Origin of the sequence: Pseudomonas nicosulfuronedens, assembly GCF_005877905.1 — a bacterium.
GTDB lineage: Bacteria > Pseudomonadota > Gammaproteobacteria > Pseudomonadales > Pseudomonadaceae > Pseudomonas > Pseudomonas nicosulfuronedens.
In genome coordinates this window covers 330398-384530 of sequence record NZ_SWDV01000001.1, presented here as the reverse complement: position 1 = coordinate 384530, position 54133 = coordinate 330398, and the positions used below count along the sequence as shown (strand labels likewise).

General features: G+C 66.2%; 59 protein-coding genes (2 of these 59 cut by a window edge). 26 read left to right on the top strand and 33 right to left on the bottom strand.

The genetic code is table 11. From position 1 onward, the window contains the following. Together fmt and def are read right to left on the bottom strand one after the other, a co-directional pair. Positions 1–68 carry the 5' end (the start) of a methionyl-tRNA formyltransferase gene (gene fmt, locus FAS41_RS01920; protein WP_138520007.1) on the bottom strand. Its footprint begins 892 nt before the window's first position, so only the first 68 of its 960 coding nucleotides appear in the window; the start codon lies at positions 66–68; its stop codon lies off the left edge, out of view. 54 nt (positions 69–122) lie between these two features. Continuing rightward, positions 123–629, bottom strand: a complete 507-nt coding sequence (gene def, locus FAS41_RS01915) for a peptide deformylase (protein ID WP_138520006.1) — start codon at positions 627–629, stop codon at positions 123–125. Positions 630–767: 138 nt separating this feature from the next. Here def and FAS41_RS01910 point away from each other — a divergent pair, with 138 nt between their 5' ends. The 3 genes from FAS41_RS01910 (at position 768) to tsaC (ending at position 3624) form a co-directional block, all read left to right on the top strand. After that, a complete protein-coding gene (locus FAS41_RS01910) occupies positions 768–1793 on the top strand; it encodes a LysM peptidoglycan-binding domain-containing protein (protein WP_138520005.1) in 1026 nt (341 codons plus the stop codon). Positions 1794–1924: 131 nt separating this feature from the next. Next, entirely contained in the window at positions 1925–3025 is a 1101-nt protein-coding gene (gene dprA, locus FAS41_RS01905; protein ID WP_138520004.1) for a DNA-processing protein DprA, read from the top strand. A 41-nt stretch (positions 3026–3066) separates the two neighbouring features. Next, positions 3067–3624, top strand: a complete 558-nt coding sequence (gene tsaC / locus FAS41_RS01900; protein WP_138520003.1) for an L-threonylcarbamoyladenylate synthase type 1 TsaC — start codon at positions 3067–3069, stop codon at positions 3622–3624. Between the two features lie 83 nt (positions 3625–3707). Here the strand turns inward: tsaC and FAS41_RS01895 are convergent, their stop codons facing one another. Continuing rightward, on the bottom strand, positions 3708–4685 hold the full coding sequence (locus FAS41_RS01895; protein ID WP_138520002.1) for an NADPH:quinone reductase: 978 nt from the start codon (positions 4683–4685) through the stop codon (positions 3708–3710). A gap of 182 nt (positions 4686–4867) precedes the next feature. Between FAS41_RS01895 and hemF the strand changes: the two genes are divergently transcribed. Then, positions 4868–5782 (top strand): oxygen-dependent coproporphyrinogen oxidase, encoded by a 915-nt coding sequence (gene hemF / locus FAS41_RS01890; RefSeq protein ID WP_138520001.1) that lies wholly within the window; start codon positions 4868–4870, stop codon positions 5780–5782. 126 nt (positions 5783–5908) lie between these two features. Further along, positions 5909–6730, top strand: a complete 822-nt coding sequence (gene aroE / locus FAS41_RS01885; RefSeq protein WP_138520000.1) for a shikimate dehydrogenase — start codon at positions 5909–5911, stop codon at positions 6728–6730. 120 nt (positions 6731–6850) lie between these two features. Here the strand turns inward: aroE and FAS41_RS01875 are convergent, their stop codons facing one another. The 3 genes from FAS41_RS01875 to betC are packed head-to-tail and all read right to left on the bottom strand — an operon-like array spanning position 6851 to position 10907. Next, positions 6851–8410, bottom strand: coding sequence for a SulP family inorganic anion transporter (locus tag FAS41_RS01875; protein ID WP_138519999.1), 1560 nt, complete (start codon positions 8408–8410; stop codon positions 6851–6853). Between the two features lie 7 nt (positions 8411–8417). Continuing rightward, a complete protein-coding gene (gene choX, locus FAS41_RS01870) occupies positions 8418–9359 on the bottom strand; it encodes a choline ABC transporter substrate-binding protein (protein ID WP_138519998.1) in 942 nt (313 codons plus the stop codon). 33 nt (positions 9360–9392) lie between these two features. Beyond that, positions 9393–10907, bottom strand: coding sequence for a choline-sulfatase (betC, locus tag FAS41_RS01865; RefSeq protein WP_138519997.1), 1515 nt, complete (start codon positions 10905–10907; stop codon positions 9393–9395). A 129-nt stretch (positions 10908–11036) separates the two neighbouring features. Here betC and FAS41_RS01860 point away from each other — a divergent pair, with 129 nt between their 5' ends. From FAS41_RS01860 to FAS41_RS01840, 5 genes are all read left to right on the top strand, one after another. Further along, positions 11037–11933, top strand: a complete 897-nt coding sequence (locus tag FAS41_RS01860) for a choline sulfate utilization transcriptional regulator (RefSeq protein ID WP_138519996.1) — start codon at positions 11037–11039, stop codon at positions 11931–11933. Continuing rightward, positions 11930–12262, top strand: a complete 333-nt coding sequence (locus FAS41_RS01855) for a DOPA 4,5-dioxygenase family protein (protein ID WP_138519995.1) — start codon at positions 11930–11932, stop codon at positions 12260–12262. The genes FAS41_RS01860 and FAS41_RS01855 overlap by 4 nt, the downstream gene beginning before the upstream one ends. Before the next feature lie 103 nt (positions 12263–12365). Further along, complete coding sequence (locus FAS41_RS01850) at positions 12366–12887, top strand: sigma-70 family RNA polymerase sigma factor (protein WP_138519994.1); 522 nt, start codon at positions 12366–12368, stop codon at positions 12885–12887. Beyond that, positions 12884–13822 carry a FecR family protein gene (locus FAS41_RS01845; RefSeq protein ID WP_138519993.1) on the top strand — a complete coding sequence of 313 codons (939 nt, stop codon included), beginning with the start codon at positions 12884–12886 and terminating at the stop codon, positions 13820–13822. Before FAS41_RS01850 ends, FAS41_RS01845 begins: the two co-directional genes overlap by 4 nt. Before the next feature lie 252 nt (positions 13823–14074). Continuing rightward, the gene (locus FAS41_RS01840) at positions 14075–16459 is read left to right on the top strand and encodes a TonB-dependent receptor (protein WP_138519992.1); all 2385 of its coding nucleotides are present in this window, start codon (positions 14075–14077) and stop codon (positions 16457–16459) included. A gap of 44 nt (positions 16460–16503) precedes the next feature. Here the strand turns inward: FAS41_RS01840 and FAS41_RS01835 are convergent, their stop codons facing one another. Next, positions 16504–16821, bottom strand: coding sequence for an antibiotic biosynthesis monooxygenase family protein (locus FAS41_RS01835; RefSeq protein WP_138519991.1), 318 nt, complete (start codon positions 16819–16821; stop codon positions 16504–16506). A gap of 309 nt (positions 16822–17130) precedes the next feature. Here FAS41_RS01835 and FAS41_RS01830 point away from each other — a divergent pair, with 309 nt between their 5' ends. Then, complete coding sequence (locus FAS41_RS01830; RefSeq protein ID WP_138519990.1) at positions 17131–18072, top strand: AraC family transcriptional regulator; 942 nt, start codon at positions 17131–17133, stop codon at positions 18070–18072. Positions 18073–18194: 122 nt separating this feature from the next. Here FAS41_RS01830 and gloA2 read toward each other — a convergent pair whose 3' ends face one another. Further along, positions 18195–18581 (bottom strand): SMU1112c/YaeR family gloxylase I-like metalloprotein, encoded by a 387-nt coding sequence (gloA2, locus tag FAS41_RS01825; RefSeq protein ID WP_138519989.1) that lies wholly within the window; start codon positions 18579–18581, stop codon positions 18195–18197. Between the two features lie 189 nt (positions 18582–18770). On the opposite strand from gloA2, the gene FAS41_RS01820 reads away from it, so the two are divergent. After that, on the top strand, positions 18771–20279 hold the full coding sequence (locus FAS41_RS01820) for a YdgA family protein (protein WP_138519988.1): 1509 nt from the start codon (positions 18771–18773) through the stop codon (positions 20277–20279). A 240-nt stretch (positions 20280–20519) separates the two neighbouring features. On the opposite strand, the gene trpA is transcribed toward FAS41_RS01820, so the two are convergent. Further along, complete coding sequence (trpA, locus tag FAS41_RS01815; RefSeq protein WP_138519987.1) at positions 20520–21326, bottom strand: tryptophan synthase subunit alpha; 807 nt, start codon at positions 21324–21326, stop codon at positions 20520–20522. Further along, the gene (gene trpB / locus FAS41_RS01810; RefSeq protein ID WP_138519986.1) at positions 21323–22531 is read right to left on the bottom strand and encodes a tryptophan synthase subunit beta; all 1209 of its coding nucleotides are present in this window, start codon (positions 22529–22531) and stop codon (positions 21323–21325) included. The genes trpA and trpB overlap by 4 nt, the downstream gene beginning before the upstream one ends. Before the next feature lie 291 nt (positions 22532–22822). Here trpB and FAS41_RS01805 point away from each other — a divergent pair, with 291 nt between their 5' ends. Continuing rightward, on the top strand, positions 22823–23710 hold the full coding sequence (locus FAS41_RS01805) for a LysR family transcriptional regulator (protein ID WP_138519985.1): 888 nt from the start codon (positions 22823–22825) through the stop codon (positions 23708–23710). Between the two features lie 7 nt (positions 23711–23717). On the opposite strand, the gene FAS41_RS01800 is transcribed toward FAS41_RS01805, so the two are convergent. The 3 genes from FAS41_RS01800 to FAS41_RS01790 all read right to left on the bottom strand — a co-directional run bounded on the left by FAS41_RS01800 (position 23718) and on the right by FAS41_RS01790 (position 27671). After that, complete coding sequence (locus tag FAS41_RS01800) at positions 23718–26120, bottom strand: TonB-dependent siderophore receptor (RefSeq protein WP_425467691.1); 2403 nt, start codon at positions 26118–26120, stop codon at positions 23718–23720. Positions 26121–26217: 97 nt separating this feature from the next. Beyond that, positions 26218–27168, bottom strand: a complete 951-nt coding sequence (locus FAS41_RS01795) for a FecR family protein (protein ID WP_138519984.1) — start codon at positions 27166–27168, stop codon at positions 26218–26220. Then, positions 27165–27671 (bottom strand): sigma-70 family RNA polymerase sigma factor, encoded by a 507-nt coding sequence (locus FAS41_RS01790; protein ID WP_280071668.1) that lies wholly within the window; start codon positions 27669–27671, stop codon positions 27165–27167. Before FAS41_RS01790 ends, FAS41_RS01795 begins: the two co-directional genes overlap by 4 nt. Positions 27672–27837: 166 nt before the next feature. Between FAS41_RS01790 and FAS41_RS01785 the strand changes: the two genes are divergently transcribed. From FAS41_RS01785 to FAS41_RS01770, 4 genes are all read left to right on the top strand, one after another. Beyond that, positions 27838–28053: a dodecin gene (locus tag FAS41_RS01785; RefSeq protein ID WP_017518905.1), complete on the top strand. Its 216-nt coding sequence runs from the start codon at positions 27838–27840 to the stop codon at positions 28051–28053. 161 nt (positions 28054–28214) lie between these two features. Then, entirely contained in the window at positions 28215–28436 is a 222-nt protein-coding gene (locus FAS41_RS01780; RefSeq protein ID WP_138519982.1) for a DUF1161 domain-containing protein, read from the top strand. A gap of 215 nt (positions 28437–28651) precedes the next feature. Next, the gene (locus FAS41_RS01775) at positions 28652–29074 is read left to right on the top strand and encodes an OsmC family protein (protein ID WP_138519981.1); all 423 of its coding nucleotides are present in this window, start codon (positions 28652–28654) and stop codon (positions 29072–29074) included. 91 nt (positions 29075–29165) lie between these two features. After that, positions 29166–29402, top strand: a complete 237-nt coding sequence (locus FAS41_RS01770; RefSeq protein ID WP_171049421.1) for a DUF1161 domain-containing protein — start codon at positions 29166–29168, stop codon at positions 29400–29402. A 38-nt stretch (positions 29403–29440) separates the two neighbouring features. Here FAS41_RS01770 and FAS41_RS01765 read toward each other — a convergent pair whose 3' ends face one another. The 3 genes from FAS41_RS01765 to FAS41_RS01755 all read right to left on the bottom strand — a co-directional run bounded on the left by FAS41_RS01765 (position 29441) and on the right by FAS41_RS01755 (position 30835). Then, positions 29441–29803, bottom strand: coding sequence for a hypothetical protein (locus FAS41_RS01765; RefSeq protein WP_138519980.1), 363 nt, complete (start codon positions 29801–29803; stop codon positions 29441–29443). 131 nt (positions 29804–29934) lie between these two features. Then, a complete protein-coding gene (locus FAS41_RS01760) occupies positions 29935–30375 on the bottom strand; it encodes a PA0061/PA0062 family lipoprotein (protein ID WP_138519979.1) in 441 nt (146 codons plus the stop codon). A gap of 43 nt (positions 30376–30418) precedes the next feature. Further along, entirely contained in the window at positions 30419–30835 is a 417-nt protein-coding gene (locus tag FAS41_RS01755) for a PA0061/PA0062 family lipoprotein (protein WP_017517676.1), read from the bottom strand. 65 nt (positions 30836–30900) lie between these two features. On the opposite strand from FAS41_RS01755, the gene FAS41_RS01750 reads away from it, so the two are divergent. Beyond that, a complete protein-coding gene (locus tag FAS41_RS01750) occupies positions 30901–31992 on the top strand; it encodes an aminopeptidase (RefSeq protein ID WP_138519978.1) in 1092 nt (363 codons plus the stop codon). A gap of 25 nt (positions 31993–32017) precedes the next feature. Here FAS41_RS01750 and FAS41_RS01745 read toward each other — a convergent pair whose 3' ends face one another. Beyond that, positions 32018–33541: a 3-hydroxyacyl-CoA dehydrogenase gene (locus FAS41_RS01745; RefSeq protein ID WP_138519977.1), complete on the bottom strand. Its 1524-nt coding sequence runs from the start codon at positions 33539–33541 to the stop codon at positions 32018–32020. Between the two features lie 47 nt (positions 33542–33588). Further along, entirely contained in the window at positions 33589–35220 is a 1632-nt protein-coding gene (locus tag FAS41_RS01740) for an AMP-binding protein (protein ID WP_138519976.1), read from the bottom strand. 210 nt (positions 35221–35430) lie between these two features. On the opposite strand from FAS41_RS01740, the gene FAS41_RS01735 reads away from it, so the two are divergent. After that, on the top strand, positions 35431–36216 hold the full coding sequence (locus FAS41_RS01735; RefSeq protein WP_088420576.1) for an IclR family transcriptional regulator: 786 nt from the start codon (positions 35431–35433) through the stop codon (positions 36214–36216). A gap of 378 nt (positions 36217–36594) precedes the next feature. Here FAS41_RS01735 and FAS41_RS01730 read toward each other — a convergent pair whose 3' ends face one another. The 4 genes from FAS41_RS01730 to FAS41_RS01715 all read right to left on the bottom strand — a co-directional run bounded on the left by FAS41_RS01730 (position 36595) and on the right by FAS41_RS01715 (position 41446). Next, positions 36595–37725: an acyl-CoA dehydrogenase family protein gene (locus FAS41_RS01730; RefSeq protein WP_138519975.1), complete on the bottom strand. Its 1131-nt coding sequence runs from the start codon at positions 37723–37725 to the stop codon at positions 36595–36597. Positions 37726–37735: 10 nt separating this feature from the next. After that, the gene (locus tag FAS41_RS01725) at positions 37736–38926 is read right to left on the bottom strand and encodes an acyl-CoA dehydrogenase family protein (protein ID WP_138519974.1); all 1191 of its coding nucleotides are present in this window, start codon (positions 38924–38926) and stop codon (positions 37736–37738) included. Positions 38927–38936: 10 nt separating this feature from the next. Next, positions 38937–41027 (bottom strand): 3-hydroxyacyl-CoA dehydrogenase NAD-binding domain-containing protein, encoded by a 2091-nt coding sequence (locus tag FAS41_RS01720; protein WP_138519973.1) that lies wholly within the window; start codon positions 41025–41027, stop codon positions 38937–38939. A gap of 134 nt (positions 41028–41161) precedes the next feature. Continuing rightward, positions 41162–41446: a hypothetical protein gene (locus tag FAS41_RS01715; protein ID WP_138519972.1), complete on the bottom strand. Its 285-nt coding sequence runs from the start codon at positions 41444–41446 to the stop codon at positions 41162–41164. A 182-nt stretch (positions 41447–41628) separates the two neighbouring features. Here FAS41_RS01715 and FAS41_RS01710 point away from each other — a divergent pair, with 182 nt between their 5' ends. Beyond that, the gene (locus FAS41_RS01710) at positions 41629–42579 is read left to right on the top strand and encodes an alpha/beta fold hydrolase (RefSeq protein ID WP_138519971.1); all 951 of its coding nucleotides are present in this window, start codon (positions 41629–41631) and stop codon (positions 42577–42579) included. A gap of 1 nt (position 42580) precedes the next feature. On the opposite strand, the gene FAS41_RS01705 is transcribed toward FAS41_RS01710, so the two are convergent. After that, positions 42581–43036, bottom strand: coding sequence for a GNAT family N-acetyltransferase (locus FAS41_RS01705; RefSeq protein ID WP_138519970.1), 456 nt, complete (start codon positions 43034–43036; stop codon positions 42581–42583). A gap of 43 nt (positions 43037–43079) precedes the next feature. Beyond that, entirely contained in the window at positions 43080–43997 is a 918-nt protein-coding gene (locus FAS41_RS01700) for a LysR family transcriptional regulator (RefSeq protein WP_138519969.1), read from the bottom strand. Positions 43998–44094: 97 nt separating this feature from the next. Between FAS41_RS01700 and FAS41_RS01695 the strand changes: the two genes are divergently transcribed. Further along, positions 44095–44382 (top strand): DUF2218 domain-containing protein, encoded by a 288-nt coding sequence (locus tag FAS41_RS01695; protein ID WP_138519968.1) that lies wholly within the window; start codon positions 44095–44097, stop codon positions 44380–44382. A 244-nt stretch (positions 44383–44626) separates the two neighbouring features. Here FAS41_RS01695 and FAS41_RS01690 read toward each other — a convergent pair whose 3' ends face one another. Together FAS41_RS01690 and FAS41_RS01685 are read right to left on the bottom strand one after the other, a co-directional pair. Then, positions 44627–44908: a type II toxin-antitoxin system RelE/ParE family toxin gene (locus FAS41_RS01690; RefSeq protein WP_138519967.1), complete on the bottom strand. Its 282-nt coding sequence runs from the start codon at positions 44906–44908 to the stop codon at positions 44627–44629. Beyond that, on the bottom strand, positions 44905–45132 hold the full coding sequence (locus FAS41_RS01685) for a CopG family ribbon-helix-helix protein (RefSeq protein WP_045213580.1): 228 nt from the start codon (positions 45130–45132) through the stop codon (positions 44905–44907). Before FAS41_RS01685 ends, FAS41_RS01690 begins: the two co-directional genes overlap by 4 nt. Before the next feature lie 262 nt (positions 45133–45394). Here FAS41_RS01685 and FAS41_RS01680 point away from each other — a divergent pair, with 262 nt between their 5' ends. From FAS41_RS01680 to FAS41_RS01660, 5 genes are all read left to right on the top strand, one after another. Continuing rightward, positions 45395–46780, top strand: coding sequence for a sodium:solute symporter family protein (locus tag FAS41_RS01680; RefSeq protein WP_138519966.1), 1386 nt, complete (start codon positions 45395–45397; stop codon positions 46778–46780). 25 nt (positions 46781–46805) lie between these two features. Next, on the top strand, positions 46806–47762 hold the full coding sequence (gene speB / locus FAS41_RS01675) for an agmatinase (protein WP_138519965.1): 957 nt from the start codon (positions 46806–46808) through the stop codon (positions 47760–47762). Positions 47763–47837: 75 nt separating this feature from the next. Continuing rightward, positions 47838–48761: a LysR family transcriptional regulator gene (locus FAS41_RS01670; RefSeq protein ID WP_138519964.1), complete on the top strand. Its 924-nt coding sequence runs from the start codon at positions 47838–47840 to the stop codon at positions 48759–48761. Continuing rightward, entirely contained in the window at positions 48758–49480 is a 723-nt protein-coding gene (locus FAS41_RS01665) for a phytanoyl-CoA dioxygenase family protein (protein ID WP_138519963.1), read from the top strand. The genes FAS41_RS01670 and FAS41_RS01665 overlap by 4 nt, the downstream gene beginning before the upstream one ends. A gap of 15 nt (positions 49481–49495) precedes the next feature. Further along, positions 49496–49897 carry a GFA family protein gene (locus FAS41_RS01660; protein ID WP_138519962.1) on the top strand — a complete coding sequence of 134 codons (402 nt, stop codon included), beginning with the start codon at positions 49496–49498 and terminating at the stop codon, positions 49895–49897. Between the two features lie 111 nt (positions 49898–50008). Here the strand turns inward: FAS41_RS01660 and FAS41_RS01655 are convergent, their stop codons facing one another. The 7 genes from FAS41_RS01655 to FAS41_RS30785 all read right to left on the bottom strand — a co-directional run. Then, entirely contained in the window at positions 50009–51967 is a 1959-nt protein-coding gene (locus FAS41_RS01655) for a DUF7844 domain-containing protein (protein WP_138519961.1), read from the bottom strand. Further along, positions 51964–52299 (bottom strand): DUF2388 domain-containing protein, encoded by a 336-nt coding sequence (locus FAS41_RS01650; protein ID WP_017517696.1) that lies wholly within the window; start codon positions 52297–52299, stop codon positions 51964–51966. Before FAS41_RS01650 ends, FAS41_RS01655 begins: the two co-directional genes overlap by 4 nt. Positions 52300–52336: 37 nt before the next feature. Then, positions 52337–52630, bottom strand: a complete 294-nt coding sequence (locus FAS41_RS01645; RefSeq protein ID WP_081518915.1) for a DUF2388 domain-containing protein — start codon at positions 52628–52630, stop codon at positions 52337–52339. Positions 52631–52745: 115 nt separating this feature from the next. Further along, complete coding sequence (locus tag FAS41_RS01640; protein ID WP_138519960.1) at positions 52746–53066, bottom strand: DUF2388 domain-containing protein; 321 nt, start codon at positions 53064–53066, stop codon at positions 52746–52748. A gap of 93 nt (positions 53067–53159) precedes the next feature. Then, entirely contained in the window at positions 53160–53360 is a 201-nt protein-coding gene (locus tag FAS41_RS01635; protein WP_138519959.1) for a DUF1127 domain-containing protein, read from the bottom strand. Positions 53361–53640: 280 nt separating this feature from the next. Beyond that, positions 53641–53847, bottom strand: a complete 207-nt coding sequence (locus tag FAS41_RS01630) for a DUF1127 domain-containing protein (RefSeq protein ID WP_015474893.1) — start codon at positions 53845–53847, stop codon at positions 53641–53643. Between the two features lie 31 nt (positions 53848–53878). Beyond that, positions 53879–54133, bottom strand: partial view of a hypothetical protein gene (locus FAS41_RS30785; protein WP_171049418.1) — the 3' portion only. The gene runs 39 nt beyond the window's last position; 255 of the gene's 294 nt are visible here — the last part of the coding sequence; its start codon lies beyond the right edge, outside the window — the gene reads right to left on this strand; the stop codon is at positions 53879–53881.

Here is a 54133-nt window from a genome sequence, read left to right as displayed (position 1 = left end):
AGGGCCTTGAGGTGTTCGGCGGCGAATTCCGGGGTGCCGGCGAAGACGATGCGCAGTGCTTGGCTCATATCGGGCTCACAAAAAACAAAAGGCTTGCCGGGGCAAGCCTTTGGGGGATGGGGTCACGCCTGTTGCCGGTGCTGCTTTTCCAGCTTCTTGCGGATGCGGTCGCGCTTGAGGTTGGACAGGTAGTCGACGAACAGCTTGCCGTTGAGGTGATCGCACTCGTGCTGGATGCACACGGCGAGCAGGCCCTCGGCCACTTCCTCGAACGGATTGCCATCGCGGTCCTGGGCCTTGATCCGCACTTTCTGCGGACGGTCTACATTTTCGTAGAAGCCGGGTACCGACAGGCAGCCTTCCTGGTACTGGTCCATTTCCTCGGTGAGGAATTCGAACTCCGGGTTGATGTAGACCCGGGGTTCGGACTTGTCCTCGGACAGGTCCATCACCACGACGCGCTTGTGCACGTTGATCTGCGTCGCCGCAAGACCGATGCCCGGCGCCTCGTACATGGTCTCGAACATGTCGTCGATCAGCGTACGCAGGGCGTCATCGAAGACCGTGACCGGCTTGGCGATGGTCCGCAGGCGCGGATCGGGGAATTCGAGAATGTTCAGAATGGCCATATACGTTTGTGATGCACTTGTGGAATAAAGTCAAAATCGGCTGCTAATATGCTGAGCAGCATCGAAAAACGGCTGGAAAGCGCGGTAGGGGCGGCTTCCAGGCGTTTCATGTGTACACATAATAAAGGGATTCACCGCATGAGGAAAACACTACTCGCCCTGCTGCTGCTCGCCGCAGGCGGGGTGGCGCAGGCTGCCGTGCAGCTCAAGGAAGGCCATCCGGATCGCTACACCGTAGTGAAGGGCGACACCCTCTGGGACATCTCCGGCAAGTTCCTCAGCAAGCCGTGGAAGTGGCCGGAAATCTGGCAGGTGAATCCGCAGATTCAGAACCCGCACCTGATCTACCCGGGTGACGTGCTGAGCCTTACCTATATCGACGGCCAGCCACGCCTGATGCTCAACCGCGGCGAATCGCGCGGGACCATCAAGCTGTCGCCGCGGGTGCGCAGCACCCCGATCGCCGAGGCGATCCCGACCATCCCGCTGGACAAGATCAACGCCTTCCTGCTGTCCAACCGTATCGTCGACAGTGACGCCGACTTCTCCAACGCCCCCTATGTGGTCGCGGGCGACCAGGAAAGCGTGATCAGCGGCGCCGGCGACCGTGCCTACGCTCGTGGCAACGCACTGTCCGAAGAGGGCAGCTACGGCATCTTCCGCCAGGCGAAGGTCTACCGCGACCCGGAAACCAACGAAGTCCTGGGCATCGACGCCATGGACGTCGGCAGCAGCAATGTCACGGCGAAGGAAGGCGATATCGCTACCCTGAACCTGACCCGCACGACCCAGGAAGTCCGTCCGGGCGACCGCCTGTTCCCCACCGAGGAACGTGCGATCACCTCGACCTTCATGCCCAGCGAACCGAGCACTCCGATCAAGGGCATCATCATCGACGTGCCGCGTGGCGTGACCCAGATCGGCAAGTACGACGTGGTGACCATCGACAAGGGTACTCGCGATGGCCTGGCCGAAGGCAACGTGCTGGCGATCTACAAGCTGGGCGAAACCGTGCGCGACCGCGTTACCGAAGAGATGGTGAAGATCCCGGACGAGCGCTCTGGCCTGGTGATGATCTTCCGCACCTACAACCGTCTGAGCTACGGCCTGGTGCTGAGCGCCACCCGTTCGCTGGAAGTCAACGATCGCGTCCTGAACCCCTGATCGACGCATGAGTTGAAGAAAACCCCGCTTCGGCGGGGTTTTTTGTGGGCGCGATCCGGAAGGGTCCGACAGCGGGGGCGCCACCCGGCGCGGCATAGTCCGGGCGTCTTCCCCACGCCAAGGACTGCGCCATGCCCCTCGATCCGACCCTTTCTCCGTCCGAACTCGAAGCGCGGCTGCGCCTGCATGGATTGCCCGAACTGGGGCCCCGGCGCTTTCGCCGTTTGCTGGGGGCCTTCGGCTCGGCTTCCGCCGCCTTGAGCGCGCCGGCGGCGGCCTGGCGCTCCCTGGGATTGCCCGCCGTTTGCGCGGAACCACGCCGCGATGCCGCCATCCGCGAGCAGGCGGCCAAGGCGCTGCACTGGCTGGAGGCGCCCGAGCATCATCTGGTCATGTGGGACGCGCCAGCTTACCCCGCCCTGCTCGCCGAACTGGATGATGCGCCGCCGCTTCTGTTCCTGGCCGGCGATCCTCGCCTGCTGGAGCGGCCGCAGCTGGCGATGGTCGGCAGTCGCCGGGCCAGCAAACCGGGGTTGGATACCGCACGGGCCTTCGCCCGCAGCTTGGCCGGCGGTGGCTTCGTGATCACCAGCGGGCTGGCGCTGGGCATCGACGGCGCGGCCCATGAAGGGGCACTGGAGGCCGATGGCAAGACCGTTGCCGTACTGGGCACAGGCCTGGAGCATCTCTATCCGCGTCGTCACCTCGGGCTGGCGAAACGCATCGTCGAGCAGGGCGGAGCGGTGATCTCGGAGCTGCCGCTGAACTGCGCGCCCCAGGCTTCGAACTTCCCACGGCGCAACCGGATCATCAGCGGCCTCTCCCTGGGCACGCTGGTGGTGGAAGCCAGCCCGTCCAGCGGGTCGCTGATCACCGCGCGACTGGCTGCCGAGCAGGGCCGCGAGGTCTATGCAATTCCCGGCTCCATCCACCACCCCGGCGCGCGTGGATGCCACGAGCTGATCCGCCAGGGAGCGATGCTGGTGGAGACGGTCGAGCACATCCTCGAAGGGCTGCAGGGATGGACGCAAGGCGTTCCGACGGTTGAGGTCGCGCCAGCGTTGCCGCCGCACCCTCTGGTCGATCTGCTGCGCGCCGCGCCGCAAAGCAGTGAGCATCTGGCCTTGCGTAGCGGTCTGGAACTACCGCAGGTGCTGGTGGAGCTCACCGAGCTGGAGCTGGACGGGCGGGTGGCCTGCGAGGCCGGCGTCTGGGTGCATCGCGCCCCCTGAGCACGTAAACTGCCGCGCATCGCAGACCTGAGGAATTCATGATGTACAGCAACTGGCGTACCCAGCGCATGGCCCAGGTCGTGCGCGATGGCGGTGTGATCGCTTACCCGACCGAAGCCGTCTGGGGCCTGGGCTGCGACCCGTGGAGCGCCGATGCCGTGTACCGCCTGCTGGCGATCAAGGCGCGCCCGGTGGAAAAGGGCATGATCGTGGTGGCCGGCGACATCCGCCAGTTCGACTTTCTCCTGGAGGACCTGCCCGAAGCCTGGCAGGAGAAACTTGCCGCCAGTTGGCCGGGCCCGAACACCTGGTTGGTACCGCATCAGGGCCGCCTGCCAGAGTGGGTGACCGGCGAGCACGATACCGTCGCCCTGCGCGTCACCGACCATCCGCTGGTGCGCGAGCTGTGCCGCTTCACCGGCCCGCTGATCTCGACCTCCGCCAACCCTGCCGGCCGCCCCGCTGCGCGCAGTCGCCTGCGCGTCGAGCAGTACTTCCGTGGCGAACTGGATGGCGTGCTCGGTGGCGCCCTGGGCGGGCGCCGTAATCCGAGCCTTATTCGTGACCTGCGCACTGGCGAGACGGTTCGCCCGTCATAGGCTGGAGAGCCGGGCGTCCTCCTCGCTCCTACAGGTTGCTTCCGCTCTTGTAGGAGCGAGCTTGCTCGCGAACGCTCTTCAGATCAGGGCAGCAGGATGGTCGACCCGGTGGTACGCCGCGCCGCCAGCTCGGTCTGCGCCTTGGCCGCTTCCGCCAGGGCGAAGCGCTGGTTGATCTCCACCTTCACCTTGCCGCTGGTGATCATGCCGAACAGGTCGTCGGCCATGGCCTGCAGGCGCTCCGGCGTGCTGGCGTAACCGAACAGCGTCGGGCGGGTGACATAGAGCGAACCCTTCTGCGAGAGGATGCCCAGGTTCACCCCTTCCACCGGGCCGGAGGCGTTGCCGAAGCTCACCACCAGACCGCGCTGCGCGGTGCAGTCCAGCGAGGTCAGCCAGGTGTCCTTGCCTACCGAGTCATAGACCACCGGGCACTTCTTGCCGTCGGTCAGCGCCAGTACGCGTTCCACCACGTTCTCGTGGCTGTAGTCGATGGTTGCCCAGGCGCCGTGGGCTTTCGCGAGCTCCGCCTTGGCAGTCGAACTCACGGTGCCGATGAGGTGTGCGCCGATGGCCTTCGCCCACTGGCAGGCGATCAGCCCGACACCGCCGGCGGCCGCGTGCCAGAGAATGGTCTGGCCCGGCTGCACGTTGTAGGTCTGGCGCAGCAGATACTGCACGGTCAGGCCCTTGAGCATGACGGCGGCGGCCTGCTCGAAGGTGATCGCATCCGGCAGCTTCACCACGCTGGCCGCCGGCAGCACATGCTGCTCGCTGTACGCGCCCAGTGGGCCAGTGGCGTAGCCGACGCGGTCGCCGACCTTCACGTTGATCACCGCGCTGCCCACCGCTTCCACCTCGCCTGCGCCCTCGGTGCCGACACCGGACGGCATGCTCGGCGCGGGGTACAGGCCGCTGCGGTAGTAGGTGTCGATGAAGTTCAGGCCGATGGCGCGGTTGCGCACCCGCACCTCGTTCGGGCCGGGCTCGGCCGGGGTGTAGTCGACTATCTCGAGGACTTCCGGGCCGCCGGTCTTGGCGAATTGAACACGCTTGGCCATGTCGCTCTCCTGATGGCGCGAGGCCCTGCCTCGCCGGGGAAAAGACTTTCATCCAAGCCGGACGTCGGACGGGCGTCAAGACCAGCTTTGCCAGCGACGATGGTATGCTGGCGCCCGTTTTCGACCCTGAACCCCGCTCCGGCCCGCGCCACGCGTGGCTTTCCCGCTCCAAGGTGATTCTCGTGACCGACCGCATCGAGGCCGTGAAGGCCTACCTGCTCGACCTGCAAGACCGCATCTGCGCCGCACTCGAAGCCGAGGACGGCAGTGCCCGTTTCGTCGAGGACGCCTGGCAGCGTCCGGCGGGCGGCGGTGGTCGGACGCGGGTGATCGGTGACGGCGCGCTGATCGAGAAGGGCGGTGTGAACTTCTCCCACGTCTTCGGTGCCGGCTTGCCGCCGAGCGCCAGCGCGCACCGCCCGGAACTGGCAGGTCGTGGCTTCCAGGCGCTGGGCGTGTCGCTGGTGATCCACCCGACCAACCCCCACGTGCCGACCTCCCACGCCAATGTGCGCTTCTTCATCGCCGAGAAGGAAGGTGAAGAGGCTGTGTGGTGGTTCGGTGGCGGCTTCGACCTGACGCCCTACTACGCCCACGAAGAAGACTGCGTGCTCTGGCACCAGGTCGCCCGCGATGCCTGCGCGCCCTTCGGCGAGGACGTCTACCCGCGCTACAAGGAGTGGTGCGACCGCTACTTCCACATCAAGCATCGCAACGAGCCACGCGGTGTCGGCGGCCTGTTCTTCGACGACCTGAACCAGTGGGACTTCGACACCAGCTTCGCCTTCCTGCGCGCCATCGGCGATGCCTACATCGACGCCTACCTGCCCATCGTGCGCAAGCGCAAGGACACTCCTTATACCGAGCAGCAGCGCGAGTTCCAGGCTTTCCGCCGTGGCCGCTACGTCGAGTTCAACCTGGTCTACGACCGCGGCACCCTGTTCGGCCTGCAGTCGGGCGGGCGCACCGAGTCGATCCTCATGTCGCTGCCGCCGCAGGTGCGCTGGGGTTACGACTGGAAACCCGAGCCGGGCAGCGAGGAAGCACGCCTGACCGAGTACTTCCTCACCGACCGGGACTGGCTGGCTGGCGCCTGATGGGTATCGCCTAGGGTCCATCCATCCTACGGGGCTGATCGGTATGCGTAGGATGGCGTGGAGCGCAGCGATACCCATCACCTCCCCCTCGAATCTTCCACGACCAGAAAATCTCCAGGACTTCCCATGGACCGCTACTGCGTCTTCGGCAATCCCATCGGCCACAGCAAGTCGCCGCAGATCCACCGCCTGTTCGCCGAGCAGACCGGCCAGGCGTTGAGTTATGACGCGAGGCTGGCACCGCTGGATGATTTCGCCGGGAACGCCCGCGAATTCTTTGTCGAGGGCCTGGGCGGCAACGTTACCGTACCGTTCAAGGAAGACGCCTACCGACTGGCCACCGAGCTGAGCGAACGTGCGCGTCGGGCTGGCGCGGTAAATACCCTGAAGAAGCTCGAAGGCGGCGGACTGCTGGGCGACAACACCGACGGCGCCGGGCTGACCCGAGACCTCAGGGTGAACCATGGCGTCGTCCTGCGCGGTGCGCGCATCCTGGTGCTGGGCGCGGGCGGTGCCGTGCGCGGCATCCTCGAACCCTTCCTCGGCCAGCAGCCGGCCTGCATCGTCATTGCCAACCGCACGGCGTCGAAGGCCGAGCAACTGGCCGGGGAGTTCAAGGATCTAGGCGATGTGCGTGGCGGCGGGTTTGACCTGCGCGACGAGCCGTTCGACCTGATCGTCAACGGCACCTCGGCTTCCCTGGCCGGCGAGCTGCCGCCCATCGATCCCGCGCTGATCAAACCGGGGCATACCGTCTGCTACGACATGATGTACGGCAAGGACGTGACGGCCTTCAACCGCTGGGCCGCCGAGCATGGCGCGGCGCGCTGCATCGACGGGCTGGGCATGCTGGTGGAGCAGGCGGCGGAAGCCTTCTTGCTGTGGCGCGGTGTGCGGCCGGATTCGGCACCGGTCCTCGAGGAGTTGCGTCGTCAGCTCAAGGGCTGACACCCGCGGTACGGACCGGCTTCCTGTAGGAGCGAGCTTGCTCGCGAACCAGCGCCCAGCAGCGGAGCAGCCTGGAAACTCTGTTCGCGAGCAAGCTCGCTCCTACAACTGCCCCCGGTTCTATTCCTCGACCTGCAACACGCCGCCCTGCCCCATCTGCTTCACCAGCTCCGCCTTCACTCGCGGCCGCGCATTGCGCAGCACCAGGCAACGCCCTTCGCTGGCCAGGCGGTGGGCTTCCTGCTGCAGCATCTGCGCGCCGGCGAAGTCGATGAAGTTCACGTGGTGTGCGTCCAGTACCAGGCGTTCGCCCCGACTGTGCTGCATCAGTTTCTGCAGGTAGTCGCAGGCGCCGAAGAAGATCGAGCCTTCGATGCGCAGGACTTCCTCGTCCTCGCGCGCCCATTGCTGCACGCGCGGTTGCGAGGTGCGCTTGAGGTAGAAGAACAGCGAAGCCAGCACGCCGGCGTAGATGGCGTTCTGCAGCGGCAGCAGCAAGGTGGCGGCGAGGGTCAGCAGCATCACCAGGGATTCCGCGCGGCTGCCTTTCCATAGCGCGCGCAAGGACGGGCGATCGACCAGGTTCCAGCAGATCAGCAGGATGCCGGCGGCCATGGCCGGCAGCGGGATGTGGGTGATCAGGCTGGCGCCGGCCACGGCCAGCAGCGCCACCCACAGCGCGGAGAACACCCCGGCCAGCGGCGTGCGTGCGCCAGCATCCTGGTTCAACCCGGAGCGGGTGAAGGAGCCAGCGGACAGCGTGCCGGACAGCCACGGCCCGATCAGGTTGGACAACCCCTGCGCGCGTACCTCCTGGTTCGCGTCCAGCGGCTGGTGCGAGCGCGCGGCCAGCGCGCGGGCAATCGACAGGCTGGTGACCAGCCCGAGCATGCCGCAGGCCACGGCGGCAGGGAGCAACTGGGCAATGGCGGACAGATCGAACCTCAGCAGACTCAGTGGCGGTAGCGCGCTGCGGAACGCAGCCACCTTGGCGACTCCGGCGAATGTGGCCGGCATCGCCCAGACCAGTGCGCTGGCGCCGATCAGGCCGACCAGCAACGCCGGTCCGCGCCGCCACAGCCGCTTCACGACCAGGCTCAGCACCAGGCTGAACAGTCCTACCAGCAGTGACGGCACATGAAACTGCGGCAGCTTCCACCAGAGCGCGGCAGCGCTGCTCAGTGCCGTGCCCTGCCCTCCTGCGGCGATGCCGAGCAGGTACGGCAACTGGCCGATCACGATCACCAGCGCGGCGCCGCAGGTGAAGCCGAGCAGCACCGAGTGCGAAACGAAGTTCACCAGCACGCCGAAGCGCAGCAGGCCCAGCAGCCACTGGAACAGCCCGGCGAGGAAAGTCAGCAGCAGCGCGTACTGGATGAACTGAGTGCTGCCCGGTGGTGCCAGCGGGGCGATGGCGGTGAACAGCACCACCGAGATCGCCGCCGTCGGCCCGCCGACCATGTGCTTCGACGAACCCCACAGGCAGGCAATCAGCACCGGCAGTATCGCCGCGTAGAGCCCGTACTCCGCCGGCAACCCGGCGATCAGTGCGTAGGCCATGGACTGCGGCAATGCCAGCACCGCGCCGGAGAGGCCGACGCCCAGATCACGGCGCAGGTCGCGACCGCTGACCTGGGGCAGCCAGGCGAGGAACGGCAGCAGGCGGATCAGACGCTCCATCGATGGCCTACAGCTTCGCCTTCACGGCCGCCAGCGCGTCGCCGCCGTCGCGGGTCTTCACGCCCTGCAGCCAGGTGTCGAGGCTCTGTGGGTTGGCCTTGATCCAGGCTTTCACCGCGTCGGGGTTCTTCACATTCTTCTCCAGCACCTCGGCCATGATGGCGTTCTCCATCTTCAGGTCGAAGGACAGGTTGGCCAGCAGCTTGCCGCTGTTCGGGCATTGCTCGGCGTAGCCGTTGCGGGTCACGGTGAAGACGCTGCCGGTGCTGCCGAAGTACTTCTCGCCACCGGTGAGGTATTTCATGTCGTATTTGACGTTCATCGGGTGCGGCGTCCAGCCGAGGAATACCACCCAGCGCTGGCGCTTCACCGCGCGACCCACTTCGGCGAGCATCGCCTGTTCGCTGGACTCCACCAGCTTCCAGTCGCCCAGGCCGAATTCGTCGCCGCTGATCATCTTCTGGATCGACTGGTTGGCCGGCGCGCCGGAGCCGATGCCGTAGACCTTCCTGTTGAACTGCTCGGCGTGCGGGTCCAGGTCGGCGAATGTCTTCACGCCGGCGTTCCAGACATAGGTCGGAACGGCCAGGGTGAACTCGGTGCCCTGGAGGTTCTTCGCCAGCTGGGTGACCTGCTTGCTGGCGATGAACTGGTCGTAGAAGCCCTGTTGCGCCGGCATCCAGTTGCCGAGGAAGGCGTCCACCTGGCCGTCGCGCAGGCCGCCGTAGGTGATGGGCACCGACAGGGTGTCGATCTTCACCTGGTAGCCCAGGCCTTCGAGGAGGAAGGCGGCGATGCCGTTGGTGACCGCGATGTCGGTCCAGCCCGGATCGGCCAGCTTCACCGTACCGCAGGCTTCATCCTCGGCCCTGGCCAGCGGGCCGCCCAGCGCGAGTGCGCCGGCCAGCAACAACGTCGATGCGTGTCGTACGGTGAATAGCTGGGTCATGCTCCCTTCCCCTTCGGCTTGTTGTGGTTGTTGTCACGGTTGCGGATAGCGGGCGCGGCGCTCCAGATCGTCAAGGTCGATGTGGTTGCGCATGTACTGCTGGCTGGCGTCGACCATGGGTTGGTGGTCCCAGCTTTTCAGCGTGCCGTGGGTCAGTGCGTCGGCCACCAGCCGGCGGCGGCGCTGGCTGGCGAGGACCTGTCTGGTGATGGCGGAGATATCCCAGCGCGCGCGGGCTTCGCCCAGCAGGTCGCGTACCAGGTTGGCGTGGGCGGGCGAGCCCATGAGGTTCTCCAGCTCGCGCGGGTCGTGCTTCACGTCGAACAGCAGGCAAGGGTCCTGCTCGGAATAGACGAATTTGAAGTCGCCGCGGCGGATCATCATCAGCGGGCTGACGGTGCCTTCGGCGGTGTATTCGCCGATCACCTCGTCGTGGCCGCCCACGCCTTGCAGGTGCGGCAGCAGCGAGCGGCCATCGAGGTTGATGCCGGGTTCGACCTGTCCGCCGGCCAGTTCGACGAGGGTTGGCAGCAGGTCCACGGTGGACACCGATTGGCTGACTCGATGCGGGGCGAAACGCCTGGGTGCGTGCACCAGCAGCGGGACGCGGGCGGCCATCTCGAACCAGTGCATCTTGTACCAGAGGCCGCGCTCGCCCAGCATGTCGCCGTGGTCGCCGGAGAACACGATCAGCGTGTCTTCACTCAGGCCGCAATCTTCCAGGGTGCGCAGCAGCGCGCCGATCTGCGCGTCGACATAGCTGCAGGCGCCGAAGTAGGCGCGGCGCGCGGCGCGGATTTTCTCCTCGGGCATTTCCTGGCCCCACAGATCGATCACCTTCAGAAGTCGCTGCGAGTGCGGGTCCTGCTCGTTCTGGGCGATCTGTACCGAAGGCAGCGGGATGTCCTCGTCGCGGTACAGGTCCCAGTACTCGCGCGGGATGGTGTAGGGATCGTGCGGGTGGGTCATGGAGACGGTGAGGCAGAACGGCTGCTCGGGGTGCTCGCGGACGTGGTCATAGAGGTACTGGCGCGCCTTGAACACCACTTCCTCGTCGAAATCGAGCTGGTTGGTGCGCACGCACGGGCCGGCCTGCAGCACCGAAGACATGTTGTGGTACCAGCTCGGGCGCACGTCCGGCTCGTCCCAGTTCACCGCCCAGCCGTAGTCGGCGGGGTAGATGTCGCTGGTCAGGCGTTCCTCGTAGCCGTGCAACTGGTCCGGGCCGCAGAAGTGCATCTTGCCCGACAGCGCGGTGCGGTAGCCCAGGCGCCGCAGGTAGTGCGCGTAGGTGGGGATGTCGGCGGCGAAGTCGGCGGCGTTGTCCCAGGCGCCGATCCTGGTCGGCAGCTGGCCGCTCACCAGGGTGAAGCGCGAGGGCGCGCAGAGCGGGCTGTTGCAGTAGGCCGAGTCGAACACCACGCCCTCGCCGGCGAGGCGCGAGAGGTTGGGCAGCTTGATCGGCGACTGGGCGTCGTAGAAGGGCAGGAGCGGCGCGGCCATCTGGTCGGCCATGATGAAGAGGATGTTCGGGCGCTGGCGCTTCATGGCGTTGGGCTTATCCTGTTGGCGCTGTTATGGGATGCTGTGCGGTATGAGTCTGTTGGCTACTGGATAGGGGGTAAAGCGCATGGCGCCGCATGCTTCGGATAACACCTGCTTATGCGAGAGCCAGCCTTGAGCGTGCCGCTGGAACTGCTGCGGGTATTCGAGTCCGCCGCCCGGCTGCTCAGCTTCACCGCCGCCGCCGGAGAGCTGGGCACCACCCAGCCGGCGGTCAGCCAGCAGATCAAGCGGCTGGAGAAACTCCTCGCCGTGCGCCTGTTCGACCGCATCCACCGGGGCATCGCCCTCACCGAAAGTGGACAGGTGCTGCAGCAGCACGTGCAGGCCGGGTTGGAGAGCATCGACGCCGGCATCGCTGCGGTGACTGCACAACATCCTCACGAAGTGCTGCAGGTCGCCACTGACTTCGCCTTTGCCGCCTACTGGCTGATGCCGCGCCTGCCGCGTTTTCGCCAGGCGCACCCGGAACTGGATGTCGGCCTGATCAGCAGCGACCGCAGCCCGATTTCCCTGCGCAGCGACATCGACGTGGCCATCGCTTTCGGCGATGGGCGCTTCAAGCACGGCGAGGCGCTGCGCCTGTTCAGCGAGGAAGTCTTCCCGGTGTGCAGCCCGCGTCTGCTGGAAGGACGCAAGCTGCCGTTGGCGCCTCAGGCGCTCACCGAATTGCCGCTGCTGCACCTCAAGCCCGAAGCGTCCAGTCGCTGGTTCGACTGGGGCGGTGTCTATCGCGTGCTGGGCATCGACGGCTCCCCAGCGCCCGCCGGGCTACGCTTCGACAACTACACCCTGCTGATCCAGGCGGCCATCGCCGGGCAGGGCGTGGCCATTGGCTGGCGGCATCTGGTCGACGAACTGCTGGAGCAGGGGTTACTGTGCCGGCCCGTTGCCGAAGCCGTGGAATCGCGGTTCGGCTATTACGCCGTGTTGCCCGAGCGCAAACGGCGCATGCGCCTGGTGCAGCGTTTCGTCGACTGGCTGCAGGCGGAACTGGAGCAGGACCGATGACCGAGATTCAAGACTTCCACGCCCACGTCTATTTCGACGCGACCACCCTCGAACGCGCCCGTGCGCTGTGCGAGGAAGCAGCGCGCCGTTTCGGCGCGAAGATGGGCCGCGTCCACGAACGCCCGGTCGGCCCGCACCCGGACTGGAGCTGCCAACTGGCCTTCGACAACGCCACCTTCGCGACCCTGGTGCCCTGGCTGGCGCTGAACCGCGACGGCCTGGTGGTCTTCGTCCATCCCAACACCGGCGATGACCTGCGCGATCATCGCGACCATGGCATCTGGATGGGCGAAGTGCGGCCGCTGGACCTCTCGCAATTCACGAGCTGACACTTTTTTGCATTCGATAATAATTCTCGATTCGGTGTATGCTGCCGACCCTTCGCTCCGGCCTGACAGACGTTGGCCGGTTTTTCAGGGTATTTCGGCCATCATGCGGCGCTTCGCTTCCTCCTCCCTGCTGCAGAGCTTCCAGGCGCACTACGCGGACCTGATGCGCTTCCTCGCCCGCAGGCTGGGGGACAACCAGCGCGCCGCCGACGTTGCCCAGGACACCTGGCTGCGCCTGGCCGACCACCCTGCCGAAGCCGAAGTGCAGGACCCGCGCGCCTACCTGTTCCGCGTCGCCGGCAACATCGCCATCGACAACCTGCGCCGCGAAGGCCGGCTGGCCGAGCTGCATGCCGATGAAACCGCCGCCAATGATCTGAGCGATCCCGCTTCCGGGCTGGAGCACCGCCTGCTCGCCCATGAGGCGCTGGAACATCTGGACGCCGCCCTCGACCAGTTGCCGTCGAACGCCCGCGAGGCGCTGCTGATGAACCGCCTCGACGGCCTCACCCATGCGCAGATCGCCCAGCGCCTGGGCGTATCCGAGAGCATGGTGGGCAAATACATCGTCCAGGCCATGCGCCATTGCCGCGACTGGGCGCAGCGCCAGGAAGGCACGCCATGAACCGCGCGGAGCTGTCGCTTTCCGATGAGGCCATCGAGCGCCTGGTGCGGCTGCATTCAGGCGGTGCCGGCGCGGCTGAGCGCATGGACTTCCTGCGCTGGCGCGGCCTGAGCATGGATCATGAGCGTGCCGCCCGCGAGGCTGAGGCGCTGTGGGGCGCGTTGCCGGAAACCCGCCATGCCGAAGATTACCGCCGTCGCGTGCGCCGCCCACGTCGCTGGTTGGCGCTGGCCGCGGCGGCCTGTGTCGCGGCGATTGCCATCACCATCGCCCTGCCCGAGCCGCTGGCCGGCCTGTATTCCGATTACGCCACCCGCACTGGCGAGCGGCGGATGCTGGAGCTGGCCGATGGCAGCCGCGTCTGGCTGAACAGCGACAGCGCGCTTTCCGTGGACTTCAGCCCGCAGCAGCGGCGCTTGCGCCTGCACAGCGGCGAAGCCCTGTTCGAAGTGGCCAAGGATGCGGCACGGCCCTTCATCGTCGAGGCCAGGGGCGGCGAGGTGCGCGCGGTGGGCACGCGCTTCGATGTCGACAGCCGTGGGCCGCAGGTGCGCGTCGACGTGACCGAGGGCGTGGTGCAGGTGAACAGCGCCGGCAGCGAGCCGGTTCGCTTGTCCGCCGGCGAGCGCCTGAGCTACCGCGAGGCCGCTGCGCCCGAACCGGTGCAGCCGCTGGACCTGTCCAGCGCCAGCGCCTGGCAGCGCGGCAAGCTGATCTTCAACCAGCGCCCGCTGGGCGAGGTGCTCGATGAGCTGGAGCGCTACGTGCCCGGCCGCATCGTGCTGACCGACAACGCGCTGCGCCAGCATAAGGTCAGCGGCGTGTTCGACCTCAAGGACCCGGACGCGCTGCTCAAGACCCTGGAGCGACTGCAGCCGGTGAAGGTTACCCATATGCCCTGGCTGGTGCTGATCCGTCCCGCGCCCAAAGCCTGATAGAAGCCGCTTTGTAGGATGGATGGAGCTTGCGATACCCATGCTGCGGGCAGGATGGAGTTGATGGGTATCGCTGCGCTCCACACCATCCTGCGACGTTACTGACGGCACAGGGTCCGGAGCGGCAGCGCAAGAAAATGAAAATATTTTTCATTCAGCACTGCAAGGTTTGCATGACCGTTTCGTCGTAGGCAGGAACGCGAAAAATTCTCACTACGCGACCCTGACCCCACAAGAACGGATTTCACCCGCATGCATTACCGTCCTTCCCCGCTGCACCGCGCGATCCTGCTCGCTTCCCTGCTCGGCGCCGTCGCGCCCGCCGCCCACGCCGCCAACGCGGCCACCGTCGAGCTGCACATCGCCCCACGCAGCCTGGACAGCGCGCTGACCCAGTTCGCCGACCAGGCCGGGTTGCACCTGCTATTCAACTCCGAGGACATCCAGGGCCTTCAGAGCGAGGGGTTGGACGGCACCTACAGCACCGAAGAGGCGCTCAACCAGCTGCTCTCCGGCAGTGGCGTGAGCTGGCGCTTCACCGACGAGCGCACCGTGCTGCTCAAGCGCGAGAAGGACGATTCCGCCGCCCTGAGCCTGGCGCCGATGCAGATCAGCGTGGCGGCGCGGACGCCCACCGACATCAGCTCGATTCCCGGTACCGTCTGGGTCGTGGACCAGACCCAGTTGCGCGAGCAGCTGGACACCGGCGTGAGCCTGAAGGAGGCCGTGGGAAAGCTGGTTCCCGGTCTTGACCTGGCACCCGAGGGCCGCACCAACTACGGCCAGAACATGCGCGGGCGCAACGTGCTGGTAATGATCGACGGCGTCAGCCAGAACAGCTCGCGCGGCCTGTCGCGCCAGTTCGACAGCATCTCGCCGTTCAACGTCGAGCGCATCGAAGTGCTCTCCGGCGCCAGCGCCATCTACGGCGGCGGCGCCACCGGCGGCATCATCAACATCATCACCAAGAAGGGCGCGGCCGGTGATGCGCGCTTCGAGACGCAGCTGGGCGCCACCAGCGGCTTCAACAACAGCGACGACCTCTCTACCCGCGCCGCACAGTCCATCAGCGGCGGCAACGACCGCGTGGCCGGGCGCCTGGGCATCTCGGCGGAGAAGAACGAAGCCTTCTACGACGGCGGCGGCAACCAGATCTTCATCGACAACACCCAGACCGACCTGCAGTACAACCGCACCGTCGACGTGATGGGCAACCTCACCGCGCAGTTCACCGACGAGCAGAGCCTCGACCTGCTGGCGCAGTACTACGACTCGGGCAACGACGGCAGCACCGGCATCTACTTTCCCAACCTGAAGTACCAGGGCCCGTCGAACCTGGAAGATGCGGAAATCCGCAGCGGCCTGGACACCGACCTGGAACCGCGCTCGCGCCGCGTACTGCTCAACGCCAATTACCACCACAGCAATCTGCTGGAGCAGGACTTCTACCTGCAGGCGTACTACCGCAAGGAAGACGACAACTTCTATCCCTTCCCCTACTACAACACCGGCAAGCCCACGGGCTCCAAGGGCGTGTACTTCGCAGGGTCCCAGCAGAACTTCGAGGTCAGTGGCCTGAAGGGCCTGTTCAGCAAGCAGTGGGATGCGTTCAAGTTCACCTACGGCGTGGATTTCGACCACGAGCGCTTCAACGCCGAGCAGAAGGTCTTCGACCAGCGCCTGTCTTCCGAGAGCGGCGGGCTGGACCTGGAAACCGCCAGCAGCGCACCGCGCTACCCCAGCTACATCGTCGACGGGCTGTCGTTCTACGGTCAGCTGGACTGGAAGGCCACCGACAACCTGACTATCTCCGGCGGCGCGCGCCACCAGAAGATGGACGTCGAGGTGGACGACTTCAAAGGCGTGCCCGGCGGCAGCAACGACTACCAGGTCAACTTGTTCAACCTCGGCGCGATCTACGACTTCAAGAACGGCCATCAGGTCTGGACCAACTACAGCGAAGGCTTCGACCTGCCTGACCCGGCCAAGTACTACGGCAAGGCTGGGCTGTCGGTGGACGACAATCCGTTGGCCGGCATCAAGAGCCGCCAGGTCGAGACCGGCTGGCGCTACAGCGACATGCAGTGGCAGGCGCAGGCGGCGGTGTACTACATCTGGTCGGACAAGATCATCACCACCGACGCCGCGACCCTGACCATCGACGTGGAAGACCAGAAGAGCCGCGATTTCGGTTTCGAGGGCGCGGTCACCCGCTACTTCGACAACGGCTGGCAGGGCGGCACCACGCTGCACCTGGTGCGCTCGGAAGAGGAAGATGCCGACGGCGACTGGATCAAGCGTGATGCGCGTTATGCGTCGCTGTCCAAGTCCACCGCCTTCGTTGGCTGGGGCGATGGCGAGCGTAGTGCCCGCCTGCAGGCCCAGCATGCGTTCAACCTGAAGGACGACGCGGATCATGAGATCGACGGCTACACCACCTTCGACCTGATGGGCGAGCAGAAGACCGGTTTCGGTACCTTCAGCGCCGGTATCCAGAACCTGCTGGACAAGCAGTACAGCACCGTCTGGGGCCAGCGCGCCGCGCTGTTCTATTCGCCGGCTTACGGGCCGGCCTACCTGTACGACTACCAGGGCCGTGGCCGCACCTTCACGCTGGGCTGGAGCCTGGAATACTGAGAGCCTGAAAAGCTCTCTACCGGAAAACTCTCTTCCTGAAAAACTCAGGCCACCTTTCCGGTGGCCTGATCGAGAGTTTCCACTATGCCGCCGCTGAGGCTTCGGCAGTGGCATAAAAGCACTTCGCCGAGCAGCTGCAACGAGGGCGTGGCGAAGTAGTCCAGCAGCGCTTCCTCGTCCTTCCAGCTCCCCTGCAGCAGCCACGGCTCGCCGTTCTCGCGGGCGACCAACTGGCAGCGCAGGCATCCCGGCGCGCGGCGTGCGCCGTCGACCAGGTTGTCGATCAATGCGCCCAGTTCCGCCTCGTGCCCCAGCCGGGGATGGATCTGCAATTCATGTTCGATGGGTGTTTGCCAGTGCATGTCCTGTCCTCCGCATTACAGGAAGAAGTCCGAAGTGGCTCCTCGGACGACTGACAGGAAGATTACGGCGCGGCCAGCCCCGGGCGTTATCCGGATGCTGTCGGCTTCTTGCCTGATCCTGCGTTGCGCTCGCCCACCCTTGTAACAGACCGTTTCCAGGCCCTGCACTGCAACGGTGCGCGCTGGAATACCACGCTGGCTTGTCCATTCCTGCCGATTGCTTGCCTGATCCTCCAGCGGCTGCCTTACTGTCACACTCGCGCACGCGTCGCGGGCGTAAGCTGCGTGCGCCGCCACTGGAGGTCCCGCATGTCCCAGTCCGTTCCCGCCTACGATCCCATTGCCGCCGGCCGCCAGGAGCTGGCCGACATCATCCAGCGCCACTGCCAGGGTGAAGGTGTCTTCGAAACCGCTATCGACTCCCTGCTGGTCGGCCGCAGCGATTGCCCCCACGAAGGCCGCATGCCGACCCTCTACCGCCCCGCCCTGTGCGTGATTGCCCAGGGCTGCAAGGAGGTGCGCCTGGGCAGCGAGGTGTATCGCTACGACGAGCTCAACCTGCTGGTGGTGTCGGTGACGCTGCCGGTGTCCGGCCAGGTGATCGAGGCCTCGCCGGAGAAGCCCTACCTGTCCATCCGCCTGGACATCGACCCGGGCGAACTGACCCGGCTGATCGCCGAAGCGGGCCTAGCCGGCAGCGCGCCGCGCCCGGCCAGCCGTGGCATCTACCTGCAGCGCCTGGACTGCACCGTGCTCGACGCCCTGCTGCGGCTGATGCGCCTGCTGGACACCCCGCGGGACATCGAGATGCTCGCGCCGCTGTTCGTCCGCGAAATCCTCTACCGCCTGTTGCGCGGCCCGCAGGGGCATCTGCTGCACGACCTGGCGATGACCGACAGCCAGACCCACCGCGTCACCCGTGCCATCGAGTGGCTCAACCGCAACTACGACAAATCCCTGCGCATCGAGGACCTGGCCCGCGAGGTGAACCTCAGCGTGTCCACCCTGCACCACCGCTTCAAGGAAGTGACTGCGCTGAGCCCGCTGCAATACCAGAAGCAGTTGCGCCTGCAGGAAGCCCGGCGATTGATGCTCTCGGAAGGATTGGAGGTGGCGGTGGCCGGGCATCGCGTTGGTTATGAGAGCCCGTCGCAGTTCAGCCGCGAATACAGCCGCCTGTTCGGTGCGCCGCCGCTACGCGATCTGGCGAGCCTGCGTGGGGCGTTGGACAGCGAGGCCGTGCCGGCCTGAGCGGATTCAGGAGCACTTTCGTAGGATGGGTGGAGCGCAGCGATACCCATGCTGTCGGCGCACCGGATTGATGGGTATCGCTGCGCTCCACGCCATCCTACTAAGGCGTTGGCCGAGGGGACTTAGCGCTCGTAAAGCTCCAGCGGGAGGTCGTCCGGATCGGCGAAGAAGGTGAAGCGCTTGCCGGTCAGTTCGTCCTCGCGGATCGGTTCGCAGGCCACACCGTGGCTCTGCAGATGGGCCACGGCACTCTCCAGTTCATCCACGGCGAACGCCAGGTGGCGCAGCCCCTGCGCCTCGGGATAGGACGGCCGCGCCGGCGCACCGGGGAACGAGAACAGCTCCAGCCGCGCATCGCCCAGTTCCAGGTCGAGCTTCCAGGAGTCGCGGGCGGTGCGGTAGGTCTCGGCGACGACCTTCAGGCCCAGCACCTGGGTGTAGAAGTGCTTGGAGCGCGGGTAGTCCGAACAGATCAGGGCAACATGATGGAGGCTGTGCAGCAGGGCCATGGGCGGTTCTTCCCGGTGGGTCGGAGCGCTCTATCCTGACAGCCGTGCCCCAACGGTCAATGCTGGCGCTGTGAAGTCTGTCGCCAACGGCGCTGGAGTGATGGCAGTGCGCCTGCTAGCATCCCGCCGCCCACTCCCATAAACGGTCGACAGGATGTCCCCCGTACGGCCTCATTGAAAGGACTCAGCATGAAGAAGACCGCCCTGGCCATCGCCATTCCCGTTGCCATCGTTGGCGCCGCCGTTGCCGGCGCCTGGTACACCGGCAGCCGTGTCGAGCAGGAAGTGAACCGTGGCATCACCGAAGCCAACCAACTGTTCGAGCAGGAAGCCCCCGGCCTGGGCGCTCACCTGACGCTGGTGGACATCCAGCGTGGCGTGCTCTCCAGCACCGCGCGCTACAACCTGTCCTTCACCGGCAAGGAAGGCGAAGAGCCGCAGGTCCTGGTCTTCACCGACCGCCTGGAACATGGTCCCTTCCCGGCCTCACGCCTGGCAGCCGGCAAGCTGGCGCCGGTCATGGCGCAGAGCCATTTTGCCCTCGAGCAGAACGAACTCACTGCCCCGCTGTTCACCGCCTCCGGTGGCAAGGCCCCGCTGTCCGGCGAGCTGACCATCCACTACGACCAGAAGCAGGAAGGCCGCGTCGAAACCGCCGCCCTGGAGTTCGCCAAGGACAGCGACAAGCTGCGCCTGTCTCCGGCCAAGGTGACTTTCAGCGTTTCCGCCGACAAGAAGGACGTGAGCGCTGTGGGCAACCTCGCCGAGGTTGACCTGGACTTCACCGACGAGAACACCGGCCAGCCGGCTCGCGTGCAGCTGCGTGATCTGGGCATGCAGGGCGACAAGAAGGAAAACGCCAATGGCTTCGCCCTGGGCCCCAGCTCCGCCACCATCAAGAGCCTGAACATCAAGTCGCCGGGCGCGCCGGAAGTCGAGCTGCGCGAAGCCGTGGTCGAGGAAACCCTCAAGCAGGGCGGCAAGGGCCTGGACCAGAGCGTTTCCTACCGTATCGGCAAGGTCGTGGTGCAGGGCCAGGAAATCGGCGGCATGAAGCTGGACCTGAGCCTGCGCAACCTCGACGAAGGCGTGCTCAAGACCTTCAAGGAGTCCTACAACAAGATGGCGCTGGACAGCCTGGAAAGCACCGAGCTGACTCCGGCGCAGGAAGAAGAGCTCAAACGCCTGGGCCTGGCCCTGCTGGAAGGCTCGCCGGTGCTGTCGCTGGACGAGCTGTCCCTGCAGACCAGCCATGGTGTGGCCAAGGCTTCCCTGTCGGTCGACCTGCGCAAGCCCAATGCTGCCGCTGCGACTCCTGACGAGATGGCCCGCAGCATCCTGGCTGCGCTCAAGGCCGACCTGAAGGTGGACAAGGCCGTGATCGGCGACATCGTCGCCCTGCAGGGTTCGCTGGGTGGCGAGGCTGCCGGGAGCGTCGACCCGGTAGCGCTCAAGCAGCAGTCCGATGCCATGACTGACCTGTTCAGCGGCATGGCGCTGAACTCGCAGTGGGCCGTTCTGGACGGCAATGCGCTGTCCAGCTCGCTGGCCTACGCCAACGACCAGGTGAAGTTCAACGGCAAGGACATGAGCGTGCCCGAATTCATGGCCTTCGCCATGGGCTCCGCGCAAGGCCTGGGCCTGGGTGGTCCGGCGGCTGGCGCCGAAGAAGAGCCGCAGGAAGAAAGCGTGCAGTAAGTTTCGCCTGAAACGAAAAAGCCCGGCATTCGCCGGGCTTTTTTGCTTTTCGTAGGAGCGAGCTTGCTCGCGAACCCGTCCGGCATCAGAGCTGCCGGCAAGAACTGTTCGCGAGCCAGCTCGCTCCTACAGAGGCATACGTAGGATGGGTGGAGCGGAGCGATACCCATGCTGTCGGTGCACGGAATCGATGGGTATCGCTTCGCTCCACGCCATCCTACGCAGAGCGAGTCGCGGCCATCAGCGGGCGGTGCGCACGCCCTCGGCCAGCTGACGGCACAGGCCGAGCACGCTCTGCACTGCGTCGGCGGAGCTGGTGGCTTCGGCGATCTTGTCGATCAGCGCCGAGCCCACCACCACGCCATCGGCCAGGCGGGCGATGCTCGCCGCGTGCTCCGGGGTGCGGATGCCGAAGCCGATGGATACCGGCAGGTCGGTGTGGCGACGCAGGCGCGCCACGGCTTCCTCGACGTGGTCCAGGGTAGCGGCACCCGCGCCGGTCACGCCGGCTACCGAGACGTAGTAGACGAAGCCGGAGCTGCCCTCGAGCACGGTGGGCAGGCGTTTGTCGTCGGTGGTCGGAGTGGTCAGGCGGATGAAGTCGATGCCCGCGGCCTGGGCCGGGTGGCAGAGGTCTTCGTTGTGCTCGGGCGGCAGGTCCACCACGATCAGGCCGTCGACGCCGGCCTCTTTCGCATCGGCGATGAACTTGTCCACACCGTAGTAGTGGATCGGGTTGAAGTAGCCCATCAGTACCAGCGGCGTGGTGGTGTTGCCGGCGCGGAATTCGCGGACCATCTTCAGCGTCTTGGCCAGGTTCTGGCCGTTGCCCAGGGCGCGGATGTTGGCCAGCTGGATCGCCGGGCCGTCGGCCATCGGGTCGGTGAAGGGCATGCCCAGCTCGATCACGTCGGCTCCGGCTTCGGGCAGGCCCTTGAGGATGTCCAGCGAGGTCGAGTAGCCCGGATCGCCAGCGGTGATGAAGGTCACCAGGGCGGCGCGGTTCTGCTCTTTGAGTTCGGCGAAGCGGGTCTGCAGGCGGCTCATGCTTGCGGCTCCTGTTGCATGTGGTGCATGACGGTCTGCATGTCCTTGTCGCCACGACCGGACAGGTTCACCACCATGATGTGGTCCTTGGGCAAGTTCGGCGCGCGCTTGAAGACTTCGGCCAGCGCGTGGGAGGACTCCAGCGCGGGGATGATGCCCTCCAGGCGGCAGCACTGGTGGAACGCGTCGAGGGCTTCGTGATCGGTGATCGAGGTGTACTCGACGCGACCGATGTCATGCAGCCACGCGTGTTCCGGACCGATGCCGGGGTAGTCCAGGCCGGCGGAGATGGAGTGCGCGTCGATGATCTGGCCGTCTTCGTCCTGCAGCAGGAAGGTGCGGTTGCCGTGCAGCACGCCCGGCACGCCACCGTTCAGGCTGGCTGCGTGCTTGCCGGTCTCGATGCCGTGACCGGCGGCTTCGACGCCGATGATCTTGACGCTGGCGTCATCGAGGAACGGGTGGAACAGGCCCATGGCGTTGGAGCCGCCGCCGATGCAGGCGACCAGCGAGTCGGGCAGGCGCCCTTCCTTCTCGGCCAGCTGCTCGCGGGTCTCCTTGCCGATCACCGCCTGGAAGTCGCGGACCATCGCCGGGTACGGGTGCGGGCCGGCCACGGTGCCGATCAGGTAGAAGGTGCTGTCGACGTTGGTCACCCAGTCGCGCAGGGCTTCGTTCATCGCATCCTTCAGGGTGCCGGTGCCGGCGGTGACCGGGATCACCTCGGCGCCCAGCAGCTTCATGCGGAACACGTTGGCCTGCTGGCGATCGATGTCGGTGGTGCCCATGTAGATCACGCATTGCAGGCCGAAGCGTGCGGCCACGGTGGCGGTGGCCACGCCGTGCATGCCGGCGCCGGTCTCGGCGATGATGCGTTTCTTGCCCATGCGCCGGGCCAGCAGGATCTGGCCGATGCAGTTGTTGATCTTGTGTGCGCCGGTGTGGTTCAGCTCTTCGCGCTTCAAGTAGATCTTCGCGCCGCCGCAATGCTCGGTCAGGCGCTCGGCGAAGTACAGCGGGCTCGGGCGACCGACGTAGTCGCGCTGGAAGTAGGCGAGTTCCTTCTGGAACTCCGGATCGTCCTTGGCCTTCTCGTACTCGCGGGCCAGGTCGTGGATCAGCGGCATCAGGGTCTCGGCGACGTACTGGCCGCCGAAGCTGCCGAACAGGCCCTTGGCGTCTGGACCGGTGCGCAGTGTGGACATGGGATCACTCCTGGTTGGAACCTGTCTCTCTCCGAGACATTGGGCCTGGGCTTACCCTCTCCCCAGCCCTCTCCCTGAAGGGAGAGGGAGCCGAATGTGCCGGCTGATACCAAGGTTTCAACCTGCACCGAACGGTCCCCTCTCCCGCTTGCGGGAGAGGGTCAGGGAGAGGGGCTCTGATCGTGTAGGGGCGGGGCACCTACGAATGGGGCTCAGGATACGGCTGTGTGAGGCCGGGGAAAAGCGATAAGATCGCCAGGATACGTCAGAAAAACTCACGGATAGACTGCCATGAGCCGAGACCTTCCACCGCTCAATGCCCTGCGCGCCTTCGAAGCTGCTGCCCGCCTGCGCGGTGTGAGCGCAGCGGCAGATGAGCTGAGCGTCACCCACGGAGCGATCAGCCGACAGGTTCGTCTGCTCGAAGAGGAGCTGGGCGTGACCCTGTTCGTCAAGGAAGGGCGCGGCGTAAAACTCACCGATGCCGGCATGCGTCTGAGCGAGGTGGCCAGCGATTCCTTCGAGCGCCTGCGCAGCGTCTGTGCCGAATTGCGCCGCCAGGCCGGCGGCGATGCGCCTTTCGTGCTCGGCTGTCCCGGCAGCCTGCTGGCGCGCTGGTTCATCCCGCGCCTGGACCGCCTGAATCGCGACCTCCCCGACCTGCGCCTGCAGCTCTCCGCCAGTGATGGCGACCTCGACCCGCGTCGTGGTGGCCTCGACGCCACCCTGTGCTTTGCCGCGCCGCCCTGGCCGGCAGACATGCGCGTGCTGGAGCTGGCGGTGGAGAGCATCGGCCCGGTCCTCAGCCCACGCTCTCCGCGCTTCGATCAGTTGCGTGCGGCGCCAGCCGAAGCGCTGCTGGGCGAATCCCTGCTGCACACCGTCTCGCGCCCGCAGGCCTGGCCCGAATGGGCCGCGCGCCATGGCCTGGACCCGACGAGGCTGAAGCTCGGCCAGGGCTTCGAGCACCTCTACTACCTGCTGGAAGCCGCCGTGGCCGGCCTGGGCGTGGCAATCGCGCCGCAACAGCTGGTGGCCGATGACCTCGCCGCCGGCCGCCTCGCTGCGCCCTGGGGCTTTGTCGACACCACCGCGCGGCTGGCGCTGTGGGTGCCCGAGCGCCGCGCCGATCCTCGCGCCGAGCGTCTGGCGCAGTGGCTGCGCCAGGAACTGGGCTGAACGTGCCTCAGAACTCCGGTGTGTACTTCACGCTGAACATCAGGTTGCGCGGGTCGCCGAAGTTGTTGGCACCGTCGGCCGCTGCGTAACCGGGCAGGTAGTAGCGCTTGTCGAACAGGTTGTTGGCGTTCACCGCCAGGTCGATCTCGCGGCTCAGGCGGTAGCCCAGGCGCGCGCTCCAGACGGTGAAGCCGGGGACGTCGAACTCGCGGTCGAAGCTCACGGTGTGGCTCTGGGTCACGAAGCCCAGGCCGGTGCTGACGCGATTCCAGTCGCCCGGCAGCTGGTAGTCGGCCCACATCCGCAGCATGTGCTTGGGTGTCCATTGGCTGAACACGCGGCCCTTGTTCTCCGGGTCGTCGAGGAACTTGGTGGTGTTGTAGGTGTAGCCGGCGAACAGTTGCAGGTCGTGCACGACCTCGCCGCTGACCTCGGCCTCGATGCCCTGGCTGCGCACCTTGCCGGAGGCGGTGGAGCAGTACCAGCCGTCGCAGGCGTAGCCGGCGGATTCATCGAGTACCGCGCGGTTCTTCTGGTCATAGCGGAACACGGCCAGCGAGGTATTCACCCGGCCATCGAGCAGCTCGCCCTTGAGGCCCACCTCGTAGTTGCTGCCGATCACCGGCTCGAGCATCTTCTGCTGCGCATCGCGTGCACTCTGCGGTTCGAACACATCGGTGTAGCTGGCGTAGGCCGACCAATCCGGCGTCAGCGCATAGACCAGGCCGAAGTACGGGGTGACCTCGCCGGTCTCGGTCATGCTGTCGGTGTAGTCGTCGTCCGGCAGGTTGTAGGCATAGTCGTACCAACTCACCCGGCCACCGAGCACGGCGGTCAGTGGCTCGGCCAGCTTCACCCGCCAGCTGCTGTACAGGCCCTTCTGGCGGATGTCGTAGTCGGCGTTGGTGGAGCGGCCGCCCGGCGAGGAGAGGATGTCGTCCAGGCTCGGTTTGGGGCGGTGGTGGTCGATATCGAAGATGTTGCCGCCGGAGACGAAGCGCCGCGCGTAGAAGTCATCCGTGGTGTACTTGGAATAGTTGCCGCCGAGGATCAGTTCCTGCTCCAGCGAGAACGCCTCGAATTTCCCGTCGAGGTACAGGTCCAGGCCGATCTTGGTGGACTCGAAGTTGGTGATCCAGTCGGCGAAATCCAGGCCGCTGCCATCGGGCTGCACATCCCCGTGCATGCGCTGGTGGATCGAATCGTTGTGCTCGCGCATGCGCACGGCGGCAGCCTTCAAGCTCCAGTTGTCATCGAAGCGGTGCGTCAGGTCGGCGTAGACCGTGGTCTGTTCGATGTCGTTGCTGTTCCAGGTCGCGCCGCTGTAGGTGGAGCGCGAAAAGCCGATGTCGCTGCCGTCGGGATAGCGCGGCAGACCGCGCATCATCGGGCGCGAGTCGAGGTCGGAATCGCTGAAGCCGATGCCGACCGTGGTGTCCGGGCTCAGGTCGAAGTCCAGCGCGCCATACAGCGAGGTGGTCTTGCTCCAGACGTAGTCGGTGAAGGAGTGCGTGTCGTCCTGATCGGCCACCATGCGCCCGCGGATCGTGCCGGCCTCGTTCAACGGGCCGCCGACGTCAGCCTGCAGGCCATAGTGGTCCCACGAGCCGGCCTTGCCGGTGAAGGTGGCGGTGGGCGTGCTCTGCCCGCGCTTGCGCACCAGGTTGATGGCGCCGCCGGGGCTACCGGCGCCTTGCAGCAGGCCGGAGGCGCCGCGGAGGATTTCCACGCGGTCGAAGAACACCAGGTCCTGGTTCGCCCAGTTGCCCAGCACGTAGGTGTTGCGCGGGATCGGCACGCCGTCGTACTGCCAGTCGTCGATCTGGAAGCCGCGCGAGGAAATCACCATGCCCGGGCCGATACCGGTGGCGCCTACCAGGCCGGTGGTGTGGTTGACCGCGTCACGCAGGTCGGTGATGTCCTGATCGTCGAGCTGCTTGCGGGTGATGACGCTGACCGACTGGGGAATGTCCTTGAGCTTGTGCTCACCCTTGCCAATGGTGGTGGCGCGGGCGGCGTAGGAGCCGCTGCCTTCGGTGGTGGCATCCAGCCCCTGGCCGGTCACCGTGGTGCTGTCCAGTTCCAGGGCGCCGTCGCGCGGCGCGGCCTCCACGCTGTAGGCACCGCTGGCGGTGACTTTCAGGCGCAGGTTGCTGCCGGACAGGGCTTTCTCCAGCGCCTGCTCGATGCTCAGTTCACCCTGGATCGCCGGGGCGCGCTGGTCGCGCACCAGTGCCGGGTCCAGCGAGATCACCTCGCCGCTCTGCCGGGCGATGGCGTTCAGCGTGGTGGCCAGGCTCGCGGCGGGCAGCTCGAAGTGCAGCAGCGCGGGGTCGGCGGCGAACAGTTGGGGAGCGTTGGCCACCAGCACGAAGGCGGTGGCAAGGGCGCGGGGCCAGGGTGAGGACACAGCAATCTCCTGAGAATTATTCGTATTCAGGAGCTAGGTGCGATGAAGTGAAAAATCCGGACAGGCACTTCTGAAAATTTTTCCATGCGCCGTGACATCAAGGCCCCCGCAGGCTGATCAGGGTCAGCCAGGGGCCGAAGCGGCGCACCTCCAGCGGCAACGTTTCGCCCAGCGCGGCCAGCGCGCGATTAGGCTCATCGAGCGGGAAGACGCCCTGCACCCGCAGGTTGCGTGCACGCGGCTCGACGCGGACGTAGCCCGGCAGGTAAGGACGCAGCGAATCGATCACCGCTTCCAGCGGCTCATCGGTGACGCTCAGCCGGCCATTCAGCCAGTCCGCACGGGCGGCCTGCTCGCGCAGCGGATGGATGCCGTCCGCGGCCAGCAATGCCGCCTCCCCTTCGCCCAGCTCGCGCCACTCGGCTTGCCCGACGAGGCTGGCGCGGACGCGATGTTCCAGCACCACCACGCGGGTGGCGTGGTCCTCCTGGCTGACCAGGAAGCGTGTGCCCAGGGCGCGAACTTCGCCCTGGGCGCTCCGGACGATCAGCGGACGCTGTGGGTCAGGTGCCACCTGGATTACCAGTTCGCCGTGGCGCAGCAGGATCAGACGCTGGCGCGAGTCGAAGGCCAGGTCAACCGAGCTTCCGGCATTCAGGCTCAGGCGGCTGCCGTCTTCGAGGGTGAAGTGTCGGCGCTCACCGGTACCGGTGCGCAGGTCGGCCAACAGGTCGCGTACCGGCGTGCTGCTGGCGGTCAGCCAGAGCCCGCCACCGAGCACGCCGAGGCCGGCCAGCCCGCGTAGCAGCTGGCGCCGCGAGCCCTGCTGGTGCAGCAGCAGATCGGCGGCGCCGGGCATGCGCCGCAGGTTGTCGTAGGGCGCCCCGAGGCCGCGTTGCAAGCGAGCCCAGGCGTCGGCGTGGGCTGGGTCGCTGCTCAGCCAGGCTTGCAGCTGGCGTTGCAGTCGAACATCGGCGTGCCCCGAACGCAGCCGCACCATCCAGTCGATGGCCTGCTCTGCGGCCGCGTCCAGCTGTACTTCGCTCATGGCACCAGCTCATTGAGGTAGATCTGCCGCAGCGCCTGCTTCATGTAGCGCCCCACGGTGCGTTCGCTGACAGCCAGGAGCCGGCCGATCTCGGCGTAGCCCAGGCCGTCGAGCTGGCTGAGCAGGAAGGCACGGCGCACCACCTGCGGCAGGCCATCCAGGGTGCGGTCGACCAGCAGCAGTGCTTCGAGCAGCAGCGCACGGTCTTCCGGCGAAGGCTCCAGGGCTTCGGGCTGGAGGCTGAGGTAGTCCAGGTAGGCGCGTTCCAGCCGGCGGCGGCGGTGACGGTCGTAGATGAGCCGGCGGGTAATGGTGGAGAGATAGGCGCGTGGCTGCTCGATGGTCTGTGGATCGACCTGGGCGGCGAGAATCTGGCAGAACGTCTCGGCCGCCGTGTCTTCGCCGTCGGCGCGGTTATCCAGGTAGCGCTGCACGTGCTGCAGCAGCCAGCGGTGGTGGTCGCTGAAGAAGAACCCCAGCTTGCTGGAGAGTGAGCCGGCCACGCGGACCATCCCTGGACTATTAAATAAGAATGCTTCGCATTATACATTTCCCGGGAGAGACGGCAATTCGCCGCTACCGGCAATTTGCTGCACTTGTGCCCATCGACTAGGGTCCAACTGGGACACTCACTCACCGCGCGCCCTTGAGCGCGCCTGGGAGCACGCGATGTCGAATCACCACACCTACAAGAAGATCGAGCTGGTCGGCTCCTCGCGCACCAGCATCGAGGATGCGATCAACAACGCCCTGGCCGAGGCGGCCAAGAGCATCGACTTCCTGGAATGGTTCGAGGTGGTGGACACCCGCGGGCATATCGAGAACGGTGCGGTAGGGCACTACCAGGTGACCATCAAGGTTGGCTTCCGCATCGCCAACAGCTAGATCGCCTGCGGCTCGATCCTGTTTGTCGAGGGCCTTCTGCACGTGGCTCTTTTGTCACGCGCTGCTGCCATGTTGGCGAGGCGCGTGGTCGTGCGTACCGGGGTAGCCCGGTTTTCCGGCCCGTTCGGGCCTTTTCTGTGAACGACGAGGGAGCGTTACCGATGAAGAAGTTCCTGATCGCTGTGGGGGTCTTCGCCCTGGCTGGCAACGTCTTTGCCGCCGGCAAGCCGTGCGAAGAGCTGAAGTCGGAAATCGAGGCGAAGATCAAGGCCAAGGGCGTCGCCTCTTTCAACCTGGAGGTCGTCGACAAGGGCAGCGCGGGCGGCAAGCAAGTCGTCGGCACCTGCGAAGGCGGCACCAAGGAAATCGTTTACTCCAAGTAAACGCCTGGACGTGAATCGAGGCCGGGCTCCGTGAGGGGCCCGGCCTTTTTCATCGCACCTGCTGCCTGTAGGAGCGAGCTTGCTCGCGAACGGTGCTCGCCGGCAGCTACTCGGCTGGGCGGGTTCGCGAGCAAGCTCGCTCCTACGAAAAGCTGAACCCCGCAAACCTTCCCGGCCTCGAAAGTCCTGACTGCAACCCACGCGGAGGACGCGACATGAAGAAATCGGCATCGGCCCACTGGCAGGGTGGCCTGAAGGACGGCAAGGGCACGATCTCCACCGAAAGCGGCGCGCTCAAGGAGCAGCCCTACGGCTTCAACACCCGCTTCGAGGGCGCACCGGGCACCAATCCGGAAGAACTGATCGGCGCGGCTCACGCTGGTTGCTTCTCCATGGCGCTGTCGATGATGCTCGGCGAGGCCGGCCTGACGGCCGAAAGTATCGACACCCAAGCCGAGGTCAGCCTGGAAAAGCTCACTGATGGTTTCACCATCACCGCCGTGCACCTGACGTTGAAGGCGAAGGTGCCGGGCACCGATGCGCAGACCTTCCAGGCCATCGCCGACAAGGCCAAGGCCGGCTGCCCGGTCTCGCGGGTGCTCAACGCGCGCATCACCCTCGACGCCAGCCTCGAATGAGCCAGCGGGGCACTCTGTTGCGCGGCGGAGGTCCACCGTTAGGATAGGGTGCCCCACCGAGGGGTTCTGACGAGGGACTGTGATGACGACGATGAAGTGGGCTGTGGCGACAGGCGTGGCGATGCTGCTGGCGAGCGGCGTGAGCTGGGCGGCGGTGAAGCCCTGCGAGGAGCTCAAGGCCGAAATCGAGACCAAGATCCAGGCCGCCGGGGTGACCTCCTACACCCTGGAGATCGTGGACAAGTCCGAGGTAAAGGATCCGAACATGGTGGTCGGCACCTGCGACAACGGGAAGCGGCGGATCATCTACCAGAAGAACGACGGCTGAGCGCGGCGTTCGATCGGGCCAGCACGCCTTGCGCGCGACTAAAGATCCAGCAGGTAACCCACCGCGGCTGCACTCAGGGCTAGCGCTGAGAACACCAGCGCCGGTTTGGATGTCAGCAGCCCGAGCAACATCTGGCGGCCCTTGCGACGAGCCTCCCAACGGATCTTGCGTAGTTCATCGGCAGCCTCGGGGTGGATGTCGCGGATGAAGTACGTGCTGGAGTAGATCAGGTAGCGCGCCTGATTCATCTCACTCACATTGGGGCATGCGATGGAGAACAGCGGACTGCCGTCAGGGGCAACGCCGACATTGAAGACGTAAGAGTCCAGCCCGTGCCGGCGCAGGGCCGAATTCAGGTATTCGGCCAGCGCTTCTTCCTTGAAATCGAGCAGCGTATGCATTTGTTCGCGAGGCTCCGCTCACTGGGAGCGCGACTGTACGACAGGATGCTGCGCGGGAGGAACTCATCGACTACAGGAGCGCACCAGCGCGCGCGTCGGCCAGGCGTTCCGCCGCTCCTGCAGGTTGCGGCTCAGAACGGCCCGCAGCGCACCGCACCCTGGAAGTCCGTCTTCGCCACCAGCTTGCCGTTGGCGTCCGTCAGCAGCGCCAGCGCGCTGCGCAATTGCGGGCGCAGCTCCAGGCGGTAGCGTTCACCGGCGGCGAAGTCGTCGTAGGCCACCTTGACCCGGCAGGTCAGCTCCGAGGGATCGGTCATCTGGCCCATGCCGCCGCCGCTGGAGACTTCGTACTGGAAGCGCACCACCAGCTCGTGGCGCCCCGGCGTCACCTGGTAGAAGCGGCCGTCGTTCACCGATTGGCCATCCAGGCGCTCGGCCATCAGGGTCTTGCCCGGCGTGGTGTAGAGGTCGATCCAGGCCATCTGCGGATCGTGGGCCGGCAGCGGGCTGGCGCAGCCGGCGAGCAGGGCGAAGCCCAGGGAAAGGAGGCCGGGGAGATGACACGGGCGCATGGAAGTTCACCGTGGAATGGGCTTATCCCACAGCATACCCCGCTCAGGCCTTGGCGCAGCCCCGTTCGCGGCCGCGGGCGATTTCGCCACCCTGGGCATCGTAGAGCTTGGCCCAGGGGCGGAAGCCGATGCTGCCGGTTTCCAGGCGGTAGCGCTGACCGGCGCTGAACTCCTTGTATTGCACGGTCATTTCGCAGTCGCGCCACAGCGCCTCGTCCACCGGGCCGATGTCCACCGGCTCGACCTGGAACTGGAAGCGCACACGCAATTCGTGGGAGCCCGGGTCGACCTCGAAGTAGCGGGTGCTGGACCACTCCTTGTTGTCCACTTCCATGGCCGCCAGATCGCTCTGGCTGTTGGTGTCCAGGTCGACCCAGGCGCGGTTCGGGTCCGGCTGGGGCATCAGCATCGAACAGCCGCTCAGGGCGAGCAGGCCGGCAGGTATGAGAAGGGCGCGCATCGGGTGGGGCTCCTGGTCGAAAGGGTCGGCAGCGGGCGGAACAGGCGCTGTGCTATGTTCCGCGCATGCCCTTCCGCCTTCTTATCCCGACACTCGACCGCCGCCTGTGCCGCTGGGTTCCCTGCCTGGCCATCTGGGCGCTGAGCGGTTGTTCCACGGTGAGCTACTACAGCCAGTTGGCGGACGGCCAGTTGCGCCTGCTCGCCGCCCGCGAACCGGTGGCCGAAGTGGTCGCCGATCCGACCCGCGACCCCGCGTTGCGCCAGCGCCTGGAGCTGTCCCAGGAGGCGCGCGCCTTCGCCAGCGCCGAGCTGGGCCTGCCGGACAACCAGAGCTACCGTCTCTACGCCGACATCCATCGGCCCAACGTGGTGTGGAACGTCTTCGCCACGCCCGAGCTGTCGCTGCAGCCGCTGACCCATTGCTTCCCCATCGCCGGCTGCGTGGCCTACCGCGGCTATTACGGCGACAAGGGCGCGCAGGCCGAGGCGAGGCGTTTGAAGGAGCAGGGGCTGGATGTCTATGTCGGTGGCGTGGAGGCCTATTCGACCCTCGGCTGGTTCGATGACCCGATCCTCAGCAGCATGCTGCGCTGGGGCGACCAGCGCCTGGCCGAGACGATCTTCCACGAGCTGGCGCACCAGAAGTTCTATCTGCCGGGTGATACGGCGTTCAACGAATCGTACGCTTCGTTCGTCGAGGCCGAGGGCGGCCGTCGCTGGCGCGAGGCACGCCATCTGCCGGACGAATCGCCGCTGCTGGCCGAGCAACGCCAGCGCTTCACCCAACTGGTACTCGATACCCGCGAGCGCCTGCAGGCGCTCTATGCCAGCCCGCGCAGCGAGGCGCAGAAGCGTGCCGGCAAGCAGGCCGAATTCGAGCGCTTGCGCCACGACTACGCACGGATGCGCGATGAGGACTGGGGCGGCAAGGCGCCATTCGACGCTTGGGTCGACGGCCCGCTGAACAACGCCAAGCTGCTGCCCTTCGGTCTCTACGACCAGTGGGTACCCTCGTTCGCCGCGCTGTTTGCCCAGGTCGGCGGCAACTGGCCGGCGTTCTATGCGCGGGTGGAAAAGCTTGGAGCACTGCCGCCTGCTGAGCGCAAGGTCGCGCTGGAGAAGCTGAAGGCTGGGGAGTTCGTCAGCTTCCGCTGAAGTCTGCACCGCTGCCGGTTGAGCCTCACTCCGGCCTGTCCGGGCTGTGCAGCGGCAAATCCAGCTGCACACGGCGTCGCAGCCAGGGGCTGGGCCGGTAGCGCGCCTCGCCGTAGCAGACCTGCAGGCCCTGGAGGATGGTGAGGATGCGCGCAGCCCCGTAGTGCTCGCCGAAGGCCAGCGGGCCCAGGGGATAACCCAGTGCCAGTTGCACCGCGCGGTCCAGCGTTACCGGGCTGGCAATGCCGCGCTGGGCGATCTCGCCGCCGAGGTTGACGATGCCCGCGACCACCCGCTGGCTGATGAAGCCAGGCGAATCGTTGATCACTTCCACCGGCACGCCGTCGCTGCCCAGCGCCTGGCGCGCCTGGGCTTCGAGCTTGGGGTCGAGCGCCGGCTGGCGCATCAGCACCCGTCGACGGTCCAGTTCGGTGAAGGTCTCCAGCGCCAGGCTGCGCTCCGGCGGCAGACCGAGGGCGTCGATGCGCGTGCTGGCGTCCACCCCCAGCGGCGTAACCAGGCAGATGGCGCGGGACGACGGCGCTTCGCCGGTCTCCAGCACCACGCCGCCGAGGGTGAGGATCGCAGCCACGCGATGGCGTAGCTCGGGGTCCTGGCTGTCGAGCCAGTAAGGGCGATTGAGCAGCACGGTTTCGTGCTGCTCCTCGGGCTCACGCACCGCCTGACCGTCGCGGTAGCGATAGAAGCCTTCGCCGCTCTTGCGCCCCAGCAAGCCGCCGGCGACACGTTGCGCGGCCAGCGGCGACGGGGTGTAGCGCGGGTCCTGGTAGAACTGCTGGTAGAGCGATTCCATCACCGCGTGGGAAACATCCAGCCCGGTCAGGTCGAGCAGCTCGAACGGCCCCATGCGGAAGCCCACGCCGTCGCGCAGGATGCGGTCGATCTGTGCCGGGCTGGCGATGCCTTCGCCGAGGATGCGCAGCGCTTCGGTGCTGAAGGCACGGCCAGCGTGGTTGACAATGAAGCCGGGGCTGTCCGGCGACACCGCTGGGTAATGCCCGGCTTGCTCGGCCAGTCGGCTCAGGCGGCGCACGACCGACTCGCTGGTGCGCTGCCCGCGTACCACCTCGACAATGCGCATCAGCGTCACCGGGTTGAAGAAGTGGAAGCCGGCGACCCGCTCCGGGTGCAGGCAGCGCGCGGCGATGCGGGTCACCGAGAGCGAAGAGGTATTGCTCGCCAGCACGGCGTCCGGCGCCACGCGTTTTTCCAGCTCGGCGAGCAGCGCCTGCTTGGCGCCGAGGTCTTCGATGATGGCTTCGATCAGCAGGTCGCAGTCGGCCAGTTCATCCAGGTTGTGGCTCGGCAGCAGGCGCTGCATCGTCGCATCGAGGGCGTCCGGGGCGAGCTTGCCCTTGGCCACCGCGCGCTCCAGCAGCTCGCGGTTGAAGGCCAGCGCCTGCTCCACGGTCTGCGGGTTGCTGTCGTACAACCGCACCGGCAACCCGGCACTGGCGAACAGTTGGGCGATGCCGCGGCCCATGGCCCCGGCGCCGATCACGCCGATACGGTGGAAGGACTCGGTCATGCTGCGGGTCTCGTCGTGCGCACCTGCTTCAACCATAGACGCTGTGCTCACGCGGTGGTCCTTTTGGCCAGTTCCAGGTCGCGCAATTGCCGGCGCAGCAGCTTGCCGACGCTGGTCTTGGGCAGCTCGTCGAGCACCTCGACGAAGCTCGGCACCTTGTAGCCGGTGAGGTGCTCGCGGCAGTGGGCGATGATCTGTGCCGGCGCCAGCGTCTCGTCCCTGAGGCTGACGAACAGCTTCACCGACTCGCCCTTGCGCTCGTCCGGCACGCCGATGGCCACGCACTCGCGCACGCCGGGGTGGCGCATCACCGCGTCTTCCACTTCGTTGGGGAACACGTTGAAGCCGGAGACCAGGATCATGTCCTTCTTGCGGTCGACGATCTTCAGCATGCCGTCGGCGTCCAGCTCGGCGATGTCGCCGGTCTTCAGCCAGCCGTCGGCAGTCAGCACCTGGGCGCTCTCCTCCGGCCGCTGCCAGTACCCCTGCATCACCTGCGGGCCACGCAGCCACAGCTCGCCGGGCTGGTCGGGGCCAGTGTCGTTGCCCTCCTCGTCCACCGTACGCAGCTCGGTGTCCACCAGCGCCTGTCCGACGTAGCCCTCACGGTACGGGCTCAGCAGCGTGCCGGTGGAAACCACGGGCGATGCCTCGGTGAGGCCGAAGCCCTCGCGCACCGGCGCACCGGTCAGTGCTTCCCAGCGGCGGCCCACTTCGCGGTTCAGCGGTGCGCCGCCGGAGGTCACCCACTTCAGGTGGCTGAAGTCGATGGCGGGGAAGTCCGGGTGGTTCATCAGGCCGACGAACAGGGTGTTGATCCCGCTCATCAGGGTGAAGGGATAGCGGCGCATGGCGCCGAGGATCTCGTCGAGGTTGCGGCCGTCGCGGATGAAGACGGTGTGCAGGCCCATGCCCACCGAACTCAGCAGGTTCGTCGAGAACGCCATGATGTGGTACAGCGGCAGCGGCGCGATACGCACGTCGGTGGCCGGCTCCAGCAAGCCGGGGCGCAGGAACAGCTCCAGGGTCTGCACGACGTTGGCGATCAGGCTGCGGTGACTGAGCATCGCGCCCTTGGACACCCCCGTGGTGCCGCCGGTGTACTGCAGCAGCGCGAGGCGATCCAGGCCCGGCTCGGCATCCACCGGCGGTGCCTCGGCGCCCAGGCGCAGGGCCTGCTGGAAGCGCGTGCAGTCGGCCTCGACGCTGTCGAACTGCGGACGCTCGATGTCGTCGATCGAGGTCAGCAGCACCTGCCGGACTTCGCTGTGCGCCTGTACGCCGCGCAGCAATGGCAGCAGGCGGTCGAGCAGCAGCACGGCGCTGGCGCCGGAGTCGGCCAGTTGGTGGCGCAGCTCGCTGGCGGTGTACTGCGGGTTGGTATTCACCAGCACCACGCCGGCCTTCAACGCGCCGAAGGTGGCGATGGGGTACTGCAGGGAATTGGGCAGCATCAGCGCCAGGCGCTCGCCCGGTTGCAGGCCGGCGTGGTGGCGCAGGTAACGGGCGAAGGCGTCGGCCTGGCGCTCCAGCTCGGCGAAGCTCAGGTGGCTGTCGCCACAGGAGAACGCGAGGCGTTCGGGGAATGCGCGACAGGCATCGCGCAGCAGGTCGTGGAGGTTCTGGTAGTCGTGACGGGTGATCTCGCGGGCCACGTGACCGGAGGGTTGAGCAGACATCGACTTCTCCGTTTCTTTTTCGAGCCTGACTTGGCTCTGGATTCGAATTGTTGTTCTGCACAGCGAAACATCGTGTCGAAATCGATGGTATGCGATAGGCTAGCCTGGCGCAACGAGCACACGCGGACCGCTGCGTGGCGACTGGGCTATCTGCTATCGTTCGCCCGCGCCGCGCGTGGCGCCGCAACAGCAATCCCCCGCCGAGGCCCCATGAGCGACGACGTCGAAGACAGCAGCAACCCCAAGGACCGCAAGTACGTCGAGGCGCTCGCCCGCGGACTGGACGTGCTGCGCGCCTTCACCCACGGCTCGGTGGTGCTCGGCAACCAGGAAATCTCGCGGATCACCGGCCTGCCCAAGGCGACGGTGTCGCGCATGACCTACACCCTCACCCAGCTCGGTTACCTCTGCTACTCGCAGCAGCATGAGAAGTACCAGCTGGATTCCGGCGTGCTGGCGCTGGGTTACGCCTACGTTTCCAACCTGCGCGTCCGCCAACTGGCCAAGCCGTACATGGATGCCTTTGCCCGTCGCACCAACACCACGGTCGGCCTGACCTGCCGTGACTGGCTGTCGATGATCTACGTGGAAAACTGCCGTCCGCCGGAAGCCACTTCGCTGCGCATGGACGCCGGTGTGCGCCTGCCGCTGGCGACCACCGCTGCCGGCCGTGCCTACCTCGCTGCGACCCCGCAGCAGGAGCGCGAGCATCTGCTGTCGGCGCTTCAGGAGCGTCATGAGGGCGACTGGGCGGTGATGCGCGCTTCGCTGGATGCGTCCTTCGAGGAGTACTACGAGCACGGCTTCTGCCTGTCGCTGGGCGACTGGGACCGCAACGTGCGCGCTGCCGGCGTACCGCTGCGCCTGGCTGACGGCGGGCTGATGGCGCTGACTTGCGGGGCGCCGTCGTTCCAGTTGAGCGAGGAGACGCTGCGTGGGTCGCTGGCCCATGAGCTGGAGATTCTGGCGCGGGATATCGAGAGCCTCGGGGCCTGATTTTCTCTGGGCTTTCGTAGGGGCTGGGCTTTTTATCCAGTTGTTTCTGCGCCGCATCTGTGTGCGCTGAGACTTCTTGTTTCGCCTCTCGGCGAGTCCCTTTTGTCAAACGCCACAAAAGGAACCAAAAGGTCTTGCCCCTCCATCCGGTTTTTCGCCTAGGCGAAAAATTCCCTCGTTGAAAGGGGCGGTTCGGAGTGCGCGGCGGTTTCTCTGGAAGTCTTCAGGAGCCAGAGCCAGAGCCAGAACTGAGCCGGGGTGTAGCGGGCGGCTGTAGGAGCTAGCTTGCTCGCGAACCGCCCAGCGCCGGAGCTGCCGGTGAAGTCTTTCGCGAGCAAGAGCTAGGCGCCCCCTCGCTCCTACATGGGCAACACCCCGCTACGCCACTTCCATCAGGCTCACATAGGCCTTCAGATGATGATCGTCGTCACCCAACTGGTGGCTGAGCATCACCAGGCGCTTGGCGTGGTGTGCCAGCACGTATTCCCAGGTCATGCCGATGCCGCCGTGCAGCTGGATCGCCTGTTCCGCCACATAGCGCGCGGCGCGGGTGACGATGAACTTGGCGGCGGCCAGGGTTCGGCTGCGCTCGGCGCTGTCGGGCTGGTCGGCGACGCAGGCGGCGAGGATCGCCATGCTGGTGGCCTGTTCCAGCTCGCTGCGCATGTCCACCATGCGGTGTTGCAGCACCTGAAACTTGCCGATCGGGATGCCGAACTGCTTGCGCGTCTTCAGGTAGTCCAGGGTCAGCGCGCAGGCTTCCTGCAGGCTGCCGAGGGCTTCGGCGCACTGCGCGGCGATGGCGCGGCCGTGTTGGTAACGCAGGGCCGGAAGGGCTTCGCCCGGCACGCCAAGGGCTTCGCCAGGAGCACCATCGAGGAACAGCTCGCAGGCGCGCTGGCCGTCCACCGTCGGGTACTCGCGGCGGCTGACGCCCGCTTGCTGCGGATCGATGAGGAACAGGCCGATGCCCTCCTCGTCCCGCGCATTGCCGCTTACGCGAGCCGAAACCAGGATCGCTGTGGCGCTCTGTCCGCCGATCACCACCGCCTTGCGTCCGCTCAGCTTCCAGCCGTCGCCGGCCTGTTCCGCGCGGGTCTGCACGTCGTGCAACTGGTAGTGGCTCTGCGGTTCTTCCAGTGCGACCGACAGCTGCGCTTCGCCGCTGGCAATGCGTGGCAGCCAGTGGTCCTTCTGCGCCTCGCTGCCCAGCTGGGCGATCAGCCCGCCGCCGTGCACCACCGATTGCAGGTACGGCTCCAGGCACAGGCCACGGCCCAGTTCGGTGAGTACCAGCATACTCTCGACACCGCCGCCGAAGCCGCCGTACGCCTCGGGCAGCGACACCGAAGTCAGCCCCAGTTCGCCGAGCTGGCGCCAGAAGTCAGCACTGTAGCCCAGTTCGGAGCGGCTGAAGCCTTCGCGCTTGTCGAACGGGTAGGCGTCGCGCACCAGGCGTGCCGCGGTGTCCTGCAGCATTTGCTGCTCTTCGCTCAGTTTGAAGTCCATGGTCAGGCCCTCACAGCTCGAGAATCATCTTGGAGACGATGTTCTTCTGGATTTCGTTGGAGCCGCCGAAGATCGACAGCTTGCGCAGGTTGAAGTACTGGCTGGCCGGCGCCGCCGAGTAATCCGCGTGCAGCGGCTCGGTGCCCAGCTCGAATTCGTCTTCGATGAAGGGCAGCGCGTAGGGGCCGAGGACCTTGCGCAACAGGTGGCTGATCGCCTGGCGGATTTCCGTGCCCTTCACCTTCAGGATCGAGCTTTCCGCGCCCGGCACGCCGCCTTCGCGGGCGGCGGCGAGGATGCGCAGGGTGCTCATCTCGATGGCCATCAGCTGCATTTCCACTTCCGCTACCTGGGCGCGGAACAGCGGGTCTTCGAGCATCGGCTTGCCGTCGCAAAGCTCACGACTGGCCACGCGCTTGAGGTGCGCGAGCACCGCCTTGGACGCGCCGATGCCGGCCAGGCCGGTGCGCTCGTAAGTGAGCAGGTACTTGGCGCAGGTCCAACCTTCGTTCTCGCGGCCCACCAGGTTCTCCACCGGTACGCGGACGTTGTCGAAGAACACCTCGTTGACCTCGTGCTCTCCGTCCAGGGTGATGATCGGGCGCACGGTGATGCCCGGCGTCTGCATGTCGATCAGCAGGAAGCTGATGCCACGCTGCTGCTGCGCCTCGGGGTCGGTGCGGACCAGGCAGAAGATCCAGTCGGCGTGCTGGCCGAGGGTGGTCCAGGTCTTCTGACCGTTCACCACGTAGTGATCGCCATCGCGCACGGCGCGGGTCTTCAGCGAAGCGAGGTCGGAACCGGCGCCCGGCTCGGAGTAGCCCTGGCACCACCAGTCGGTGCCGTCGAGGATGCGCGGCAGGTAGTGTGCCTGCTGCTCGGGGGTGCCGAACTTGATGATCACCGGGGCGACCATGTTGACGCCGAACGGTACGGTGCGCGGCGCGCCGAAAGCGGCGCATTCCTCTTCGAAGATGTGCTTCTGCACGGCGTTCCAGCCGGTGCCGCCGAAGGCCTCGGGCCAATGCGTGGCGTACCAGCCCTGTTCGGTGAGCACGCGCTGCCAGCGCTGGTGGTCGCCCTTGTTCAGGTGTTTGCCCAGGCGCACCTTGGTGGCGATGTCCTTGGGCAGTCTGGTTTCCAGGAAATGGCGGACTTCGTCGCGGAACGCCAGCTCGTCGGGGGTGAAATGGATGTCCATGGCAGGTCCTCTACAGATCGGCGAAGCGGCGGCCTTCGGCCACCAGGCGTTCAAGCAGTGGCGCGGGTTGCCACCACGCGCCGAGGCGCTGGTGGAACTCGCGGATGCGTTCGAGCACGCGGGCAAGCCCCACGCTGTCGGCATAGAACAGCGGGCCACCACGCCAGGCGGGGAAGCCATAGCCGTTGAGGAAGATCACGTCGACATCGCTGGCGCGCTGGGCGATGCCTTCGTCGAGGATATTGGCGGCCTCGTTGATCAGCGCGTAGATGCAGCGCTCGACGATCTCTTCATCCTCTACCGGCGCGCGGGTGATGCCGCGCTCGGCGGCAGCCTGCTCCAGCATGGCCGGCAGCGCCGGGTTGTCCTGTGCGGTGCGGCCTTCGCCGTAGTGGTAGAAGCCAGTGCCGCTCTTCTGCCCGAGCATGCCGGCGGCGATCAGGTGGTCGAGCACGGTCGGCAGCGTCTGGCCGGGTTTCAGGTTTGGCCGCTGGCGCGAACGGATCGCGTGGCTGATGTCCAGGCCGGACATATCGCGCACCGCCAGCGGTCCCATGGCCATGCCGAAGGCGCGCAGCGCGCGGTCCACCTGCGCGGGTGTGGCGCCCTCCTCCAGCAGGAACTCGGCCTGACGGCCGTACTGGAAGATCATGCGGTTGCCGACGAAACCATCGCACACGCCGACCACCACCGAGACCTTCTTCAGGCGCTTGCCCAGCTGCATGGCGCTAGCGAGCACGGCGTCCGAGGTGGCCTTGCCGCGCACCACTTCGAGCAGGCGCATGACGTTGGCCGGGCTGAAGAAATGCAGGCCGACCACGTCCTGTGGGCGTTGGGTAAAGGCGGCGATTTCATCGAGGTCCAGTGAGGACGTATTGCTGGCGAGGATCGCGCCGGGTTTGCACGTGGCGTCCAGCCGCTCGAAGACCTGGCGCTTCACGTCCAGGCTTTCGAACACCGCTTCGACCACCACGTCGGCATCGCCCAGCGCGGCGTAGTCGAGCACGCCGCTGATCAGGCCCATGCGCCGCTCCATCTCCTCGGCGCTCAGGCTGCCGCGCGCCACGCTGGCGGCGTAGGTGCTGCGGGCGCGGTCGAGGCCGCGTTGCAGGGCTTCGTCGCTCACCTCCAGCAGCTTGACCGGAATGCCGGCGTTGGCGAAGCACAGGACGATGCCGACACCCATGGTGCCGCCACCGATCACCGCGGCGCTACGTACCTCGCGCGGCAGCACGTCGGCCGCCAGGCCTTCGACCTTGGCTGCTTCGCGCTCGGCGAAGAAGGCATGGATTTGCGCGGCGCGTTGCGGCGACTCCATGCACTGCATGAACAACTCGCGCTCGCGCACCAGGCCGTCGCGCAGTGGCAGCTGGGTGGCGGCTTCCACGGCGTCGATGCAGCGTTGTGGGGAGAACTGGCCGGGCAGGCGCTTCTGCACCTCGCCGCGCTTGTGGGCGATCAGCTCGGCGAGGCCGGCTTGCTGTACGCGCTCGTTGCGCTCGCCTGTGCGGCGCGGACCCTTGCCGTCCGCCAGCAGGCGTTGGGCGAAGGCGAGGCCGGCTTCGACCAGGTCGCCGTCGATGAACTCGTCGACGACATTGAATTCGAGGGCTTCCGGCGCGCGGATCGGCGTGCCGGAGACGATCATGTCCAGGGCCTTTTCCACACCGGCCAGACGCGGCAGGCGCTGGGTGCCGCCGGCGCCGGGCAGCAGGCCGAGCTTCACTTCCGGAAGGCCGACCTGGGCGTCGCGGCGGGCGATGCGGTAATGGCAGGACAGCGCCACCTCCAGTCCACCGCCCAGGGCGGTGCCGTGGATCACGGCGACGCTGGGCTTGGTAGCGTTTTCGATGGCTTCCACCACTTCGGGCAGCGACGGCGCCTGCGGCGGTTTGCCGAATTCGCGGATATCGGCGCCAGCCATGAAGGTGCGCCCGGCGCAGACCAGCACCACCGCTCGTACTTGCGGATCGGCCTCGGCCTGCTGGAAGGCGGCGAGCAGGCCTGCGCGGACGGATTGTCCGAGGGCGTTCACCGGTGGGTTGTCGACCGTCACCAGGGCAATCTCGCCCCGGCGTTCGAGCAGTACCGCATCTGACATGCTGAACTCCGTTTTAGCGTTGTTTTAACGGAATGATGTTTCGCTGTGCAGAATACGATGCTGTTTTTTGTGGATTGATTGCAAGTCCTTTCGGCGGCCGGCCGGGAATCCTCCGGCGCGCCAGCGCGGAAACATCAGGGCCTCTGCGTGCTTCCGGCAACCAGCAGGTCGCCGTGCAACTCGCAGTAGCATTCGTCGTTCCAGCCATAGTGAGGATCGCGGCAGATCGAATGCCGAACGGAGCCGGCATCGCCGGGTTTGCGAGTTTTCAGGCTGTCGCGCAAGGCCGCGTAGATCGAGCCGGGCTGCGGCCAGTCGGTACGTACGGGGCCTTCGCCGAGCTGGTTGCCGGCGCGCAGTTCGGCCCTCAGGATGGCGTCGAGTTCCGGGCAGAGCTGGGTGCTGGGCTGGCGTCTCATGGGTGTCTTTCCTGGCGAGGATCGAGGGTGGCGCCGGGCATTATCCGCAGCTTTGCCGCATTGCTTCGCCGAGCGGCCCGCATTGCCGAGCGGATAGATCCCTTTATTCGCCTGGTGAATGGGGTTCGGCCAGCGCGCCGGGCTTGGCATAGTGAAGCTCACCATCTGCAGGAGCGTGCGCCATGAACGAGTTCGAACACCAGTTGCTGGCGGTCAACGGCATCCAGCTCAGCCTTTACAGCTGCGGGCCGGCGGACGGCAAGCCGGTGTGGATGCTGCACGGTTTTCCCGAGTGCTGGCACTCCTGGCAGCACCAGATGCGCGCCCTCGCCGCTTCCGGCTACCGCGTGTTTGTCCCGGAAATGCGGGGCTATGGCCAGAGTAGCGCGCCGCAGGAGGTCGACGCCTATGACGTGCTGACGCTCTGTGCGGACATTCAGGGCGCCATGGACGCGCTGGGACATGAGCGCGTGGCGATGGTCGGGCATGACTGGGGCGCACCGGTGGCGTGGCACCTGGCGCTGCTGGAGCCACAGCGCGTGGAGGTGCTGGCGACGCTGTCGGTGCCCTTTGCCGGCCGCGCAAAACGCCCGCCGGTGGAGATCATGCGCGAAGTGTTCGCCGGCAAATTCTTCTACATCCTTTACTTCCAGCAGCCCGGCCGCGCCGAGGCCGAGCTGGATGCCGACATCGCAGTGAGTCTGCGCCACTTCCTCGGCGACAACGTGCGCCTGGCGCCGGATCAGTCCCCCGACGGTCGCCTGTTCGACGGCCTGCCGCAACCGCCGGCGCACCCGGACTGGTGCAGCGCCGAGGACTTCCAGTGGTATGTGCGGACCTTCGAGGGGCGTGGTTTCCACGGCGCGCTGAACTGGTACCGCAACTTCGAGCGCAGTTGGCAGCGCACCGAGCCGCTGGCCGGGCGCAAGGTCGAGCAACCGACGCTGTTCCTGATCGGCGACCGCGACCCGGTCGGCCGTTTCGAGGCCTACACCGTGCAGCGCATGCCCGAGCACGTGCCCAACCTTGAACAGCATGTGCTGGAGAACTGCGGCCACTGGATCCAGAGCCAGCAACCGGAGCGGGTCAACGCGCTGCTGGGGGATTTCCTCGGCCGGCATTACCCGGCCTGAGTCAGGCCTCGCGGCGCATCCCGATGTGCGGGATGTCGTCTTCCAGATAAACCTCGGTCACCGGCGAGAAGCCATATCGACCGTAATAGCCCTGCAGGTGCGCCTGCGCCGAGAGGTACACCGGCAGTCCTGGCCAGCGCTGGGCGATGGCCCGCAGCGCCTGCTCCATGAGCTGGTGCCCGAGGCCGGTGCCGCGGCCTTGCGGGGCGATCACCACGCGGCCGATCACCACGTCGCCGTCGTGGCGCTGCGGGTCCAGCAGGCGCAGGTAGCCGAGCAGCTGGCCGTCTTCTTCCACCATCAGGTGGCAGGTGTCGCCGACCAGGTCCAGGCCATCGACTTCCTGGTAGGGGCATTTCTGTTCCACCACGAAGACTTCGGTGCGCAGCTGCAGGATGGCGTAGAGCTCTTCCTTGCTCAGCTCGCGATGGTGCTTGCAGGTCCAGTTCAGGGCCATGTCGTGTTCACTCCGATCATCAGAACGACCATGGTAGCGCGCCTCAGACCGGTGCGTGGAAGCGCAGCGTAGTGGAGCCGCCCAGGTGCCGGCGCAGTGCCTCGATGGCGACCTTCACCTTGGCCGGCTGGGCGTCGCGGCGCGGGGTGACGGCATAGATGCCGAACGGCGGCAGCGTCCATTCCGGCAGCAGGCGCACCAGCCTGCCCTCCTCCAGCGCCTCGCGCACTTCCGGCTCCGGCTGGCAGGACACGCCCAGGCCGTCGAGGGTGAACTGGCGCAGAGCGATCATGCTGTTGGCCGCCACCCGTGCTTCCAGCCGCAGCTTGCAGCCCTCCCCACCCGGCCCGCTGAAATTCAGGTAGGCCTGGTGTGCCACGGTGTTCAGTGCCAGCCAGTCGACGTTCTGCAGCTGTTGCGGATGGTCGATCGGCGCGATGCGCCGCAGGTAGGCCGGTGCCGCGCAGACTACGTTGTTCCACTCGGCCAGATGGCGCGCCACCAGGCTGGAGTCGGACAGGCTGCCGACGCGAATGGCGAGGTCGATGCGCTGCTCGATCAGGTCGATCTGCTCGTCGTGGAAGAACAGTTGCAGGCGCAGCTGGCGGTGGTTCTCCAGCAGCGGGCGCAGCGCCTCGGTGATCAGCTTGCCGGAAAAGCCCACCGGCGCGGCCAGGCGCAACTCTCCCACGGGTGCCTCGCGCCATTCGCCCAGGCGTTGCTCGGCCTCCTCGGCGATCGCCAGCATCTGTGCGCAACTACGGTAGAAGGCTTCGCCGGCCTCGGTCAGCGTCAGCTTGCGGGTGGTCCGATGCAGCAGCGTGACCTGGGCATGCGCTTCGAGCTTGCGGATCTGCTGGCTGACCGCCGAGGGCGTCATGCCCAGCGCTTCGGCCGCAGCGGCCATGGAGCCGCGGGCGACCACGGTGGCGAACACCGCCATGCCGCGAAGATTGTCCATTGTGAAGCTCCGCTAAAGAGTGAAAGGCAAAATAGCGGGTTTTTCCCTTGATTGCCGGCGCCTAGGATGTCATCTCCCAAAATGGAGAAGAGAAAAGATGCCTTCGAGCCGAGCCACCGTCCCTACCCCCGATGCCGCGCGCTACCTCAAGCGCCTGTGCAACCACTTCGCCCACAAGCTGCCGGTCGAACTGACCGACGACCGTGGCGTACTGCCCTTCGATTTTGGCACCTGCCGTCTGCAGGCGATGCCCGACGCGCTGCTGATGGATGCCGAGTCCGCCGACGCGGAAGGCCTGGAGCGCCTGCAGAACGTGGTGGTCAGCCACCTTGACCGTTTCGCCTGGAAAGAAGGCCAACTGCCGGTGAACTGGCAAGCCGCCTGATAACGCTGGCGTAAAAGCGCAAAAACGGAAAAACCCGGCCAAGGCCGGGTTTTTTGTTGCCTGGAAAAAGCCAGGCGTCGTTGAGATTTTGTGACCATGCTTGTTATTAGCGGTCACCAATAAATCGTCTATTCAAGATCAGTCGATAAACAGACCGATAATCACAATGTCGCGCATTTGGATGCTTTTTTAATCAAACGACAAAGTCAATACTTTGAAACATCTTGTAACCGTGTGGCTACTTTTACCCCGAGTTATCCACACGGTCGATGCGCAAAACTTGTACAGAACGCCCCTTCACCCGGAAAGCAGCCTGGTACGGCCAGCGCTCGACCGGTAGTTCGCGCACGCCGGGCACCTCGCTCGGCACGCCGCTACTGCTCTGCTCCAGGTTTGCCAGCGGGCTGACCTGCTCGACGATGTCCTGGATGGCCCGCAGCGCCTTTTCCGGGCCGATCAGCACGACGTAGTGGTCGTAGATGGCATCCAGATCAGCCGCGGCCTTGTGCGTCCACTGCAGGCTCATGCCAGGCCCCACTTGGCTTCAATGGCGGCGTGCTCCAGCAGGTGGCCGGCATCGGCGTCCGCCACCCCTTCATCGATGGCCGCTACGTGCCAGCTCTGGCGCTCCAGGTACTGCGCCAGCGCCTGGCGCAGGTGATACGGCCGGTCCCGATGGGTGGCGCGGGCCAGCTGGTCCAGTGCCGCCACGAGGGCATCATCGGCACGGAACGAAACAACAGTGGTCACTTTTTGAACAGCTCCGTTTACGCTGTATACACAGTATACAACGATAACATGCGTATACGAATCAAGCACTTGGAGAGGTGGAAGTTTTTCCATCAAGGCGCCTGGGAGTTCGGCTGAAACCCGGCTGGCGTGGACTGGGAGGACACTTTCGTGGTGGCGAAAGTTGGCTTCCGGCTTCGGGGATTTGTTGGCGGGGCGAGGCGCATCAGGCTGGCGGGACGAAGGCCTGATTCCCACACAACAACAACAGGAGCCCCCCGCGATGCTGCTCGATTACCTGATCATGCTGGTCTACGCCCTGGGCATGCTTGCCCTGGGCTGGTACGGAATGCGCAAGGCGCGCAACCAGAACGACTTTCTCGTGGCCGGGCGCCGCCTCGGCCCGGGGCTCTACCTGGGTACCATGGCTGCCGTGGTGCTCGGTGGCGCCTCCACCATCGGCACGGTGAAGCTCGGCTACCTCTACGGGCTGTCCGGGCTGTGGCTGGTGTTCATGCTGGGCCTGGGGATCATCGTCCTCAGCCTGGTGTTCTCGCGGCAGATCGCGCGGCTGAAGGTCTACACCGTCACGCAGATCCTCGAGCAGCGCTACCAGGCGTCCTCGCGATTGATCGGCGGCATCGTGATGGTCGCCTACGACCTGATGGTGGCGGTCACCGCGACCATTGCCATCGGCTCGGTGACCGAGGTGGTCTTCGAGATACCGCGCATCCCGGCGATCCTCTGCGGAGGCGGCATCGTCATCGTCTATTCGGTGATCGGCGGCATGTGGTCGCTGACCCTCACCGACATCATCCAGTTCGTGATCAAGACCCTGGGCATCTTCGCCGTGCTGTTGCCGCTGTCGATCCACCAGGCAGGCGGCCTGTCGCGCATGCAGGAGGTGCTGCCGGCGGGCTTCTTCGACCTTGGCCACATCGGCCTGGACACCATCCTCACCTACTTCCTGCTGTACTTCTTCGGTGCACTGATAGGCCAGGACATCTGGCAGCGCGTATTCACTGCGCGCAGCGAGAAGGTGGTGCGCTATGCCGGTCTTGGCGCTGGTGTCTACTGCATGCTCTATGGCCTGGCCTGTGCGCTGATCGGCGCCGCCGCCCATGTGCTGCTGCCCAACCTGGCGGTGCCGGAAAACGCCTATGCGGAGGTCACCCGCCAGGTGCTCCAGCCGGGCCTGCGCGGCCTGGTCGTGGCGGCGGCGCTGTCGGCCATCATGTCCACCGCCTCGGGCTGCCTGCTGGCGGCCGCCACGGTGTTCCAGGAGGACATCTATGCACGCTTCCTGCGCCCCGGCGCGCCCAACGGCCTGCGCGAAAGCCGCCTGTTCACGCTGCTGATGGGGGTGGTGATGCTGGCCCTGGCGTGCCTGGTGAACGACGTCATCGGCGCCCTGAGCATCGCTTACAACCTGCTGGTCGGCGGGCTGCTGGTGCCGATCTTCGGCGCCCTGCTGTGGCGCCGCGCCTCCGCTCGCGGAGCCATGACCAGCATCGTGGTCGGCTGCCTGGTGGTGGTCACCTTCATGGCCATCGACGGCGTGCTCGCCAATACCCCTATCGCCTACGGCCTGCTCGCCAGCCTGATTACCTTCGTGGTGGTCAGCCTCGCCGACGCGCCGGCTGCCAGCCTGCAGGCGCAGGCCGACTGAACCCCAACTCGACAGGAGACGCCCCATGCCCCACGACTTCCCGCAGCCTCTGGACGCCGCGCAGGTACCGCGCTTCGCCGGTATCCCCAGCTTCATGCGCCTGCCCATCTTCGAGGACCCGGCGCAGGTGGATATCGCCCTGCTTGGCGTGCCCTGGGACGGCGGCACCACCAATCGCGCCGGCGCCCGTCACGGCCCGCGCGAGGTGCGCAACCAGTCGAGCCTGATGCGCAAGGTGCACCACGTCAGCCACATCGCGCCCTATGACCTGCTGCGCATCGGCGACATCGGCGACGCCCCGGTGAACCCCATCGACCTGCTCGATTCGCTCAAGCAGATCGAAGGCTTCTACCGGCGCATTCACGCCGCCGGCACCATCCCGTTGTCGGTGGGCGGCGATCACCTGGTGACCCTGCCGATCTTCCGCGCACTAGCCGCCGAGCGGCCCGTCGGCATGGTGCATTTCGATGCCCATTCCGACACCAATGACCGCTACTTCGGCGACAACCCTTACACCCATGGCACGCCGTTCCGCCGCGCTATCGAGGAAGGCTTGCTGGATCCCAGGCGCACGGTGCAGATCGGCATTCGTGGCTCGATCTATGACGCCGACGACGAGGCCTTTGCCAACGAGCAGGGCATCCGCGTGATCCACATGGAAGAGTTCGCCGACCTCGGCGTCGCGGCGACGCTCGCCGAGGTACGCCGGGTGGTGGGACAGGAGCCAACCTACGTCACCTTCGACGTCGACGTACTCGACCCGGCCTTCGCCCCGGGCACCGGCACGCCGGAGATCGGCGGCATGACGACGCTGGAGGCGCAGCACATGATCCGCGGGCTGCAGGGGCTGAACCTGATCGGCGCCGACGTGGTGGAAGTCTCGCCGCCATTCGACCAGGGCGGGGCAACCGCGCTGGTGGGCGCTACCATGATGTTCGAGCTCCTCTGCGTCCTCGCCGACTCGGTCGCCGCGCGCCGTTGACCGTCCTGGGGGTTCACGGGGCGGCGCGCTCGGCGCTATAACGAAAGGCCTGCGCCCGCCGCCACGAGAACTCCCATGCTGGGCAATCTTTCCGATATCGACCTGCGCCTGCTGCGCACCTTTTGCACCATCGTCGAGGCGGGCGGCTTCACTGCTGCCCAGGTGCGCCTGAATACCAGCCTGTCGAGGCTGAGCGTGCTGGTCCGCGACCTCGAGTTGCGCCTGGGCTATTCGCTCTGCCGGCGCGGCAGCAGCGGTTTCCAGCTCACCGAGGAAGGGCAGCAGCTTTACGAAGCGGCGCTCGGGTTGTTCGTCGACATCGAGCGCTTCCGCGAGCAGGTGACGGGCCTGGGCGGCCGCGACCGCGAGGTGCTGCACCTGGGCTGCGTCGACGGCGTGCTCGGCCAGCACTGCTGGCCGATGCCGCTGGCCATCCGGCTATTCCGCGAAGGCCACCCACGGGTGCGCCTGAACCTGCATACCCAGCGTCCGGACGAGTTGGAGAACGCCGTGCTGGAGGAGCGCCTGCAACTGGCCATCGGTGCCTTCCACCATCGCTTGTCGGGTCTGCGCTACCAGCTGCTGTTCCGCGAGGAGCAGAACCTCTATTGCGCTCCGGGGCATCCGTTCTTCGACGCTATCGAAAACGAGCCTTCGCTGGAGCAGATCTGCGCGGCCGAGTATGTCGGTCGCGGCTACATGACCGAGAGCCGTCGCCCGCACGGGCTGGTCTTCAGCCGCGCGACCAACGCCTACACCATGGAAGCCATCGCCAACCTGGTGTTCAGCGGTGCCTTCATCGGCTACCTGCCGACGCACTATGCGGCGCAATGGGTTGCACAGGATCGCTTGCGGGCGATCCGCCCGGCGCAGCTCGCCTACGTCTCGGAGTTTCATTGCGTCACCCGGCAGGGTGCCGAGCCGGGTGAAGTGCTGGGGGCCTTCCTGGGCGCCCTGGAGCGCGCCCAGGCCGAGCTGGGTAGTGGGGAGCCGGCGTGAGGGAAGGCCTGCGGGCCCTTCGCGAGGACGGTTTCGTCCTGCTGCGCGGCCTGCTGGACAGCGAACAGGTTGCCGAATTGCACTCGCTGATCGATGGCCTGCGACCGCTCCACTGGGACTACCAGGGGTTGGTGGATCATTACAAGTGCGTGTTCAACCGCTCCCCGCGCTGGTTGCCCTACCTGGATCCGCCGGGATTGATCGAGCTGGCGGAAGCTGCGCTGGGCGCGGACTGCCATGTGATCGGCCAGACGGCCTGGCGCTGCCATCCCGGCTTCATCGGCGCCGACATGCACCAGGACTACCTGCCGGTCGCGCTGCCGGGAACAGGCTTCGATCTTCCGATGTTCATCTGTACCGCGCAGGTCTATCTGGATGACATCGACGAGGCGCTGTGCCCCACCTGGGTGATCCCCGGCAGCCATCGCGCAGGCCGCGCGCCTACACCGGACGAGCGCGAATGGGCGGGCAGGGTGGCCGAACCGGTGCTGTGCAGCGCGGGCGATTGCCTGCTGTTTCGCAGCGACCTGTGGCATTCCGGCAGCCGCAACCTCAGCGAGCGCACGCGCTACCTGCTCCAGGTGCACTACGGGCGCAGAATGGTGGCGCAGAAGTTCTCGCCCTACCTGAACTGGAACTTCAACCCCGAGGTGCTCGCCGCCTGCACACCTCGCCAGCGGCGTCTGCTGGGTGACCATGAGGCGGCCGAGTACGACTGAAAGGGAGGATCAACGATGAGTGCCGTACATACCGGCGGCTGCCATTGCGGCCAACTGCGTTACGAATGCGATGCCGAACTGACGGACGTCGCCCATTGCCATTGCTCGATCTGCCGGCGTACCACCGGCGGCATCGTCACGACCTGGACGACAGTGCCGCTGAAGAGTTTTCGCTGGACTCACGGCAAGCCTGCCGAGTACCGCTCTTCGCCGCCCTGTGTGCGTTACTTCTGCCGCAACTGCGGTGCCCAGTTGGCCCTGTTCACGGACCAGGCTCCGGAGACGCTGGATATCACCACCGCGACGCTGGAGGAGGTCGCCACGGTGCTGCCGAACCGGCATATCTGGGTGAACAGCCGGCTGCCGTGGATTCACCTGGACGAGCAGCTGGAAGAGGAGTGGGAGGAGAGGCTCTAGTTCTGGTGGCCTGACCAGGAAGGTTCGCGAGCAAGCTCGCTCCTACGAAGGGCGGCACGGTTTTCAGCCTGTAGGAGCGAGCTTGCTCGCAAACCGTCCAGCCAGTGGGCCTCAGGGCAGCTCCAGCCCGCCCGAAGCCTTGTGCAGCTCGCGCAGGTGCGCGCCGATCTGCTTGGTGTTGGCTTCCAGCGCAGCCAGCTCGTCACGACGCTCCGGAGTGAGCAGGGCGCGCACTTCGCGGTCGAGGTTGTCGCTGAGCTGGCGCAGGCGCTGCTGGCGCTGCTGCGTCTGCTTCTCCAGGGTCGCCGTCTCCGGCGCCTGGGGCAGGCCATAGCCGCCGTCGAGCAGCTCGGCCGGGCGGCTGAGGAAGCCGCTGTCGTCGAGGATCTGCTGCAACGTCTTGCCGGCTGCCGCGAGGTCCGGCTTGCTCTTCATGGCGTCCGGGTTGCTCAGGTAGAGGCGCTTGAGCTCGTCCTGGGCCAGCAGCAGCTGACGGCGTAGCGAGGCCTGCTCAAGCAGCAGCAGGGCGGCGCTGGAGCGCAGGTCGGCCTTGTCGAACCACGGGCGGCGGTCGACAGCGGGGAGGGCGAGCCAGTCCTCGACCTTCTCCTGCGGGACGTTCATGCGCTGCTTCAGCACGTCGAACATGGCCTGGTAGCGGTCGCGGAAGGAGTCGAAGCGATAGCCCAGGCGCAGGGCTTCCTTGGGGTTGTCGAGCACGCTAGCGTCGGCGATACCCTTGTTCTCCAGCAGGCCGAGAACACCGTAGGGCGTGATGCTGTCCATGGTCTGCAGGCTCTGGCGCTGGATGCCGCTGCGCAGCAGCTTGAGCGTTTCCACCGCGCAGTTGTTGGACAGGAAGTAGTAATTGCCGTCGTAGCTCCAGTGGCTCTGCGCCGAGCGCTCCACCAGGCTGGCGACTTCGTCGCGGCTGAGCTTGAGCGGGATCGAAGCAAGGCTGCGCAGCTCGACCTTGGTGTACTCCTCGATCACCTGGGACAGTGGCAGCACGAACAGGCGCGAGGGATAGGCGCCGGTCAGTCCGTCCCAGCTGGAGAGCTGTAGGTCGCCGACGAAGGCGCGGTAGGACAGCACCAGGTGCTGGTCCAGGTCCAGCCGACAGGCCGGGCCACGCGGGCGCCCGGGTGCGCAGACCACCAGGCGCAGCATGGTGTGGCCCCAGCGGCTGGCGATCTCGTTGTTGGCCTCGGCGATCAGGTAGTCGACCTCGTAGACACGCTCAGGGTCCAGGTAACCCAGTGGCTGGCGACCGAAGTCGCGGCCGGCGTTGAGGTAGGCGTATTGCGTCGAGCATGGGTCATGCGGGCGCTCGCCGAAGCGCTCCGCGTAGTAGCGGTACAGCGCCGGGCGACGGCAGGCGAAGCTGCGGTCGAGGAGGAAGTACTCCATGTTCACCGCGACGTACTCGCGCGGGTTGGTCAGTTCGTACTTGTCCGGGCTGCGCAGCAGGAAACGGTTGTGCTGCTCGCGCTCGCCGTGTTTACCGGCGTACTGCGGCCAGCCAGCAAGGTCGAGCAGGCGTGGATCGTCCGAGAGGCTGAAGCGGCGGCCGGTCTGGCCACGGCAATCGTCCGGTGCGCCGACGCGACCGAGGCTCTTGTCGCGCATCGTGCAGCGGCGGATCACCCGGCCTTCCTCGGTATCCCAGAGGCGTGCGCGGTCGTAGAGGTGGGTCAGCTCATGGAGCAGCGTGGCCAGCAGCTCACGGCGCAGGGTGCCGTGGGTGCGGCCGGTCTGCTCGGTGGCGGCGCTGCCGTCGGTGAGCGGGCCGAGATAGCGGGTATTCAGGGCAATGGCGCCGGGACGCAGGGTGCGGCCCATGCCATTGCTGGGCAGGTCGTCGCGCCATTGCACCTGGACGCTGCGGTCCAGGCGCTGCACGAAGCTGTCCGGCAGGGTGTGCAGGGCTTCGTCCAGCAGTTGCTGGCTAGCCTGGCGCTGGGCGGCGCTCAGGCCGTCGGTGTCCAGCTCCAGGCGGAGCGCGGCGTGGCTGCTGGCGGCGACGATCAGTGCCAGGGCCGCCAGCCAGCGGCCAGCCCGGAGTCTCACAGAGCGAGGATGGCTTCGGCCAGGTCCTGGTCGGAGGCTTCGCGCGCCTGCGGCACCTGCTCGCGCAGTACCTTGAACGCGGCTTCCAGCTGCGCACCACGGATCGCGCCGTCGCTGCCGACATAGCTGGCGGCATCGTCACGGGCTTCGCGGACGACCTTCATATCACGCACGGAGGTGGTGGTGTCCGAGGTGAAGTCGATGCTGCGGGCGAAGGCGTTGGTGGTGATGTTGAACACGCGGACCACCGATTGGGCCTGGGCGGTGGACGCGCAGGCGGCGAGCAGCAGGCCGAGGATCAGGGGGCTCTTGGAAAGCGAGCTGAGGCGCATGGATGTCTCCGAAAGGGCAGCGGGAGCTGCTCACGACTTATTTGGCAAGAATGGCTTCGGCCAGTTCCCGATCATTCGCCGCCAGCTCCGGATGTCGCTGGCGCAGCCAGTGCAGTGCAGCCTCCAGGCGCGCACCGCGCAGGGCTCCATCGGTGGCAACGAACTGCGCCGCGTCGTCGCGGGCGCCGCGCAGCAGTTTGTTGTCGAAGGGCGCGCTGGTGACCTGGCTGGTGGCATAGCTGGTCGCTACCGGGAACTGGGTGGTCTGGTCGAATGCCCAGGCGGGCAGCGAACAGGTCAGCAACGGCAGCAGGAACAGCAAGGTACGCATGGGCTCGGACGATCGGAAAAGCACGGCCCACAAGGCTAACGGAATGCGCGGTGGAGAGCCAGCGCAGAGCGCCGGGCGGGAGCGCCCGGCGCGGCGGGATTCAGTGATGAATCACTCAGATGGTCAGGATGGCCTGGGCCAGTTGCTGGTCATTGGCGGCCAGGGTCGGCAGCTTGCTGCGGATGTGGGCGAGGGCGGCTTCCAGGTGCGCGCCGCGGATCTGGCCCTGGCTGGCGACGAAGGTCGCTGCGTCGTCACGGGCTTCCAGCACGATCTTGTCATCCTTGAAGGAGTTGCTCAGGTCCGAGGTGCCGTCGGAGGTGGCGCCGGTGGCGCGTACCGACAGGTCGGTGGTGTAGACGAAGCTGGTGGCGTAGGCGCCGGTGGCGCAACCGATCAAAGCGGCGGCGGCGATCAGGCGAAGACTTTTGTTCATGGAGTGGCTCCGGAGTAAGACCAGGCAAAGGTGGCCGGGTCGGCCACTCTAACTGTGCTCAGACTAGCCAAGACTGACCGGGGTCACCAGCATTCAGCGCCAGAATGGTTTCGAGATTTCTCTCACGCGTTCGCTGGGGCTGATGCCCAAGTCGGCCAGCTGCAAGCTGGTCAGCTCGGCGAGCTGGCGGCGGGTTCGTGCGTTGCGAAGCCATTCCCTGAATACAGCGGGCAGACGACGCAGCAGCGGGGCAGGGCGCAGCGTGGGCAGATCGGATGACAGTGCGCGTTCCATGGCGGGCCTCCTTGTGACCGTGGTGGACGGTCAATACAGGCTCGCACTGGTCGAGAGGGTGCGTCAGAGGCAGCGAAGGGTTATTGCGGGGGTACAGCGAGGTGAAATTCAGAACTGTACTGCCACGGTTGCAGCTGGCTGTTCTGTGATCAGCGAGGGGAGAGGGTGCGGAAAAGCGGACTTCCAGAATGCCAAGGGCCGCTCCAGATGAGCGGCCTCAGGCGAACTACCAGTACAGTCAGAGTGAGCCTGGAGAGAGTGGCTCAGTTGTACTGTTGAATCAGCGCCAGAACGGCTTGTTCAGTTCGGCGTAACGCTGGGCTTCGCTGATGCCGGCGTCGGCCAGCAGACGGGAGTCCAGGCGGGCCAGCTGACGGCGGCTTTCCATGCGGCGCTGCCACAGGCGAACGGTGCCGACGAGGCCACGGTGGGCGCTGGAGGTGCTACGGGTGGTGCTCAGAGCTGCGGAACCGAGGGTACGTTCCATGGTGGTCATCCTTCTCGCTTGTGGCGAGTAGTCAGTTGCTGAATGGATTGAGCATATGATCTGACTTTTTGGTCAGGGATGACAGGTACAGTTGCACGGTATTGCGCCTGGTCAGGCGATTGTAATTTTGAACTGTAATGGTCTTTTTCGGGGCGAACTGTACCGTTGCGCTCCATTCTGGTGCACAAAGGGCGGGCGTCTGAGGTTTTTCGAGGGTGCCGGCCAAGCTGGCGGCGGGGGAAGCTGAACAGTTGGAGCGGGATAAAAATCTGTTCAGGAGTGTTTT

Bases quoted from the DNA above. Each gene is read 5' to 3' on its own strand.
- FAS41_RS01750 (WP_138519978.1), top strand. From the start codon at position 30,901: ATGCCCTTCCGCCTTCTTATCCCGACACTCGACCGCCGCCTGTGCCGC.
- FAS41_RS01695 (WP_138519968.1), top strand. From the start codon at position 44,095: ATGCCTTCGAGCCGAGCCACCGTCCCTACCCCCGATGCCGCGCGCTAC.
- FAS41_RS01715 (WP_138519972.1), bottom strand. From the start codon at position 41,446: ATGAGACGCCAGCCCAGCACCCAGCTCTGCCCGGAACTCGACGCCATC.
- FAS41_RS01780 (WP_138519982.1), top strand. From the start codon at position 28,215: ATGAAGAAGTTCCTGATCGCTGTGGGGGTCTTCGCCCTGGCTGGCAAC.
- FAS41_RS01660 (WP_138519962.1), top strand. From the start codon at position 49,496: ATGAGTGCCGTACATACCGGCGGCTGCCATTGCGGCCAACTGCGTTAC.
- FAS41_RS01755 (WP_017517676.1), bottom strand. From the start codon at position 30,835: ATGCGCGCCCTTCTCATACCTGCCGGCCTGCTCGCCCTGAGCGGCTGT.
- FAS41_RS01770 (WP_171049421.1), top strand. From the start codon at position 29,166: ATGAAGTGGGCTGTGGCGACAGGCGTGGCGATGCTGCTGGCGAGCGGC.
- FAS41_RS01725 (WP_138519974.1), bottom strand. From the start codon at position 38,926: ATGGACATCCATTTCACCCCCGACGAGCTGGCGTTCCGCGACGAAGTC.
- FAS41_RS01785 (WP_017518905.1), top strand. From the start codon at position 27,838: ATGTCGAATCACCACACCTACAAGAAGATCGAGCTGGTCGGCTCCTCG.
- dprA (WP_138520004.1), top strand. From the start codon at position 1,925: ATGCCCCTCGATCCGACCCTTTCTCCGTCCGAACTCGAAGCGCGGCTG.
- FAS41_RS01875 (WP_138519999.1), bottom strand. From the start codon at position 8,410: ATGGAGCGTCTGATCCGCCTGCTGCCGTTCCTCGCCTGGCTGCCCCAG.
- aroE (WP_138520000.1), top strand. From the start codon at position 5,909: ATGGACCGCTACTGCGTCTTCGGCAATCCCATCGGCCACAGCAAGTCG.
- FAS41_RS01630 (WP_015474893.1), bottom strand. From the start codon at position 53,847: ATGGAACGTACCCTCGGTTCCGCAGCTCTGAGCACCACCCGTAGCACC.
- trpA (WP_138519987.1), bottom strand. From the start codon at position 21,326: ATGAGCCGCCTGCAGACCCGCTTCGCCGAACTCAAAGAGCAGAACCGC.
- choX (WP_138519998.1), bottom strand. From the start codon at position 9,359: ATGACCCAGCTATTCACCGTACGACACGCATCGACGTTGTTGCTGGCC.
- FAS41_RS01775 (WP_138519981.1), top strand. From the start codon at position 28,652: ATGAAGAAATCGGCATCGGCCCACTGGCAGGGTGGCCTGAAGGACGGC.
- betC (WP_138519997.1), bottom strand. From the start codon at position 10,907: ATGAAGCGCCAGCGCCCGAACATCCTCTTCATCATGGCCGACCAGATG.
- FAS41_RS01670 (WP_138519964.1), top strand. From the start codon at position 47,838: ATGCTGGGCAATCTTTCCGATATCGACCTGCGCCTGCTGCGCACCTTT.
- gloA2 (WP_138519989.1), bottom strand. From the start codon at position 18,581: ATGGCCCTGCTGCACAGCCTCCATCATGTTGCCCTGATCTGTTCGGAC.
- FAS41_RS01730 (WP_138519975.1), bottom strand. From the start codon at position 37,725: ATGGACTTCAAACTGAGCGAAGAGCAGCAAATGCTGCAGGACACCGCG.
- FAS41_RS01710 (WP_138519971.1), top strand. From the start codon at position 41,629: ATGAACGAGTTCGAACACCAGTTGCTGGCGGTCAACGGCATCCAGCTC.
- tsaC (WP_138520003.1), top strand. From the start codon at position 3,067: ATGTACAGCAACTGGCGTACCCAGCGCATGGCCCAGGTCGTGCGCGAT.
- FAS41_RS01910 (WP_138520005.1), top strand. From the start codon at position 768: ATGAGGAAAACACTACTCGCCCTGCTGCTGCTCGCCGCAGGCGGGGTG.
- speB (WP_138519965.1), top strand. From the start codon at position 46,806: ATGCCCCACGACTTCCCGCAGCCTCTGGACGCCGCGCAGGTACCGCGC.
- FAS41_RS01690 (WP_138519967.1), bottom strand. From the start codon at position 44,908: ATGAGCCTGCAGTGGACGCACAAGGCCGCGGCTGATCTGGATGCCATC.
- def (WP_138520006.1), bottom strand. From the start codon at position 629: ATGGCCATTCTGAACATTCTCGAATTCCCCGATCCGCGCCTGCGGACC.
- FAS41_RS01745 (WP_138519977.1), bottom strand. From the start codon at position 33,541: ATGACCGAGTCCTTCCACCGTATCGGCGTGATCGGCGCCGGGGCCATG.
- FAS41_RS01830 (WP_138519990.1), top strand. From the start codon at position 17,131: ATGTCCCAGTCCGTTCCCGCCTACGATCCCATTGCCGCCGGCCGCCAG.
- FAS41_RS01845 (WP_138519993.1), top strand. From the start codon at position 12,884: ATGAACCGCGCGGAGCTGTCGCTTTCCGATGAGGCCATCGAGCGCCTG.
- FAS41_RS01765 (WP_138519980.1), bottom strand. From the start codon at position 29,803: ATGCATACGCTGCTCGATTTCAAGGAAGAAGCGCTGGCCGAATACCTG.
- FAS41_RS01835 (WP_138519991.1), bottom strand. From the start codon at position 16,821: ATGCACTGGCAAACACCCATCGAACATGAATTGCAGATCCATCCCCGG.
- FAS41_RS01740 (WP_138519976.1), bottom strand. From the start codon at position 35,220: ATGTCTGCTCAACCCTCCGGTCACGTGGCCCGCGAGATCACCCGTCAC.
- FAS41_RS01850 (WP_138519994.1), top strand. From the start codon at position 12,366: ATGCGGCGCTTCGCTTCCTCCTCCCTGCTGCAGAGCTTCCAGGCGCAC.
- FAS41_RS01820 (WP_138519988.1), top strand. From the start codon at position 18,771: ATGAAGAAGACCGCCCTGGCCATCGCCATTCCCGTTGCCATCGTTGGC.
- FAS41_RS01895 (WP_138520002.1), bottom strand. From the start codon at position 4,685: ATGGCCAAGCGTGTTCAATTCGCCAAGACCGGCGGCCCGGAAGTCCTC.
- FAS41_RS01635 (WP_138519959.1), bottom strand. From the start codon at position 53,360: ATGGAACGCGCACTGTCATCCGATCTGCCCACGCTGCGCCCTGCCCCG.
- FAS41_RS01805 (WP_138519985.1), top strand. From the start codon at position 22,823: ATGAGCCGAGACCTTCCACCGCTCAATGCCCTGCGCGCCTTCGAAGCT.
- FAS41_RS01650 (WP_017517696.1), bottom strand. From the start codon at position 52,299: ATGCGCCTCAGCTCGCTTTCCAAGAGCCCCCTGATCCTCGGCCTGCTG.
- FAS41_RS01840 (WP_138519992.1), top strand. From the start codon at position 14,075: ATGCATTACCGTCCTTCCCCGCTGCACCGCGCGATCCTGCTCGCTTCC.
- FAS41_RS01795 (WP_138519984.1), bottom strand. From the start codon at position 27,168: ATGAGCGAAGTACAGCTGGACGCGGCCGCAGAGCAGGCCATCGACTGG.
- FAS41_RS01640 (WP_138519960.1), bottom strand. From the start codon at position 53,066: ATGAACAAAAGTCTTCGCCTGATCGCCGCCGCCGCTTTGATCGGTTGC.
- FAS41_RS01645 (WP_081518915.1), bottom strand. From the start codon at position 52,630: ATGCGTACCTTGCTGTTCCTGCTGCCGTTGCTGACCTGTTCGCTGCCC.
- FAS41_RS01855 (WP_138519995.1), top strand. From the start codon at position 11,930: ATGACCGAGATTCAAGACTTCCACGCCCACGTCTATTTCGACGCGACC.
- FAS41_RS01720 (WP_138519973.1), bottom strand. From the start codon at position 41,027: ATGTCAGATGCGGTACTGCTCGAACGCCGGGGCGAGATTGCCCTGGTG.
- FAS41_RS01735 (WP_088420576.1), top strand. From the start codon at position 35,431: ATGAGCGACGACGTCGAAGACAGCAGCAACCCCAAGGACCGCAAGTAC.
- FAS41_RS01700 (WP_138519969.1), bottom strand. From the start codon at position 43,997: ATGGACAATCTTCGCGGCATGGCGGTGTTCGCCACCGTGGTCGCCCGC.
- trpB (WP_138519986.1), bottom strand. From the start codon at position 22,531: ATGTCCACACTGCGCACCGGTCCAGACGCCAAGGGCCTGTTCGGCAGC.
- FAS41_RS01680 (WP_138519966.1), top strand. From the start codon at position 45,395: ATGCTGCTCGATTACCTGATCATGCTGGTCTACGCCCTGGGCATGCTT.
- FAS41_RS01705 (WP_138519970.1), bottom strand. From the start codon at position 43,036: ATGGCCCTGAACTGGACCTGCAAGCACCATCGCGAGCTGAGCAAGGAA.
- FAS41_RS01760 (WP_138519979.1), bottom strand. From the start codon at position 30,375: ATGCGCCCGTGTCATCTCCCCGGCCTCCTTTCCCTGGGCTTCGCCCTG.